47 protein-coding genes, 1 tRNA gene and 1 pseudogene (1 of these 49 running past the window's edge) are annotated in these 57,671 nt (G+C 71.5%); 28 read left to right on the top strand and 21 right to left on the bottom strand.

The annotated features are described in order from the left end of the window. Positions 1-40: 40 nt before the first annotated feature. The 3 genes from K1J60_RS36020 to metH form a co-directional block, all read right to left on the bottom strand. On the bottom strand, positions 41-1,645 hold the full coding sequence (locus K1J60_RS36020) for an ABC transporter substrate-binding protein (protein WP_220649871.1): 1,605 nt from the start codon (positions 1,643-1,645) through the stop codon (positions 41-43). Between the two features lie 406 nt (positions 1,646-2,051). Beyond that, positions 2,052-2,756, bottom strand: coding sequence for an HAD family hydrolase (locus K1J60_RS36015; protein ID WP_220649870.1), 705 nt, complete (start codon positions 2,754-2,756; stop codon positions 2,052-2,054). 128 nt (positions 2,757-2,884) lie between these two features. Beyond that, the gene (gene metH, locus K1J60_RS36010; protein ID WP_220649869.1) at positions 2,885-6,412 is read right to left on the bottom strand and encodes a methionine synthase; all 3,528 of its coding nucleotides are present in this window, start codon (positions 6,410-6,412) and stop codon (positions 2,885-2,887) included. 393 nt (positions 6,413-6,805) lie between these two features. On the opposite strand from metH, the gene K1J60_RS36005 reads away from it, so the two are divergent. From K1J60_RS36005 to K1J60_RS35970, 8 genes are all read left to right on the top strand, one after another. Beyond that, complete coding sequence (locus K1J60_RS36005) at positions 6,806-7,570, top strand: IclR family transcriptional regulator (protein WP_033531649.1); 765 nt, start codon at positions 6,806-6,808, stop codon at positions 7,568-7,570. A gap of 279 nt (positions 7,571-7,849) precedes the next feature. Next, the gene (locus K1J60_RS36000) at positions 7,850-8,647 is read left to right on the top strand and encodes an MIP/aquaporin family protein (RefSeq protein WP_220649868.1); all 798 of its coding nucleotides are present in this window, start codon (positions 7,850-7,852) and stop codon (positions 8,645-8,647) included. 100 nt (positions 8,648-8,747) lie between these two features. Beyond that, a complete protein-coding gene (gene glpK, locus K1J60_RS35995; RefSeq protein ID WP_220649867.1) occupies positions 8,748-10,286 on the top strand; it encodes a glycerol kinase GlpK in 1,539 nt (512 codons plus the stop codon). 56 nt (positions 10,287-10,342) lie between these two features. Then, positions 10,343-11,959, top strand: coding sequence for a glycerol-3-phosphate dehydrogenase/oxidase (locus tag K1J60_RS35990; RefSeq protein WP_220649866.1), 1,617 nt, complete (start codon positions 10,343-10,345; stop codon positions 11,957-11,959). Positions 11,960-12,116: 157 nt separating this feature from the next. After that, positions 12,117-12,260, top strand: a complete 144-nt coding sequence (locus K1J60_RS35985) for a hypothetical protein (RefSeq protein ID WP_259408067.1) — start codon at positions 12,117-12,119, stop codon at positions 12,258-12,260. Positions 12,261-12,573: 313 nt separating this feature from the next. Then, positions 12,574-13,902, top strand: a complete 1,329-nt coding sequence (locus tag K1J60_RS35980; RefSeq protein WP_220649865.1) for an amidohydrolase — start codon at positions 12,574-12,576, stop codon at positions 13,900-13,902. 116 nt (positions 13,903-14,018) lie between these two features. Then, positions 14,019-14,690, top strand: coding sequence for a FadR/GntR family transcriptional regulator (locus K1J60_RS35975; RefSeq protein ID WP_033531644.1), 672 nt, complete (start codon positions 14,019-14,021; stop codon positions 14,688-14,690). A 158-nt stretch (positions 14,691-14,848) separates the two neighbouring features. Continuing rightward, positions 14,849-15,859 carry a PAC2 family protein gene (locus K1J60_RS35970; protein WP_220649864.1) on the top strand — a complete coding sequence of 337 codons (1,011 nt, stop codon included), beginning with the start codon at positions 14,849-14,851 and terminating at the stop codon, positions 15,857-15,859. A gap of 169 nt (positions 15,860-16,028) precedes the next feature. On the opposite strand, the gene K1J60_RS35965 is transcribed toward K1J60_RS35970, so the two are convergent. From K1J60_RS35965 to K1J60_RS35945, 5 genes are all read right to left on the bottom strand, one after another. Further along, a complete protein-coding gene (locus tag K1J60_RS35965; RefSeq protein WP_220649863.1) occupies positions 16,029-17,042 on the bottom strand; it encodes an SMP-30/gluconolactonase/LRE family protein in 1,014 nt (337 codons plus the stop codon). A gap of 384 nt (positions 17,043-17,426) precedes the next feature. Beyond that, complete coding sequence (mshC, locus tag K1J60_RS35960) at positions 17,427-18,656, bottom strand: cysteine--1-D-myo-inosityl 2-amino-2-deoxy-alpha-D-glucopyranoside ligase (protein ID WP_220649862.1); 1,230 nt, start codon at positions 18,654-18,656, stop codon at positions 17,427-17,429. Between the two features lie 204 nt (positions 18,657-18,860). Next, complete coding sequence (locus tag K1J60_RS35955) at positions 18,861-19,718, bottom strand: SCO1664 family protein (protein WP_220649861.1); 858 nt, start codon at positions 19,716-19,718, stop codon at positions 18,861-18,863. Continuing rightward, positions 19,682-20,272 carry a DUF3090 domain-containing protein gene (locus K1J60_RS35950; protein WP_220649860.1) on the bottom strand — a complete coding sequence of 197 codons (591 nt, stop codon included), beginning with the start codon at positions 20,270-20,272 and terminating at the stop codon, positions 19,682-19,684. The genes K1J60_RS35955 and K1J60_RS35950 overlap by 37 nt, the downstream gene beginning before the upstream one ends. Positions 20,273-20,368: 96 nt before the next feature. Beyond that, a complete protein-coding gene (locus K1J60_RS35945; RefSeq protein WP_220649859.1) occupies positions 20,369-21,055 on the bottom strand; it encodes a histidine phosphatase family protein in 687 nt (228 codons plus the stop codon). 73 nt (positions 21,056-21,128) lie between these two features. On the opposite strand from K1J60_RS35945, the gene corA reads away from it, so the two are divergent. After that, positions 21,129-22,124: a magnesium/cobalt transporter CorA gene (corA, locus tag K1J60_RS35940; protein WP_220649858.1), complete on the top strand. Its 996-nt coding sequence runs from the start codon at positions 21,129-21,131 to the stop codon at positions 22,122-22,124. A 92-nt stretch (positions 22,125-22,216) separates the two neighbouring features. Here the strand turns inward: corA and K1J60_RS35935 are convergent, their stop codons facing one another. After that, positions 22,217-23,005, bottom strand: coding sequence for a ferritin-like domain-containing protein (locus K1J60_RS35935; protein WP_220649857.1), 789 nt, complete (start codon positions 23,003-23,005; stop codon positions 22,217-22,219). A gap of 302 nt (positions 23,006-23,307) precedes the next feature. Next, positions 23,308-24,363 (bottom strand): LLM class F420-dependent oxidoreductase, encoded by a 1,056-nt coding sequence (locus tag K1J60_RS35930; RefSeq protein ID WP_220649856.1) that lies wholly within the window; start codon positions 24,361-24,363, stop codon positions 23,308-23,310. Between the two features lie 150 nt (positions 24,364-24,513). Between K1J60_RS35930 and K1J60_RS35925 the strand changes: the two genes are divergently transcribed. After that, on the top strand, positions 24,514-25,497 hold the full coding sequence (locus tag K1J60_RS35925) for an aldo/keto reductase (protein WP_220649855.1): 984 nt from the start codon (positions 24,514-24,516) through the stop codon (positions 25,495-25,497). After that, complete coding sequence (locus K1J60_RS35920) at positions 25,494-27,830, top strand: helix-hairpin-helix domain-containing protein (RefSeq protein WP_220649854.1); 2,337 nt, start codon at positions 25,494-25,496, stop codon at positions 27,828-27,830. Before K1J60_RS35925 ends, K1J60_RS35920 begins: the two co-directional genes overlap by 4 nt. Positions 27,831-28,014: 184 nt before the next feature. On the opposite strand, the gene K1J60_RS35915 is transcribed toward K1J60_RS35920, so the two are convergent. Next, positions 28,015-28,704, bottom strand: a complete 690-nt coding sequence (locus K1J60_RS35915; protein WP_220649853.1) for a hypothetical protein — start codon at positions 28,702-28,704, stop codon at positions 28,015-28,017. A gap of 48 nt (positions 28,705-28,752) precedes the next feature. Between K1J60_RS35915 and K1J60_RS35910 the strand changes: the two genes are divergently transcribed. After that, positions 28,753-28,941: a DUF5703 family protein gene (locus K1J60_RS35910; RefSeq protein WP_005485166.1), complete on the top strand. Its 189-nt coding sequence runs from the start codon at positions 28,753-28,755 to the stop codon at positions 28,939-28,941. A 70-nt stretch (positions 28,942-29,011) separates the two neighbouring features. Here K1J60_RS35910 and K1J60_RS46950 read toward each other — a convergent pair whose 3' ends face one another. The 3 genes from K1J60_RS46950 to K1J60_RS35895 all read right to left on the bottom strand — a co-directional run bounded on the left by K1J60_RS46950 (position 29,012) and on the right by K1J60_RS35895 (position 31,809). Continuing rightward, positions 29,012-29,965 (bottom strand): chaplin, encoded by a 954-nt coding sequence (locus K1J60_RS46950; protein WP_220649852.1) that lies wholly within the window; start codon positions 29,963-29,965, stop codon positions 29,012-29,014. A gap of 130 nt (positions 29,966-30,095) precedes the next feature. Beyond that, positions 30,096-30,329, bottom strand: a complete 234-nt coding sequence (chpH, locus tag K1J60_RS35900; protein ID WP_220649851.1) for a chaplin ChpH — start codon at positions 30,327-30,329, stop codon at positions 30,096-30,098. A gap of 154 nt (positions 30,330-30,483) precedes the next feature. Continuing rightward, on the bottom strand, positions 30,484-31,809 hold the full coding sequence (locus K1J60_RS35895) for a M20/M25/M40 family metallo-hydrolase (RefSeq protein WP_220649850.1): 1,326 nt from the start codon (positions 31,807-31,809) through the stop codon (positions 30,484-30,486). 199 nt (positions 31,810-32,008) lie between these two features. On the opposite strand from K1J60_RS35895, the gene K1J60_RS35890 reads away from it, so the two are divergent. From K1J60_RS35890 to K1J60_RS35875, 4 genes are all read left to right on the top strand, one after another. Beyond that, positions 32,009-32,093 (top strand) — tRNA-Leu (locus K1J60_RS35890). A gap of 281 nt (positions 32,094-32,374) precedes the next feature. Further along, positions 32,375-36,250, top strand: a complete 3,876-nt coding sequence (locus K1J60_RS35885) for a Pls/PosA family non-ribosomal peptide synthetase (RefSeq protein ID WP_220649849.1) — start codon at positions 32,375-32,377, stop codon at positions 36,248-36,250. A 77-nt stretch (positions 36,251-36,327) separates the two neighbouring features. Beyond that, positions 36,328-37,710 (top strand): M1 family metallopeptidase, encoded by a 1,383-nt coding sequence (locus K1J60_RS35880; protein WP_220649848.1) that lies wholly within the window; start codon positions 36,328-36,330, stop codon positions 37,708-37,710. Positions 37,711-37,729: 19 nt separating this feature from the next. Beyond that, on the top strand, positions 37,730-38,167 hold the full coding sequence (locus K1J60_RS35875) for a YchJ family protein (protein WP_398683788.1): 438 nt from the start codon (positions 37,730-37,732) through the stop codon (positions 38,165-38,167). Positions 38,168-38,430: 263 nt separating this feature from the next. Here the strand turns inward: K1J60_RS35875 and K1J60_RS35870 are convergent, their stop codons facing one another. Beyond that, the gene (locus K1J60_RS35870; RefSeq protein ID WP_220649846.1) at positions 38,431-39,132 is read right to left on the bottom strand and encodes a FadR/GntR family transcriptional regulator; all 702 of its coding nucleotides are present in this window, start codon (positions 39,130-39,132) and stop codon (positions 38,431-38,433) included. Positions 39,133-39,275: 143 nt separating this feature from the next. On the opposite strand from K1J60_RS35870, the gene K1J60_RS35865 reads away from it, so the two are divergent. Continuing rightward, complete coding sequence (locus tag K1J60_RS35865) at positions 39,276-39,794, top strand: gluconokinase (RefSeq protein WP_220649845.1); 519 nt, start codon at positions 39,276-39,278, stop codon at positions 39,792-39,794. A gap of 72 nt (positions 39,795-39,866) precedes the next feature. Next, entirely contained in the window at positions 39,867-41,264 is a 1,398-nt protein-coding gene (locus K1J60_RS35860) for a GntP family permease (RefSeq protein ID WP_220649844.1), read from the top strand. A 125-nt stretch (positions 41,265-41,389) separates the two neighbouring features. Here K1J60_RS35860 and K1J60_RS35855 read toward each other — a convergent pair whose 3' ends face one another. The 3 genes from K1J60_RS35855 to K1J60_RS35845 form a co-directional block, all read right to left on the bottom strand. Beyond that, entirely contained in the window at positions 41,390-42,013 is a 624-nt protein-coding gene (locus tag K1J60_RS35855; protein WP_220649843.1) for a cytochrome b/b6 domain-containing protein, read from the bottom strand. Then, positions 41,997-42,770: a molybdopterin-dependent oxidoreductase gene (locus K1J60_RS35850; protein WP_220649842.1), complete on the bottom strand. Its 774-nt coding sequence runs from the start codon at positions 42,768-42,770 to the stop codon at positions 41,997-41,999. The genes K1J60_RS35855 and K1J60_RS35850 overlap by 17 nt, the downstream gene beginning before the upstream one ends. A gap of 110 nt (positions 42,771-42,880) precedes the next feature. After that, complete coding sequence (locus tag K1J60_RS35845) at positions 42,881-44,536, bottom strand: FAD-binding dehydrogenase (RefSeq protein WP_220649841.1); 1,656 nt, start codon at positions 44,534-44,536, stop codon at positions 42,881-42,883. Between the two features lie 304 nt (positions 44,537-44,840). On the opposite strand from K1J60_RS35845, the pseudogene K1J60_RS47245 reads away from it, so the two are divergent. From K1J60_RS47245 to K1J60_RS35805, 8 genes and pseudogenes are all read left to right on the top strand, one after another. Then, positions 44,841-45,385, top strand: a pseudogene (locus tag K1J60_RS47245) (DMT family transporter); the annotation flags it as partial. 152 nt (positions 45,386-45,537) lie between these two features. After that, on the top strand, positions 45,538-46,050 hold the full coding sequence (locus K1J60_RS35835) for an NUDIX hydrolase (protein ID WP_220649840.1): 513 nt from the start codon (positions 45,538-45,540) through the stop codon (positions 46,048-46,050). A gap of 31 nt (positions 46,051-46,081) precedes the next feature. Next, positions 46,082-46,474 carry a YidH family protein gene (locus tag K1J60_RS35830; protein ID WP_220649839.1) on the top strand — a complete coding sequence of 131 codons (393 nt, stop codon included), beginning with the start codon at positions 46,082-46,084 and terminating at the stop codon, positions 46,472-46,474. Continuing rightward, positions 46,471-46,803, top strand: coding sequence for a DUF202 domain-containing protein (locus K1J60_RS35825; RefSeq protein WP_220649838.1), 333 nt, complete (start codon positions 46,471-46,473; stop codon positions 46,801-46,803). The genes K1J60_RS35830 and K1J60_RS35825 overlap by 4 nt, the downstream gene beginning before the upstream one ends. 102 nt (positions 46,804-46,905) lie before the next feature. Next, the gene (locus tag K1J60_RS35820) at positions 46,906-47,202 is read left to right on the top strand and encodes a hypothetical protein (RefSeq protein WP_220649837.1); all 297 of its coding nucleotides are present in this window, start codon (positions 46,906-46,908) and stop codon (positions 47,200-47,202) included. A gap of 99 nt (positions 47,203-47,301) precedes the next feature. Further along, positions 47,302-48,213: an MBL fold metallo-hydrolase gene (locus tag K1J60_RS35815; RefSeq protein ID WP_220649836.1), complete on the top strand. Its 912-nt coding sequence runs from the start codon at positions 47,302-47,304 to the stop codon at positions 48,211-48,213. A 248-nt stretch (positions 48,214-48,461) separates the two neighbouring features. After that, complete coding sequence (locus tag K1J60_RS35810; RefSeq protein ID WP_220651860.1) at positions 48,462-49,517, top strand: phosphotransferase family protein; 1,056 nt, start codon at positions 48,462-48,464, stop codon at positions 49,515-49,517. A 5-nt stretch (positions 49,518-49,522) separates the two neighbouring features. Further along, positions 49,523-50,737, top strand: coding sequence for an acyl-CoA dehydrogenase family protein (locus tag K1J60_RS35805; protein WP_220649835.1), 1,215 nt, complete (start codon positions 49,523-49,525; stop codon positions 50,735-50,737). A gap of 228 nt (positions 50,738-50,965) precedes the next feature. Here K1J60_RS35805 and K1J60_RS35800 read toward each other — a convergent pair whose 3' ends face one another. Together K1J60_RS35800 and K1J60_RS35795 are read right to left on the bottom strand one after the other, a co-directional pair. Continuing rightward, the gene (locus K1J60_RS35800; RefSeq protein ID WP_220649834.1) at positions 50,966-51,559 is read right to left on the bottom strand and encodes a TetR/AcrR family transcriptional regulator; all 594 of its coding nucleotides are present in this window, start codon (positions 51,557-51,559) and stop codon (positions 50,966-50,968) included. Between the two features lie 140 nt (positions 51,560-51,699). Beyond that, positions 51,700-52,464: an SDR family oxidoreductase gene (locus tag K1J60_RS35795; protein ID WP_220651859.1), complete on the bottom strand. Its 765-nt coding sequence runs from the start codon at positions 52,462-52,464 to the stop codon at positions 51,700-51,702. 232 nt (positions 52,465-52,696) lie between these two features. On the opposite strand from K1J60_RS35795, the gene K1J60_RS35790 reads away from it, so the two are divergent. Both K1J60_RS35790 and K1J60_RS35785 read left to right on the top strand, forming a co-directional pair. Beyond that, positions 52,697-53,956 carry an exo-beta-N-acetylmuramidase NamZ family protein gene (locus K1J60_RS35790; protein ID WP_220649833.1) on the top strand — a complete coding sequence of 420 codons (1,260 nt, stop codon included), beginning with the start codon at positions 52,697-52,699 and terminating at the stop codon, positions 53,954-53,956. 103 nt (positions 53,957-54,059) lie between these two features. Beyond that, positions 54,060-55,379: an alpha/beta hydrolase gene (locus K1J60_RS35785; protein WP_220649832.1), complete on the top strand. Its 1,320-nt coding sequence runs from the start codon at positions 54,060-54,062 to the stop codon at positions 55,377-55,379. Positions 55,380-55,433: 54 nt separating this feature from the next. On the opposite strand, the gene K1J60_RS35780 is transcribed toward K1J60_RS35785, so the two are convergent. Then, positions 55,434-57,671, bottom strand: partial view of a penicillin acylase family protein gene (locus K1J60_RS35780; RefSeq protein WP_220649831.1) — the 3' portion only. Its footprint extends 576 nt past the window's final position; the window shows 2,238 of its 2,814 coding nt (coding positions 577-2,814); its start codon lies beyond the right edge, outside the window — the gene reads right to left on this strand; the stop codon is at positions 55,434-55,436.

Here is a 57,671-nt window from a genome sequence, read left to right as displayed (position 1 = left end):
AGGCCGAACGGCCTCTGACCGGAGGGGTGGTGAGGTCCGGTCAGTCGCTTCTGCCGCGGCCCAGCTCCCAGAGCTGGAGCGTGGAGGCGGCGTTGAGGGCGTACTCGGCTCCGGTGACGTCGTCGCGGGCGGCGACGTACTGGTTGCCCTGCCACAGCGGCAGGATCGGCACGTCGTCGGCGACGATGTCCTGGATGCCGACGAGGCTCTCCGAGGCGGAGAGACGGTCGGCCGCGCGACGGGACTCGGGGATCAGCTTGCGGCGGATCTCGCTGTTCGCGTAGGGCGAGCCGAGGAAGTTGTCCTTGTCGAGGAAGGGCGCGAGGTAGTTGTCGGCGTCGGGGAAGTCCGGGAACCAGCCCATGCCGTAGACCGCGTACTCGCCCTCCTGCTCGGCGGGGCGGAACGTGGACCAGGGGGCGCCCTTGATGGTGACGTCGAACAGGCCGCTGTCGTCGAGCTGCTTCTTCAGCAGCTCGAACTCCTTCTTCGTGGCGGAGCCGTAGTGGTCGGTCGTGTAGTGGAGGGTCAGCTTCACCGGTGCGGTGACGCCGGCCGTCTCCAGGGTCGACTTCGCCTTGGCCACGTTCGGTTCGCCGTACTTGTTGAAGAACGAGTTGGAGTGTCCGGTGATCCCCGCGGGGACCAGGGAGAAGAGGGGTTCGGCCTGGGAGCCGTACACCTTGGAGACCAGCTCGCCCCGGTCGACGACCTCGGCCATGGCCCGGCGGACGGCGGCGCTCCTGACCGGCGAGGCGTCGGTGTTGAAGGCGAGGTAGCGGATCTCCAGGCCGGCGGACTCGATGACGTCGATGTCGCTGTCGGCCGCGGCGGAGAGCTCGGTGATCTGCTTCGGGGTCATGGTGCGGGTCATGAGGTCGATGTCGCCGTTCTTCAGGGCGTCGCCCATGGCCTCGGCGCTCGCGAAGGAACGGAGCTCGACCTTGTCGTTCTTCGGGTCCAACTGCCCCTTGTAGTTGGGGTTCTTGGTGAACACGGCCCGGACCAGCTCGTTGTTCTCGACCTCGGCGTCCAGGGTGTACGGGCCGGAGCCGTCGACCTGGAAGCCGTCGCGCAGCCCGTCCTTGTCGTAGTCGTCCGGGTTGACGATGCCGGCGACGGGGGTGGACAGCTTGTACGGGAGGGTCGCGTCGGGGCTGTTGAGGTGGAAGATCACCTCGTTGTCGCCCTTGGTCTCGACGAGGTCGATGGTGGACAGCAGGGCGAAGACACCGCTGTCGGCCTTGAGGGAGCGGGCTCGGTCGATGGAGAACTTCACGTCCTCGGCGGTGATCGGGTCGCCGTTCGCGAACTTCAGACCGTCGCGCAGGGTGCAGGCGTAGCGCTCGTTGCCGGTGTCGGTGAAGGAGCAACTGGAGGCGGCCTCGGGCTCCGGTTCGCCGTCGCCGCGCGGCTGGACCAGGAGGGTCTGCACGGTCTGGCGGAGGATGTTCCAGGTGCCGACGTCGTACGCGTAGGCCGGGTCGATCGGGGCCGGGGCCTGCTCGGAGGCGGTGAACTGGTCGGTGGTGCCGACGACGATCGCGTCACCGCTGCCGCCCGCGCTGTCGGTGGCACCGCAGGCGGCGAGTACCGGGGTGAGCAGACCGATCACGGCCGGCAGCACCAAGGTCTTGCGGTTCATGCTCGTTGGTTCTCCAGAGCTGTGGTCCAAGACGGGTGCTGGCGGGGTGGTGCGAGCGCGTCCCGGGAAGTACGGCGATGTTCTCGCGACGAGATTAGCCCGCACCGCCAGAGGGGCCCGCGCACACCGGAGTTGAGTTCCCATCACGCTGCGGAACCGGGCATGGACGCAAACGGTGTAGTGCCCACGGAATGTTTGGGGCACGCTTCACCAATCCGGACACAAAGGCGCGCCGGACACCCCCGAACACGGGATTCAGGGGTGTTGAGCGGCCACCCCGGGGGCCCCGGGAAGTGGTCAACGTCACAGGTGAAAAGGTATTCCCCTGTGCGGGAATTCAATCATCGCGGCCCGTCGAATTCCCCGCCGCGGGGCCGTACGAGCGATCTTGGAATTCCTTGCGTTTTCAATTGGCCGTGATCGCCAGCAGGCCGCGCAGAAAGGGCAGGTCGACCTCTTCCAGCGAGGTCACGACGGTGCGCCGTACGGCGGGGGCGATGGGTGCCACGGACGGGACGGCGACCACGTGGCAGCCGGCGGCCTCCGCGGCGGCGACACCGGTGGCGGTGTCCTCGATGACCGCGCACCGGGCCGGATCCGCGCCGAGACCGGAGGCCGCGAGCAGGTAGGGGTCGGGGAACGGCTTGGTCCGCTCGACCTCGTCGCCGGCGACGGTCAGCGCGAAGTGCTGGGGGCCCAGAGAGGTCAGGACGCGGTCGATGATGCGCCGGTGCGAGGCGGAGACCAGGGCGGTGGGGACGCCGTGGGTGGCGAGTTCAGCGAGGAGTCTGGAGGCGCCGGGCATCAGCGGCAGTGTGCGCCCGATGCGCGCCTCGAAGCCGTCGTTGAGCAGCACGGTGAGCTCGGGGAGGGTGATGTCGGCGCCGGTGGCCTCGATCAGGAAGCCCGCGCTGCGGGTCATGGGTCCGCCGACCACGACATGGCGCCAGGAGTCGTCGAGGGCGTGTCCGAGGCCGGCGAAGACCTCGACCTCCACGTCCCACCAGAAGCCCTCGGTGTCCACCAGGGTGCCGTCCATGTCGAGGAGCACGGCTTGGAGCGCCGAGCCTTCGGCCGTACGGGTTCCTGGCGCGGGAATCGTCGTGGTCATCCGGCGCACCTCCTTGTGGGACGAGCAGGCCGGTTCCCGGATGGGGAACCGGCCTGCGGTGGACCGACCAGTCTACGACGCCGCGCGGGGAAGCGCCCTTCGGTGAGCCCGAGCCCCTGGGCGGCGCGTTACCTCGCGTTGAAGTACTTCGCCTCGGGGTGGTGGATCACGATCGCGTCGGTGGACTGTTCGGGGTGTAGCTGGAACTCCTCCGAGAGCTGGACGCCGATCCGCTCGGGCTCCAGCAGCTGCGCGATCTTGGCGCGGTCCTCCAGGTCGGGGCAGGCGCCGTAGCCGAGGGAGAAGCGGGCGCCCCGGTACTTGAGGTCGAACATGTCCTCGATCGCGGCCGGGTCCTCCCCGGCGAAGCCCAGCTCCGAGCGGACACGCGCGTGCCAGTACTCGGCGAGGGCTTCGGCCAACTGCACGGACAGGCCGTGGAGTTCGAGGTAGTCCCGGTAGGAGTTGGCCTCGAAGAGCTTGGCGGTCTCCTCGCCGATGCGGGAGCCGACGGTGACGACCTGGAGGCCGACCACGTCGATCTCGCCGGACTCCTCGGGGCGGAAGAAGTCGGCCAGGCACAGTCGGCGGCCACGGCGCTGGCGCGGGAAGGAGAACCGGGTCCGTTCGTTGCCGTCGTCGTCCAGGATGATCAGGTCGTCGTCCTTGGACACACAGGGGAAGTAGCCGTAGACGACGGCCGCCTCCAGCAGGTTCTCGGTCTGGAGCTTGTCCAGCAGGCCGCGCAGCCGGGGCCGGCCCTCGGTCTCGACGAGCTCGTCGTAGGTCGGGCCGTCGCCGGTGCGGGCCTGCTTGAGGCCCCACTGCCCCTTGAAGAGGGCGCCCTCGTCCAGCCAGGACGCGTACTCCTTGAGCTGGATGCCCTTGACCACGCGCGTGCCCCTGAACGGGGGCGTGGGCACGGGGTTGTCGGTGGCGACGTCGGAGCGGACGTGGCCCTCCTCGGGGCGGTCCTCGACGACGGTGGCCGCTGCCGTGGCCCGTACCCGGCGCTGGCGCAGCTCGGGCAGTTGCGCGCCGGGGACACCGCGCTTGACGCCGATGAGGGCGTCCATCAGGCGCAGGCCCTCGAAGGCGTCGCGGGCGTAGCGGACCTCGCCCTCGTAGATCTCGTGCAGGTCCTGCTCGACGTAGGCGCGGGTGAGGGCGGCGCCGCCGAGGATGACGGGGTAGTCGGCCGCCAGGCCGCGCTGGTTCAGCTCCTGAAGGTTCTCCTTCATGATCACTGTGGACTTGACCAGGAGGCCCGACATGCCGATGACGTCGGCGCGGTGCTCGGCGGCGGCGTCCAGGATCGCGGAGACCGGCTGCTTGATGCCGAGGTTGACGACGTTGTAGCCGTTGTTGGACAGGATGATGTCGACGAGGTTCTTGCCGATGTCGTGCACGTCGCCGCGGACGGTCGCGAGGACGATGGTGCCCTTGCCCTCGTCGTCCGACTTCTCCATGTGCGGCTCCAGGTGGGCCACGGCGGTCTTCATGACCTCGGCGGACTGGAGCACGAACGGCAGCTGCATCTGGCCGGAGCCGAAGAGCTCACCGACGACCTTCATGCCGTCCAGGAGGGTGTCGTTGACGATGTCGAGGGCGGCGCGGGTCTGGAGGGCCTCGTCGAGGTCGGCCTCCAGACCGTTCTTCTCGCCGTCGATGATGCGGCGCTTGAGGCGCTCCTCCAGCGGCAGGGCCGCCAACTCCTCGGCCTTGCCCGCCTTCAGGGACTTGGCGGTGGCGCCCTCGAACAGCGCCATCAGCTTCTGCAGCGGGTCGTAACCCTCGGCGCGGCGGTCGTGGATGAGGTCGAGGGCCGTGCGCACCTCCTCCTCGCTGAAGCGGGCGATGGGGAGGATCTTGGAGGCGTGGACGATGGCGGAGTCGAGGCCGGCCTTCACGCACTCGTCGAGGAAGACGGAGTTGAGGAGGATGCGGGCGGCCGGGTTCAGGCCGAAGGAGATGTTCGACAGGCCGAGGGTGGTCTGGACGTCCGGGTGTCGGCGCTTGAGTTCGCGGATCGCCTCGATGGTGGCGATGCCGTCCCCCCGGGACTCCTCCTGGCCCGTGCAGATGGTGAAGGTCAGGGTGTCGATGAGGATGTCCGACTCGTGGATGCCCCAGTTGCCGGTGAGGTCGTCGATGAGCCGTTCGGCGATCTCGACCTTCTTCTCCGGGGTGCGGGCCTGGCCCTCCTCGTCGATGGTGAGCGCGATCAGCGCGGCGCCGTGCTCCTGCGCGAGGCGGGTCACCTTGGCGAAGCGGGACTCGGGGCCGTCGCCGTCCTCGTAGTTGACGGAGTTGATGACGGCCCGCCCGCCGAGCTTCTCCAACCCGGCCCGGATGACGTCCACTTCGGTGGAGTCCAGGACGATGGGCAGGGTGGAGGCGGTGGCGAACCGGCCGGCGAGTTCGGCCATGTCGGCGACGCCGTCGCGGCCCACGTAGTCGACGCAGAGGTCGAGCATGTGGGCGCCCTCGCGGATCTGGTCGCGGGCCATCTCCACACAGTCGTCCCAGCGGGCCTCCAGCATGGCCTCGCGGAACTTCTTCGAGCCGTTGGCGTTCGTGCGCTCGCCGATGGCCATGTACGCGGTGTCCTGGCGGAAGGGCACACTCTGGTAGAGGGAGGCGGCGCCGGGCTCGGGGCGCGGTTCGCGGGCGGTGGGGGCGAGGTCCCGGACCCGCTCGACGACCTGGCTCAGGTGCTCGGGGGTGGTGCCGCAGCAGCCGCCGACCAGGGACAGGCCGTACTCGCGGACGAAGTTCTCCTGCGCGTCCGCCAGCTCCGGAGCGGTCAGCGGGTAGTGGGCGCCGTCCTTGGTCAGTACCGGCAGTCCGGCGTTGGGCATGCAGGAGAGCTGGATGCGGGAGTGGCGGGCCAGATGACGCAGGTGTTCGCTCATCTCGGCGGGGCCGGTCGCGCAGTTCAGGCCGATCATGTCGATGCCGAGCGGCTCCAGCGCGGTCAGCGCGGCGCCGATCTCGGAGCCGAGGAGCATGGTGCCGGTCGTCTCGACCGTCACCGAGACGATCAGGGGGACGTCGTATCCGGCCGTCTCCATCGCGCGGCGGGCGGCGATGACGGATGCCTTGGTCTGCAGCAGGTCCTGGGTGGTCTCCACCAGGAGCGCGTCGGCGCCGCCGGCCAGCAGGCCCTCGGCGTTCTGCTGGTACGCGTCACGGATGGCGGTGAAGGTGGTGTGGCCGAGGGTGGGCAGCTTGGTGCCGGGGCCGATGGAGCCGAGCACCCAGCGCTGCCGTCCGTCGCGGGCGGCGTACTCGTCGGCCGTCTCGCGGGCGATGCGGGCGCCGGCCTCGGACAGCTCGGCGGTGCGCTCGGGGATGTCGTACTCGCCCAGTGCGGTGAGGTTGGCGCCGAAGGTGTTGGTCTCCACGCAGTCCACGCCCGCGTCGAAGTACGCGGCGTGCACCGAGCGGACGATGTCGGGACGGGTGACGTTGAGGACCTCGTTGCAGCCCTCCAGCTGCTGGAAGTCCTCCAAGGTGGGGTCCTGCGCCTGGAGCATCGTGCCCATCGCGCCGTCGGCGACCACCACACGGGTGGCGAGGGCCTGGCGGAGGGCCTCGGATCGGGCCCGGCCTGCGGCGGCGGACGTGAGGGACGTGTTCGGCGACGAGGCCATGGAGGTGCTCCCTGGAGTGCGACGGCTGTCGGCTTTGCGCCTTCCCACGGAAGACGCACGCCGCAAGCCTAGCCCGGAGCGGCGCGGATGGTCAGGGGCGTCCACGAGGCGGACCGGCGTGGCGTACACGCTCGGGTGCGGTTTACTCCGACGACGAGAACAACGACGGACACCACTCCGGCACCCTTCGGACACCCCTCGGCCACATGAGCGCCCCGCGGGCACCGTACGGACACCGGACGGACACGAGAACGCCATCGCACGGCGCGCGTGGCCGAAAAGCTAGTGACGGCCATTAGCGGGAGGTCGGCAACGACCGGTAGTGTTCGACATTGCCGAACGATGGTAGTTCAGTCGCGTACGGCGGCCGAAGGGGACGGAGGCAGGACGGCGATGGCACGGAACATCCAGTCGCTCGAACGGGCGGCCGCGATGCTGCGCCTGCTCGCGGGCGGCGAACGGCGGCTCGGCCTGTCGGACATCGCCTCGTCACTGGGCCTCGCCAAGGGCACCGCCCACGGCATACTGCGCACGCTCCAGCAGGAGGGCTTCGTCGAACAGGACGACGCCTCGGGGCGCTACCAGCTGGGGGCCGAGCTGCTGCGACTGGGGACCACGTACCTCGATGTGCACGAGCTGCGGGCGCGCGCCCTGGTCTGGACGGACGACCTGGCCCGCTCCAGCGGCGAGAGCGTGCACCTGGGGGTGCTGCACCAGCAGGGCGTGCTGATCGTGCACCACGTGTTCCGGCCCGACGACAGCCGGCAGGTCCTGGAGATAGGCGCCATGCAGCCGCTGCACTCCACGGCCCTGGGCAAGGTCCTGTCGGCCTACGACCCGGTGGCACACAGCGAGGTGCTGGAGAGTGAGCGCAAGGCGTTCACCGACCGGACCGTGCACGCGCTGGCCGACTTCGAGGGCGTCCTGGACATCACCCGCGCGCGTGGGTACGCGGCCGACGTCGAGGAGACCTGGGAGGGCGTGGCGTCCATCGCCGCCCCCATCCACGACCGGCGGCGGATGCCCGTCGGCGCGGTCGGCATCACGGGCGCCGTGGAGCGGCTGTGCCGCGACGGCGAGCTGCGCCCCGAGCTGATCGCGGCCGTACGGGACTGCGCCCGCGCGGTCTCGCGGGACCTGGGCGCCGGGCGGTTCTGACCGCCCGCCCCCGACACGGCGAAGGCCGGGACACCTCACGGTGTCCCGGCCTTCGCCGTGCGCGCGTGTTCCTTTAGCAGGTACCTCAAGATCGTCGGGCCTGTTCGATCAATAACGATCGCGTTTTCGACAACCAGGCTCTTGACGTGCCCGTAACGCCGGAGCAAGACTCCCGTCCATCGGTCGACATTGTCGAACACCTACCGGCAATACGCGCTAGAGTGTGACAACGCCACGGGCCGAACTCTTTCCCCTGGACGAAGGACAAAGGAGTCGCGGGTGTCCAGCTCCGACATCTTCATCGGCGAGACCATCGGTACCGCCATACTCATCCTGCTCGGCGGCGGCGTCTGCGCGGCCGTCACGCTGAAGGCCTCCAAGGCCCGTAACGCCGGTTGGCTCGCCATCACCTTCGGGTGGGGTTTTGCCGTTCTCACCGCCGTCTACACCTCCGCGCCGCTCTCCGGCGCCCACCTGAACCCGGCCGTGACCCTCGCGCTCGCCCTGAAGAAGGACGGCATCGAGTGGGGCGACGTCCCGATCTACTGGGGCGGGCAGCTGCTCGGCGCCATGATCGGTGCCGCCCTGGTCTGGATCGCCTACTACGGACAGTTCCACGCGCACCTCACCGACGAGGAGATCGTCGGTGACGAGGAGACGCGGGCCAAGGTCAAGTCGGTCGAGGCCCGGGAGAAGGCAGCCGGCCCCGTGCTCGGCATCTTCTCCACCGGTCCCGAGGTCCGCAACGCGGTCCTGAACATCGCCACCGAGGTCATCGGCACCGTCGTACTGGTGCTGGCGGTCCTCACGCAGGGTCTCAACGACTCCGGCAAGGGCCTCGGCACCCTCGGTGCCCTGATCACCGCGCTCGTCGTGGTCTCCATCGGTCTGTCCCTCGGTGGCCCGACCGGTTACGCGATCAACCCGGCCCGTGACCTCGGTCCGCGCATCGTGCACGCCCTGCTGCCCCTGCCCAACAAGGGCGGGTCGGACTGGAGCTACGCCTGGGTCCCGGTGGTCGGCCCGCTGATCGGTGCCGCCGTCGCCGCAGGCCTCTACAACGTCGCATTCGTCTGAGAAACCCATCGAGCCGCCGTTCCGCGGGCCCGTCTCGCGGAACGCTCAGCACGCGCCGTACGTACAGCCCGTTGACCAGTTGACCTTTCAGGAGCACACCGTGACCGACGCCCACACCGCCGGCCCCTTCATCGCCGCGATCGACCAGGGCACGACCTCTTCCCGCTGCATCGTCTTCGACCGCGACGGACGCATCGTCTCCGTCGACCAGAAGGAGCACGAGCAGATCTTCCCGAAGCCGGGCTGGGTCGAGCACGACGCCACCGAGATCTGGACGAACGTCCAGGAGGTCGTCGCCGGGGCCATCGAGAAGGCCGGCATCACCCGCGACGACATCAAGGCCATCGGCATCACCAACCAGCGCGAGACCACGCTGCTCTGGGACAAGAACACCGGTGAGCCCGTCCACAACGCCATCGTCTGGCAGGACACCCGCACCGACGCCCTCTGCCGCGAGCTCGGCCGCAACGTCGGCCAGGACCGCTTCCGCCGCGAGACCGGTCTGCCGCTGGCCTCGTACTTCGCCGGCCCGAAGGCCCGCTGGCTGCTCGACAACGTCGAGGGCCTGCGCGAGCGCGCCGAGGCCGGCGACATCCTCTTCGGCACCATGGACAGCTGGGTCATCTGGAACCTGACGGGCGGTGTCGACGGCGGCCACCACGTCACCGACGTCACCAACGCCTCCCGCACCATGCTGATGAACCTGCACACGCTGGAGTGGGACGAGAAGATCGCCGAGTCCATCGGCGTCCCGCTGTCGATGCTCCCGGAGATCCGCTCCTCCGCCGAGGTCTACGGCGAGGTCACCGGCGGCAGGCTCGGCGAGCTGCTCGGCGGCATCCCGGTCGCCTCCGCGCTCGGCGACCAGCAGGCGGCCCTGTTCGGCCAGACCTGTTTCGCCGAGGGCGAGGCCAAGTCCACCTACGGCACCGGCACGTTCATGCTGCTGAACACCGGCGAGAAGATCATCAACTCCTACAGCGGCCTGCTGACCACGGTCGGCTACCGGATCGGCGACCAGAAGCCGGTCTACGCCCTGGAGGGCTCGATCGCCGTCACCGGTTCGCTGGTGCAGTGGATGCGCGACCAGATGGGCCTCATCTCCACCGCCGCCGAGATCGAGACGCTGGCGCTCTCGGTCGAGGACAACGGCGGCGCGTACTTCGTGCCGGCCTTCTCCGGTCTGTTCGCCCCGTACTGGCGCTCCGACGCCCGCGGTGTGATCGCCGGTCTGACCCGGTACGTCACCAAGGCGCACCTCGCGCGCGCCGTCCTGGAGGCCACCGCCTGGCAGACCCGTGAGATCACGGACGCCATGACCAAGGACTCGGGCGTCGAGCTCGCGGCCCTCAAGGTCGACGGCGGCATGACCTCCAACAACCTGCTGATGCAGACCCTCTCCGACTTCCTGGACGCCCCCGTGGTCCGTCCGATGGTCGCCGAGACCACCTGCCTCGGCGCCGCCTACGCCGCCGGTCTCGCCGTCGGCTTCTGGACCAGCACCGACGACCTGCGCGCCAACTGGCGTCGGGCCGCCGAGTGGACCCCCCGTATGGACGCGGAGACCCGCGACCGTGAGTACAAGAGCTGGCTCAAGGCCGTCGAGCGGACCATGGGCTGGATCGAGGACGAGAGCTGAGTCAGGGGCCCACGAAGGCTCCGTCCACCGGCTCTGATGAGGAGTAAGAACCCGACATGACCAGTCAGACCACCCTGCAGACCCTGCCTGCCCTGGGGACGCGCCCGGCGTCCGGCTCGAACCCGAGCCGTGCCGAGACCCGGGAGCAGCTCGCCAAGGCGTCGTACGACCTCCTCGTGATCGGCGGCGGCATCCTGGGCATCTCCACCGCCTGGCACGCCGCGCAGTCCGGGCTCAGGGTGGCCCTGGTCGACGCCGGCGACTTCGCCGGCGCCACCTCCTCCGCCTCCTCCAAGCTGCTCCACGGCGGTCTGCGCTATCTGCAGACCGGCGCGGTGAGGCTGGTGGCGGAGAACCACTTCGAGCGCCGTGCGGTCTCCCGCCAGGTGGCCCCCCACCTGGCGAACCCGCTCACGTTCTACCTCCCCGTGTACAAGGGCGGGCCACACGGCGCGGCAAAGCTCGGGGCGGGCGTCTTCGCCTACTCCGCGCTCTCCGCCTTCGGTGACGGCGTCGGCCACCTGCTCTCCCCCGCCAAGGCGGCGCAGGACGTGCCCGAGCTGCGCACCGACAACCTCAAGGCCGTCGCCGTGTACGGCGACGACCAGATGAACGACTCCCGGATGGCCCTGATGACGGTCCGCGCGGCCGTCGAGTCCGGCGCGGTGGTCCTGAACCACGCCGAGGTCACCGGGCTGCGCTTCACCAAGGGCCGGGTCACCGGTGCCGAGCTGCGCGACCGGCTCTCCGGCGACGAGTTCGGCGTCGACGCGCGGCTGGTGCTGAACGCGACCGGCCCGTGGGTCGACCACCTGCGCAGGATGGAGAACCCGCACGCGGCCCCGTCCATCCGTCTGTCCAAGGGCGCGCACCTGGTGCTGAAGCGGACCGCTCCCTGGAAGGCCGCGCTCGCCACCCCGATCGACAAGTACCGCATCACCTTCGCCCTCCCCTGGGAGGACATGCTGCTGCTCGGTACGACCGACGAGGTGTACGAGGGCGACCCGGCGGACGTCGCGGTCACCGAGCGGGACATATCCCAGATCCTGGACGAGGCCGCCTTCTCCATCCGCGACCAGCAGCTCTCCCGCGACCTCATCACCTACTCCTTCGCCGGTCTGCGGGTGCTGCCGGGCGGTCCCGGCGACACCGCCAAGGCCAAGCGGGAGACCGTCGTCACCGAGGGGCGGGGCGGCATGCTGTCCGTCGCGGGCGGCAAGTGGACGACGTTCCGGCACATCGGCCGCACCATCATGAAGAAGCTGGAGGCGCTGCCCGGGCACCCGCTGGGCGAGGACTTCGAGCCGGTCTCGTCGCTGCCGAAGAAGCTGCCGCTGCCGGGTGTCGCCAACCCGCGCGCGGTCGCCCACCGGCTGCTGGTGGACCGTCCGGCGCCGGGCCCGCGGATGGGCGCCGACACGGCACGGCACCTGGCCACGCACTACGGTTCGCTCGCCTTCGACATCGCCCGCCTCGCCAACGAGAACCCCGAGCTGGGCGAGCGGGTCCACCCCGACGCGCCCGAGATCTGGGCGCAGGTCGTCTACGCCCGCGACACCGAGTGGGCCGAGACGGCCGACGACGTCCTGCGCCGCCGGACGACGCTGACGATACGGGGCCTGGCGACGGACGAGGTCCGCGCGAAGGTCCAGGACCTGCTCGACAAGAAGTAACCGGATTTCGGCGCCGGCCCCTCCCCTGACCGGGGCCGGCGCCGAGAGGGTCGGCCCCTTCCGCTCTGGGGCCGGACCACGGCATGGGGCGGCTCCCTCGACGGAGCCGCCCCTTGTCGTCGGCCCGGTTGTCGGTGCCGGGTGCTTTCATGACCGCATGGACATCGATCACGCCGACCCCGCCGAACTGGCCGCCCTGCGCGCGGCCTTCGCCGTCGACGACGGCGGGGAGCAGGCGCTCGGCTGGGACGCCGTGCGCGCCTTCGAGGCGGAACACTCGGTGGTGCTCCCCGATCCGTAGTCGCTGCCGCCCGAGTACCCGGCCGCCTCCGCCCCCCGAGGCGGTCCTCGCGCTTCGACGCAACGGTGCCGCCGGCGAGGTGGGAGCGCCGCACGATCGGGGCATCGTAAGGACGAGGGCGGCCTTCCAGGCCGGCCTCGTCCCCGCTCGACACGTACGACGGTGCCGGGCTCGCGGCCATCGGGAGGGAGCTGCCGCGCGGGGCGGTCGTGTCGCCGGAGGCAGCGCGCCGGCCGGCCGAGGAGTACGGGGTCGGGGGATTCGGGTACGCGGGGACCGGATCCGGGGGAGACGGGTTCGAGGGGGACGCCGTGTGAGCGAGCACGTCGATCTGCTGGTCCACGGCGGTGACGTCCTGACGGTCGACGAGGCCGGGACTCTTGTGCGGGACGGGGCGGTCGCCGTCCGGGACGGCGGGATCGTCGCGGTCGGACGGGCGGAGGAGCTCCGTACGGCCTGCACGCCTGCCGCGAGCCTGCACGCCGAGGGCTGTCTGGTGCTTCCCGGGCTCGTCAACGCCCACGCACACCTGGCGATGACCCTCCTGCGGGGCCGCGCGGACGACGTCACCCTCCAGGGGTTCCTGGAGCGGGTGCTGCGGTGGGAGGCGCGGCTGCTGTCGCCGAAGAACGTGGGGGCGGCGGTGCGGGTGGCGATCGCCGAGAGCCTGCGGGCCGGGGTGACGTCCGCGCTGGACATGTACTGGTTCCACGAGGCGGCCGAGCGGGTCGCGCGCGAGACGGGCTGGCGGCTGCACACGGGGCCGACCTTCATGGACGTCCCCGACCCCGCCGACGGCCGGGCGTACGGGGAACGGCTGGAGTGGGCGCGGCGGGACCTCGCCGACCGCTCCCACCGGCCGGGGACGCGCCCGGTGCTCTTCGCGCACTCGACGTACACACTCGACCCGGGCCAGCTGCTCGACATAGCCGCCCTGGCACGGGAGTTCGGGGCGCTGCTGCACATCCACGCGGCGGAGAACGCCACCGAGGTCGCCACGGTCCGGGCGCGGTACGGCAAGCGTCCGGTGGAACTGCTGGACTCGCTCGGGCTGCTCGGCCCCGATCTGCTGCTCGCCCACGCGGTCGACCTCACCGGCCCGGAGATCGCGGCGCTGGCCCGGACCGGGACCTCGGTCGCCCACTGCCCGGTGTCGAACCTGAAGCTGGGCTGCGGGATCGCGCCGGTGCCCCGGCTGCTGAGCGCGGGCGTCACGGTCGGGCTGGGCACGGACGGAGCGGTCAGCTCCAACACGCTGGACGTACTGGGGGCCGTACGGCAGGCGGCTCTGGTGCACAAGGCGGCCGGTGACCCGACGGCCGTCGGCGCGGAGCGTGCGGTGCGCATGGCGACGATCGAGGGGGCCCGAGCGCTGGGTCTCGGCGATCACCTGGGCTCCCTGGAGCCGGGCAAGCGGGCGGATCTGATCGTGCTCGACCTGGGCGGCCCGCATCTGCGGCCTCTGCACGACCCGTGGTCCACCCTCGCCTACGCGGCGCACTCGGCGGACGTACGCGACACCGTCGTCGAGGGCAGGGTGCTGATGCGGGAGCGGGTCCTCACCACTCTCGACGAGGCGGCGGCCCTGGCCGACCTGGAGGCTTTGGCCGATGGACACGGTGGAGCCCCCATAATGGCCTGATACATCGGATGTCTGAATGACCGGAACAACCGATATGACCGGCATGGCAGGTATGGCGGTCATGACAGGAACATCCGAAGCGACCAGAGCGACCGGAGCGACAGGGAGGGGACGCCATGGCAGTCACCGACGAGGCGATCGAGAAGATCAAGGGCATGATCGTCTCCGGCGCGCTGCGCCCCGGCGACCGGCTTCCGAAGGAGAGCGAACTCGCCGCCGATCTCGGGCTGTCCCGCAACTCCCTGCGCGAGGCGGTGCGCGCCCTGTCGCTGATCCGGATCCTGGACGTACGGCAGGGCGACGGCACCTATGTGACCAGCCTCGACCCCCAACTCCTGCTGGAGGCGCTGAGTTTCGTCGTCGACTTCCATCGCGACGACACGGTCCTGGAGTTCCTCGCCGTGCGCCGCATACTGGAGCCGGCGGCGACGGCGATGGCCGCCCTGAAGATCAGTGAGCAGCAACTGGACGCGCTGACGGCCCAGTTGGACAAGCTCGGCACCGATCCGTCGGTGGAGGAACTGGTCGCCTGCGACCTGGAGTTCCACCGGGGCATCGTGCGGACCTCCGGGAACTCCGTGCTCTGCTCGCTTCTCGACGGGCTGTCGGGGCCCACCACGCGGGCCCGCATCTGGCGCGGACTGACCCAGGAGGACGCCGTCAGCCGGACCCTGCACGAGCACCGCGCCATCCTGGCCGCCCTCCGCGACCGTGACGCCGACGCCGCACGCTCCTGGGCGACGGTGCACATCGCGAGCGTGGAGCAGTGGCTCCGATCGTCGCTGTGAGAAGTTGATCACCTGAGCCTCCGGCGGCCGACGCGTGTTTGAGTCGTGCGAACGGGGCAGTGATCCGTTCACTCCCCCGTGCAAGGGGGCTGCGGAGGCCCCCTCGGCACGCCGTAAGGTTGGGGCGTACGCGAGGGCACGTCGGAAGGAGGCGCTGGGTGATCGAGCTGGAGGGGGTTCCCGAGCTGATCGACCCAGTGATGGTGGCCGCGTTCGAAGGCTGGAACGACGCCGGCGACGCCGCCTCCACCGCGGTCGCGCATCTGGACCGGGAATGGAAGGGCGAGGTGTTCGCGGCGCTGGACGCCGAGGACTACTACGACTTCCAGGTGAACCGTCCCACGGTGTGGCTGGACGGCGGCGTACGGAAGATCACCTGGCCGACGACAAGGTTGTCGGTGGTCAGGGTCGGCGGCGACAAGCCCCGCGATCTCGTACTCGTCCGGGGGATCGAACCGTCGATGCGCTGGCGCTCGTTCTGCAACGAGCTGCTGGGCTTCGCCCATGAGCTGGGCGTGGAGCTGGTGGTCGTGCTGGGCGCGCTGCTCGGTGACACCCCGCACACGCGTCCGGTCCCGGTCAGCGGTGTCACGTCCGACCCGGACCTGGCGCAGCGGATGGATCTGGAGGAGACCAAGTACGAGGGGCCCACGGGCATCGTCGGCATCCTCCAGGAGGCGTGCACGCACGCAGGTGTCCCCGCGGTCTCGCTCTGGGCGGCGGTGCCGCACTACGTGTCGCAGCCGCCGAACCCGAAGGCGACGCTGGCCCTCCTGAACCGCCTGGAGGACCTCATCGACGTACGCATCCCACTGGGCGAGCTGCCCGAGGACGCGCGTGCCTGGCAGGTGGGCGTGGACCAGCTGGCGGCGGAGGACAGCGAGGTCGCCGAGTACGTGCAGACGCTGGAGGAGGCCCGGGACACGGCGGAGCTGCCGGAGGCGTCGGGCGAGGCGATCGCTCGCGAGTTCGAACGGTATCTGCGGCGTCGTGACGGCGGCCCCGGCGGCTCGGCCGGGGGGCACGCCACGGCCGACGGAGGCGACACGGGGCCCGGCGCGTGGAACCCGAAGGACAACCCCGGCGGGCGTACCCGGCCGCCGAAGCCGCCTCGCCCCGAGACGGAGGCAGAGGCTGAGCCCGAGGACGAGGATTCGTCGGACGACTGAGCCGTGGACCTGCCGCGGACGACGTGCCGCCGTGCGGGATCCGCACCGCGGACGACGTGCCGCCGTGCGGGATCCGCGGGCTCGTCGTGGCTGGTGACGGCCCTGCGGCGGGGCCACACATCGAGTACGGCCCCGCGCCCTGACAGGGCGCGGGACGCGCACCGGGTGCTCAGCGTTTGATCGCCACCACCGCGTAACTCGTCTCCGGGGTCGGGGGCGTGGTGAAGCGGGCGTTGGGCAGGTACAGGCGGTTCTTGTGGGCCGCGACCGTGGTCGGCACGTCGAAGTCGGCGTCGCTGAGACGGCCCTCGAAGATGCCCCTGCGGCCGTCGACGGAGAGCTGGAACACATCGATCGCGTTCTGCCGGTTCTGCACGACGTAGAGCCGCCGACCGAGGAGCAGCAGGCCGTCGCCGTTGGTGAGCGGGGCCGCGTCGCCCAGGTCGACCAGGGTCGTGGCTCCGGTCCTCGGGTTCACCCGGTGGAGACCACCGACGCCGGACTGGACGACGAGGAGGGCTTTGCCGTCCGGGGTGCGGGTGATCCCGTTGGCGTTGACGACCTCACCGGGGGTCTGGGTCCAGGCACCGCTCAGCGTGACCGTGACGACCTCCCCCGGGTCCGGCAGCCGGCCGTCGGGGCCGAGCGGCAGGGCGTACAGGGCGGGCTGGAACGAGTCGGTGAACCAGGCGACGCGCGGGGTGAGGAAGACGTCGTTGGCGAAGGTCGGCGTCTTGGCGGTGAGCGTGTACGACGCGACGATCTCGCCGGTACGGACGTCCACCACCCGGGCGCCCTGACCGCGCCCGGCGACGAACAGCCGCCCACGGTCGTCGAGTTTGAGCCCCACGGAGGGCGTCCCGGGGCCCGCCGAGATGATGCGGCCCGCGCCGGTGCGCAGGTCGGCGCGGTAGATCGAGCCGTCGCCGAGGGAGCCCAGGTAGGCGTAGGGTCCGCCGCCGATGGTGATGCCCTCGGGACGGAAGCCGTTCGGCAGGGGGATGACGTCGGGCCACGCGTCCTCGGAGGCCGAGCCGGTCGCGAAGGCGGCGGAGGCGGAGGCGGCGGAGGCCCCGACGAGCAGTGCGCCGGCGGTGGCGGCCGATGTCGTGAGGACTCTTCGCCGACTGAGGTGGGGGGCGGGGTGAGCGGAGGGGGATTGCGGGGGGAGCGGGGGTGCCACTGTGCGTCCCTTCCACGAAGGGACCGGCAGCTGGCCGGTCCGGCTTCAACTGACGTCTGTCACCCCATCACATGCCGACCCGCCCCGCAGCCCTTCGCCCCTCGACCGACAGCGCCTTGACAGCCCCGGGACGGCACGCGGCCGGATGGTGGAGGTCCGGCCGCCTCGGCCGATCAACTCCTGACCTGTCCCCCGTGAACTTCCCTCCGGGCACCGCGTCTTCGTGTCCGATGCGGTGCGGTGCGAGCCGACCGTCCGCCCCGTGAGCGGCCCGGCCGTCGAACGATGGGGCGCGTCCTCCGGTCGGAGGACGCGCCCCATCGATGTCCCTCGGGCCACGTGTGACGTCGGCGACGCCTGTGCAGAGTCGTTACTGCAACGGCTTCACAGGGCCACGCCGAGAAGCGCGTCCACGGCGCGCGACACCACGCCGGGCGCGCCCTCGTCCGTACCGCCCCGCTCCTGCTGGAGGGCGGCCCAGCGGTCGACGGCGGCGAGCGCGGTGGGCGCGTCCAGGTCGTTCGCGAGGGCCTCGCGGATCTCCTCTACCAGGGCCTCGGCGGGCGGTCCGTCGGGCCGGGAGACGGCGGCGCGCCACCGGTCGAGACGGGCCACGGCGTCCTGGAGCACCTGGTCGGTCCACTCCCAGTCGGCGCGGTAGTGGTGGGCCAGGAGTGCGAGCCGTATCGCGGCCGGGTCGACCCCGTCGCGGCGCAGCCGGGAGACGAAGACCAGGTTGCCCTTGGACTTCGACATCTTCTCGCCGTGCAGCGCGACCATTCCGGCGTGGACGTACGCCTTGGCCATGGGGAACTCGCCGGTCAGCGCCTGCGCGTGCGAGGCGCCCATCTCGTGGTGCGGGAAGGCGAGGTCGGAGCCGCCGCCCTGGACGTCGAAGCCCATGCCGAGGTGGTCGAGGGCGATGGCGACGCACTCGATGTGCCAGCCGGGTCGGCCGCGGCCGAGGGAGCCGCCGTCCCAGCTGGGCTCACCCTCACGCGCGGCCATCCAGAGCATCGGGTCGAGGGGGTTCTTCTTGCCGGCCCGGTCCGGGTCTCCGCCGCGCTCGGCGGAGAGCAGCCGCATCGTGGCGGCGTCGAGGCGCGAGACCTTGCCGAAGTCGGGGTCGGACTCGACGGAGAAGTAGATGTCCCCTTCGAGTTCGTACGCGGCGCCGGAGTCACGGAGCCGCTCGACGAGCGGAACGATGCCGGGGATGGCCTCGACCGCGCCGATGTAGTGGCGGGGCGGGAGCATCCGCAGGGCGGTCATGTCCTCGCGGAAGAGGGCGGTCTCCTTCTCGGCGAGGGCCACCCAGTCGATGGCGTCGCGCTCGGCCCGCTCCAGCAGAGGGTCGTCGACGTCCGTCACGTTCTGGACGTAGTGAACCTGCCGCTTGGTGTCGAGCCACACGCGCTGAACGAGGTCGAACGCGTTGTAGGTCGCCGCGTGACCGATGTGGGTCGCGTCGTAGGGGGTGATACCGCAGACGTAGATACGGGCGACGGGACCGGGGTCAAGGGTGATGAGCCCATCGGTCGCGGTGTCGTGGATCCGAAGGTCGCGGCCCTTGCCGGGCAGGGCGGGGACCTCAGAAGCGGGCCAGGCATGCATGCCACGAGCCTAACCCGATCGCCGCGCCACTATGCCGGGCGCCTGGGCACTCGGGGGTACGCCCTGTTTCGCGAGTGTCGTCGTCTCTCCGCGAGCAGTCGTGCCGCTGGGGCGGCACGGGTGGGCGCGGCGGCGCCTCGTGACCGCCGAGCAGCGACAACTCCGGCGGTCGGCACGGCGAGGGGTGCCCTCGAACCGGTGGTCTCAGACCGGTGGCCAGGGGATCGCCGGCCACTCCCCGCTCGGCTCCGGGTGCCGTCCGCTCTTCAGCAGCGCGGCAACCCGCTCCCGTGTGGCGTCGAGTTCGGCCGGTGTGATCAACGCGACGAGCTTCCCGGCCAGGGCCCCGCCCTCGGCGAGCGCGTCCCGCAGTCGCTCCAGCACGCTCACGGCCTCGCCGGTGAGCGGCTCCCCCGCCCAGCCCCACAGCAGCGTCCGCAGCTTGTTCTCGACGTTGAAGGTCACTCCGTGGTCGATGCCGTAGAGCCGCCCCTCGGCGGCGGGCAGAAGGTGCCCGCCCTTGCGGTCGGCGTTGTTGACGACCGCGTCGAGGACGGCGAGCCGCCGCAGCCGCTGGTCGTCGGCGTGCACGAGGAGCGCGCTCTCGCCGTCCCCGACCTCCGCGAAGCCGACGGCCTTCCAGCCCTCCCCGGCCTCCTCACCCTCGACGAGGGCCAGCAGTTCGGACCCGGGCGCGCCCTCGATCCACAGCTGGCACATGCCCTGCCCGTACGGCCCGTCCCGCAGCACGGTGGGCGGGACGAGCCCCCAGCCGGTCGCCTCGGACACCTCGTACGCGGCGACCTCCCGCTGCGCGAGCGTCCCGTCGGGGAAGTCCCACAGGGGCCGCTCGCCGGCGACGGGCTTGTAGACGCAGGCGGCCTCCCGGCCCTCGTGCGAGACCGTGCAGTACAGCACCGCGTTGGACGCCTCCCGCACCTGTCCGCGCACGGTCAGCTCGCCCTCGGCCAGCAGCCTGACCGACGGATCGACCAGCGGGGTGGGCGACGGCTCGGCGGAGGAGGTCACTCCCCGCGCCGGTATCCGTTCTGGCGCGGACATACGTGTCCTTCCGGGTCGAGCGGCAGACTGCACAGCGGGCACGGCGGACGCCCCGCGTTGACGACGTCGAGAGCGCGCTTGGCGAAGGCCCGGGCCTGGGCGCCGGTGAGGCGGACGCGGAGCATCGGCGGGCCGTTCTCCTCGTCCTGGAGCATCCGCTCCTCCGCCTCGGCCAGGTCCTCCTCGGAGTCGGCGTCCAGCTCGACCAGGGCCTGGGCCTCGACGATCATCCGCTCCTCGTCGCCGTCCCAGGCCAGCGCCATGGTGCCGACCCGGAACTCCTCCTCGACGGGGGTCTCCAGCGGTGCCGTGTCCGACACCTCGGTGGGGGCCACGGCCGGCACCGCGGCGCTGCCGCCGCTGCGCCGCACGACCTCGTCCAGCAGTTCGTCCATGCGCTCGGCGAGCGCGGCGACCTGGGTCTTCTCCAGGGCTACGCTGGTGACGCGCTGCCCGGAGGAGGCCTGCAGGAAGAAGGTACGGCGCCCGGGCAGCCCGACCGTACCGGCCACGAAGCGGTCCGGGGGGTCGTAGAGGAACACCTGACGGGACACGTCCTGTCTCCATTGGAATCGACGTCGGGACCGGCCGCGTCGGCTGCTGAGGGGTTCAGCGCCGCCGCGACCGCTTCACCCTACTGCGGTTGACGATCACGGTGCTCCCGCACCGCCTCCCACGGTCGCGTCACCGCTCGGGGGCTCCTCGCGCGGCGCCAGGGACGACAGGTCCCCGGTGTCGCCGAGACGGACGAGAAACGGCCTGAGCCGGGTGTAACGGATCGCGGTGATGGAACACGGTTCGACAGAGATCCGCTGGAAGAGGTCCAGATGAAGTCCGAGTGCGTCCGCGACGAGCGACTTGATGATGTCGCCGTGCGAGCACATCAGGTACACGGCGTCGGCACCGTGCTCACGCTCCACGCGCGCGTTCCACTCCCGGACCGCCTCCGCGGCCCGGTGCTGCATGGTCCGCATCGACTCACCGCCGGGGAACGCGGCGGCCGTCGGATGCGCCTGGACCACCTCCATCAGCGGCTCGTCGTTCAACTCGGCGAGCTTGCGGCCGGACCAGTCGCCGTAGTCGCACTCGCCGATGCGTTCGTCGGTGTGCGGGACGAGTCCGGGCCGGGTGTCGAGCAGCGGCCGGATCGTCTCCTGACAGCGCTGGAGCGGGCTGGTGACGACCTCGGCGATCGGCAGCCCGGCGAGGCGGCCGGGCAGCGCCGCGGCCTGCGCGGCACCTCGCTCGTCGAGCGCGACCCCGGGCGTCCACCCGGCGAGCACGCCCTCGGTGTTGGCGGTGGAACGTCCGTGCCGGACAAGGATCAACGTGGGCATGCGCCCCAGCCTAGACGCCCGTCCGACGCACTCCCCCGGCCCTGTGGACAAGGCCCCGTGAAAGGAACTCCCCGTGATCGTCGACTGCGCCGTCTACCACGACGGGCACCGCGCCGAGGGCCCCGACGACCTCTCGGACGCACTGGCCGCCGCCCGTGCCTCGGGCGGCTTCGTGTGGATCGGCCTGCATGAGCCGTCGGAGAAGGAGTTCGCCCTGGTCACCGAGGAGTTCGCGCTGCATCCGCTGGCCGTGGAGGACGCTCTGAAGGCCCACCAGCGGCCCAAGCTGGAGGTGTACGACGACTCGCTGTTCATGGTTCTCAAGCCGGTCGTGTACGAGCCGTCCAGTGACACCGTGACCAGCGGCGAGGTGATGGTCTTCCTCGGCCACGCCTTCGTCGTCACCGTCCGCCACGGCGAGGGCTCGCCCCTGGGCGTCGTACGCCGTCGCCTGGAGCAGGAGCCCGAACTGCTCGGCAAGGGGCCCACGTCCGTGCTGTACGCGATCACGGACGCCACGGTCGACCACTACCTGGAGGTGGCGACCGAGCTCCAGACCGACCTGGAGGAACTGGAGGCGGAGGTCTTCTCGCCCGACGTCGGCGGCTCACGGAACACGGCGTCCCGGATCTACACCTTCAAACGCCAGGTCCTGGAGTTCCGCCGGGCCACCGGCCCCCTCGCCGCACCGCTCGGCCGGCTCTCGGGCACCGGTACCTCCACCCTCGCGGTGCCCTTCGTCGAGGAGAGTGCCCAGCCCTTCTTCCGCGACGTCAACGACCACCTCACCCGCGTCAACGAGTCCGTCGAGGGTCTGGACCGACTGGTCTCCGACATCCTCTCCGCGCATCTCGCGCAGATGAGCGTCCGCCAGAACGACGACATGCGGAAGATCTCGGCCTGGGCGGCCATGGCCGCGATCCCGACCATGGCCGCCGGTGTCTACGGCATGAACTTCGAGCACATGCCCGAACTGCGCTGGGTGTGGTCGTACCCGGCGCTGATGGCACTGATGGTCATGACGGAGGTGCTGGTGTACCGGCTCTTCAAGCGCCGCGGCTGGCTGTAGCCACCGCCCGCCCCGTGCCCCTGTTCCTCGTGCCGTACGCGCGCGTGGGCGGACGACGACGCCCCACGCGCGCGTACGGGTGGAGGAGGTGCTCAGGCGAACTCGGGGGCCGCGGTCGCCGGTCCGCCCAGGGCGTCGCGGCGTTCCGGCATCGTCAGGGTCACCATGCGGCGCCAGCCGACCGCCCGTTCGTACGCGTACATGGCGTGGATGCCCGCGGCGAGGACGACCGCCTTCGCCTTCGGCCAGCCCAGGACCCGCCCCATGTGGTCCATGACGGCCAGGCTGACGTCCCGGTAGACGGCGATCTCCGCGAGGGCGCACTCGCGCAGGGTCCGCTGGATGAGGCGACCGTGTCCGGCGGCCGCGTAGCGCAGCAGTTCCTCGTGGGTGTAGGCGAGGTGGTTGTCCTCGTCGTCGGAGATCATCCGGACGGCCTTGCCGATCTCGGGGTGATCCGCGAAGTGCTTGCGGAGCATCACCATCTGGTCGGCGGCGCGCTGTTCGGTGACCCGGCTGTGGGACAGGTAGACGATGATGTCCCGCAGTGTGAGGGCCTGGTCGGCCTTGAGCTTCTCGTGCGCGAGACCGATGCCTCGGCGTTCGAGGAGCATGGTGTAGTCGGTCTCGGGCGGGACCTCGACCGGTCGGAGGCCGCGCTTCTTCATGAGGGCGTTGAAGATCCGCCCGTGTTTGTCCTCGTCGGCACCGTGCCGGGTGATCTTCGGTGCGAGCGCACGCTCGCTCTGCGGGACGAGCGCGGCGATGCGCGCGTTCTCCCAGCCGCCCTGCGTCTCGCCACTGGCGGCGATCGAACAGAACAGTCGGAACGACTCGTCGTTGTCGACGATCTCCTGGAACAGACTCTTGGCCGAAAGCATCTGAGGCACCTCTCTGCAGGGGTCCTGGCAGGGGTCCTGCAGAGAACGAGTCAAATGGGGTACCAGGAGCCGGGCAACAGCTGTGTCGGACAAATCCGCCGAACGAAGGATGCCGGGGCGGCGCGAACGCGTAACCGGGCGGGTCGCGCCGCGTTGTGCTGAGTGACGGCCGTGGCGGGGAAGACCCCCGAGCCCCCACCACGGCCGCGGAACTTCCCCACCCCGCCCGTCCGGCCGATATCGGCTGATACCGGCCGGTATCGGCACTCATCGGCACTCGTCGGGCCGCTGCGCCGTTCGGGTTACGCGAGCCCGGCCAGCTCCATGGCCTCGGTGCCGGCCCTGAGCGAGGCGATCCGCTCGTCCAGGGTGAAGCCCGCCGGGGCGAGCGTGAGGGTGGTGACCCCGGCCTCGGCGTAGGCCTTCATCCGGTCGGCGATGCGCTCGACGGAACCGAGCAGCGTCGTCTGGTCGATCAGCTCGTGCGGAATGGCGGCCGCGGCGCCGGCCTTGTCACCGGCCAGGTACTTGTCCTGGATCTCGGCGGCCTCCTTCTCGTACCCCATGCGCTGGGCGAGCTGGTTGTAGAAGTTCTGCTTGCGGCTGCCCATGCCGCCGACGTACAGCGCGGTGTACGGGCGGAAGGTGTCGGCGAGCGTCGTCACGTCCTTGTCGTCACCGACGGCGAGGGGCAGGGTCGGGCAGACGTCGAAGCCTTCGAGGGTCTTGCCGACCTTCTCCCGTCCCGCCCGCAGGTACTTGATCGCCGTGTCCTCCAGGTGCGCGGCCGAGGGGAAGATCAGCAGGGCGCCGTCGGCGATCTCGCCGGTCTGCTCCAGGTTCTTCGGCCCGATCGCGGCGATGTACAGCGGGATGTGCTCGCGCGTGGGGTGCACGGTCAGCTTCAGCGGCTTGCCGGGCCCGCCGGGCAGCGGCAGCGTCCAGTGCTCGCCGTCGTGCGACAGGCGCTCACGGGTCATGGCCTTGCGGACGATCTCCACGTACTCGCGGGTGCGGGCGAGCGGCTTGTCGAACTTGACCCCGTACCAGCCCTCCGAGACCTGCGGTCCGGAGACGCCGAGGCCGAGCCGGAAACGGCCGCCCGAGAGCGAGTCCAGCGTCGCGGCGGTCATCGCGGTCATGGCGGGCTGGCGGGCCGGAATCTGGAAGATGGCCGAACCCACGTCGATGCGGTCGGTCTTGGCGGCCACCCAACTGAGCACGGTGGCGGCGTCGGAGCCGTAGGCCTCCGCCGCCCAGCACACCGCGTATCCCAGCCGGTCGGCCTCCTGGGCCACGGCCAGGTTGTCCCCGTCCATTCCGGCACCCCAGTAGCCGAGGTTGATCCCGAGCTTCATATAGACCAGCCTTCCCCTTACCGATCAGTAACGTCCTTGTTCCGCCGACCCTACCCCCGCGCTCCGCCGAGCTCCCCCACGTTGCGGTGGAGCGTTTCCGTTGTCCACAGGCCCCCACGTGACGGACCGTGGCCAGTAATGTCGGCGTTCATGGAGCAGAGGCATCTCGGCCGTACCGGCCTGCGCGTGTCCCGGATCGGGCTCGGCACCCTGACGTGGGGCCGCGACACGGACGAGCATGACGCCGCGGACATGTTGAAGCTGTTCTGGGAGGCGGGCGGCACCCTCGTGGACACGGCGGACGTGTACGGGGACGGCGAAGCCGAGTACCTGCTCGGGCAGTTGATGGACGGGCTGGTGCCCCGCCGCGACCTGGTCATCTCCACGAAGGCCGGCAGCGTCCCGGACCCCGACCGCCGCTTCGACGGTTCCCGGGGCCATCTGCTCGCCGCCCTGGACGCCTCCCTCGCCCGCCTCGGCACGGACTACGTCGACCTCTGGCACATCCACGCCTACGACCCCGAGACGCCGCTCGACGAGACCCTCCAGGCCCTCGACCTGGCCGTCAGCAGTGGCCGGGCCCGGTACGCCGGGGTCTCCAACTTCTGCGGATGGCAGCTCGCGAAGGCGGCCACCTGGCAGCTCGCGGCCCCCGGTATACGCACGCGCCTGGCCAGTACGCAGCTGGAGTACTCCCTGCTGCAACGCGGTGTGGAGCGCGAGGTGCTGCCCGCCGCCCTGGACCTGGGCATCGGTCTGCTCCCTTCGTCGCCGCTGGGGCGCGGGGTGCTGACCGCCAAGTACCGCCACATCACACCCCCCGACTCCCGGGGCGGCTCCGAGCACATGGCGCCGTTCGTCGCGCCGTACCTCGACGAGACGGCGACCAGCATCGTGGAGGCGGTGCAGACCGCCGCGGACGGTCTCGCGGTGACCCCGCTCCAGGTGGCCCTCGCCTGGGTGCGCGACCGGCCCGGCGTGGCCGCGCCCATCGTCGGCGCGCGCAACGCGCTGCAGCTCACGGGGGCACTGTCAGTGGAGACCCTTAGTCTTCCTGACGAGATCTGCCGGGCTCTCGACGACGTGTCGGCGCCCGTGCACCGCTATCCCGATCACGACTGGAGCACGCTGTGAGCACGGAGCCCGCGACCACGGGGACGGACGAGCCGGGAGGACGGGGCGACACACCGCCCTCCGACACGCCCGACGACGCAGCCGCCGGGGGCGCTCCGGAAGGCTCTGCCGGTGCCGCCGACAGCGATCCGGAGGCGGGCGACGGGCAAGCGGGGGACGGGACCGGGGAGGGCGGGTCGGCCGACGCCGACCATGCCGACGATGCCGGTGGCGCCGGCGCCGGCGCCGGCGCCGGCGCAGCAGCGTCCGAAGTCTCCGAAGCACAGGCCGAGTTGACGGCTCAGCGGTTGGAGCGGGAGCGGATCGAGCGGCGCAAGGCGGAGAAGAAGGCACCGATCACGAGCGGGGCCAAGCTCAGCGGGACGGCCGCCGATCTCCTGGCCGCCGTACGGGCCGTGGAGGGCGGCCGGAAACCCACGGCCACCGCCTTCGACGAGCCGGACCCCACGCCGCGTCGGCCCGCGCGGGAACCGGTGCGGCGAGCGCAGCCCATGGCACCCCCGGCCGGTGCGGCGGCTCCCTCCGGCGAGACGGTCGAGGCGGTGCGCGCGGTGCTGGCCGAGGGCGGTGCTCCCGAGGCGCTGGTGCCCCAGGTCGCCGAGGCGCTCGGCGCGGGCGCGGGCGCCCGACTGCGGGAGGACCCCTGGCAATTGCTGCGCGTTCCGGGCGTACGCCCCGAGCAGGCGGACGGGTTCGCGCGGGCCCTGCTCGGCGCGGAGTGCGGCCCGGACGACGAGCGGCGGGGCCGGGCGATCACCGTATGGCTGCTGGAGCAGGCCGCCGTGGCCGGGCACACGGCGCTGGAGGCCCCGGCTCTGGTCACCGCGCTCGGTCTGCGGTCCGTCCCCGACCCCGACGAGGCCGTCCAGAGCACTGTGGCCGAGGGGGAGGCCCTGGTCTTCCAGGACGCGCTGGACGACGCCCCGTCCGCGCCCCGGTCCGCGTCGGCTGCCGCGCCGGCTGCCTCAGACGCCGGCTCCGACGCCGACGGTGAGGGCGAGGGGGACGAGGCGGAGGAGGAGCGCCCGGTCCGCGTCCTCATCGGCCTGGAGCGTTACGCCCTCGCCGAGGAGAGCCTCGCCGACGGACTGGCCCGCGTCATGAACTCCCTGCCCAAGGAGGATCCGACCGACTGGGCCTCGGCAGCGGCGTCGGCGCCGCGTTCCGCCGGGGAGCTGATCCGTGCCGTCGCCGGACACGGGCTCGTGCTGCACACCGGCGGCGAGGCGGCCCGCGCGGAACCGGCGGCGCTCGTCACGGCAGCCCGGCAGCTCGGACTGCGGGCGTACGCGGCGACGCACAGCGCTGACGGCAGGCGCCACTTCGCCTCCCGGCTGGCCTCCGCCGGCGGGCGCGACACCGCCGAGGGGGACGACACCGCCGTGACGACCCTCGCCGGGCTGCTGTCCGGCGCCGAGGGACCCGGCCGCGACGTGGACGGCGCGCTCGACCTGGACCTTCTGGTGGTGCTGGACGCGCCCCAGTTGGACGTCGAGACCGCCGCGCTGCTCGCCGAGTCGCTGCCCGACGGGGCCCGGCTGGTGCTCAGCGGCGACCCGGGGGTGCTGTGGTCCGCCGGGCCGGGCCGGGTCTTCGCCGACCTGCTCGCCGCCCGGGCCTGCCCGCAGGTGGCCTCGCGGACGCCCGACCCCGGGCCGATCGGAGAACTGGTCTCGGGCATCGGGATCGGCGAGCTGAACCAGGTCGAGGCCCCCGGCAAGGAGGTCGTGATCGTTCCGGTGCGGGACGCCGGTGAGGCGGTGCACCGAACCGCGCAGCTCGTCGTGGACTCGGTGCCGAGGGCGTTCGGGATCCCCGCGGAGCAGGTGCAGGTGATCACCCCCGGTCATGGGGGCGCCGCCGGTACGCGTGCGCTGAACGCCGCGCTCAAGGAGCGGCTGAACCCCGGCCCGGGCCGTTCCGGCGGCTTCGACCCGGGCGACCGCGTGGCCCACTCCCCCGCGCCGGGCCGTACGACCCCCGGCCGCGTGGTGAAGGCCGATGCCGAGGGGCTGCACCTGGAGTGCGCGGGCGTGGCCGTCGTCGTACCGAAGGAGCGGGTCGAGCAGACCGTGCGGCACGGGTGGGCGCTGACCGCGCACCAGGCCGTGGGGCACCGGTGGCCGGCTGCGGTGGTGGTGCTGCCGGGTGACGCGGCACAGGCCCTCACGCGCCCCTGGGTCTACACGGCCTTCGGCCGAGCCGAGCGGCACCTGTCCGTCGTGCACGGGGTGGACCAGGCCCTGCCCCGCGCGGTCGCCGAGATCCCGCCGAAGCCACGCACGACACGGCTGCCGGCGTTGCTCAAGGCGCAGGTGCCGTCGGCCGATTGACGGTGCCGTGGAACCGGGACGAGCGCGGGCCGAACGCGCGCCCCTGGGGCGGCCCGCAGGGCCGTCCTCCAGGGGCGCGGGGAACTTGGGCGAGCGACCACCGACGACCTGCGGCGGCCCGACCACGGACGCCCCGAGACGCCCCGAGACGCCCCGAGACGAGCGGTGCCCGTGGATCGGCCCCCTACCGGTCCACGTCCAGCGGTTCGAGATCCTCGTCCTCGTCCAGCTCCGCCTCCGGCGTGAGGTCGTCGTCCAGGTCGTCGTCGTCCGGCTCGTCGTCGAAGACCGCGCTGACGTCGAAGCGGCAGACGACCCGGTGCGCGTCGACCCCCTCGAAGGGTGCCTCCAGCCACTCCCCGGGCTCGGCGGTGTCGTCCGCGGCGGTCACCCAGAGCGTGGAGTCGCCCTCCTCCAGGCCGAACTCCTTGTGCCGGGAGGCGATCTCGTCCGGTTCGAACTCCCCGAACAGCACGCCGAGGGCGCCGAGCACCGTGCTCGCCGCCCCCTCGGAGACGGTCGGCTCCTCGGCCGCCTCCACCCGCTGCGCCTGTGCCAGCAGCCGCTGAGGCTCACCCACCGTGTAGTCCCGGCGGATCAGCACACTGAGCGCACCCGGTTCCTCGGGGCCGATGTACGGCGGCCTGTCCTCGGTGCCGGGGATCTCGAAGGGAGTGACCTCGTCATAGCGGTCGTAGAGCAGTTCGTCGTACTCCTCGGCGGCCGCGGCCAGCTCGTTGAACGCCTCGTAGACGGCCGGGTCGTCCTCCCCCGACCGGCGTTCGACCGCGGCCAGGTGGCGGTCGAGCGCGGTCTTGACCGCCTCGGCGGCGGCGCGTACCTCGGCAGCGGTGGGCTGCGCAGCATCAGACATAGTGCAGACGCTATCCGTACCGGGCCCCAGCCCGCACAATAGATACCGATGCCGGAATACGAATTTGTCGACGTGTACGTACCGCGCGGGGTCTCTCGCAAGGACGCCACACGCCTGCTGACGGACCATGCCGAGTACGGACACTGGGAGTTGGACCGACTGAGCCTGCTGCGTGACGGCAGCCGCAGGGTGCGGTTGCGCCGACGGATCATCCGCCAGGTGCGCGCCACATGGTGAGTGGGCGGAACGAAACGGAGCGGGCCCCGCTGGTGCGGGGCCCGCTCCGTTCGGTGGACGCCGCCGCCGGTTACAGCGCGGCGGCCCGTGCCTTGCGGTAGATCAGGGCGCCCCCGATCAGTGCGCCCGCGCCCACCGGAAGCATCAGCCCCAGAGGCAGGTCACCACCGGTCTGGGCGAGCTGCGCGGCGCCGTCGGACTGGGTGACGGTCTGCGTACCCGGGGTGTTGGTGTCACCGCCGGGAACCTCGCCGCCCGGACCCTCCGGTCCGCCCGGCTGGCCGGGCTTGCCCGGTGCCTGGGGGGACGCCTCCTCGGAGTCGCCCGGCGGGTTCTGCGGGCCGCCGCCCGGGTTCTCGTGCGACCCTCCGCCGCCCGAGTTCCCGCAGTCGTCGTCCGCGACCCCGTTGCCGACACCGACCACGCTGACGCTGTTGCCGCACACGTTGACCGGCACATGGACCGGAACCTGGATGTGGTTTCCGGAGGCCACACCCGGCGAGTCACCGGTGTGACCGCCGGCGTGGGAGCCGCCGTACGACGGACCGTGGCCGTCGTCGCCGTAACCGCCGCCGCCCGAGCCGTTCGAGCAGTCGTTGCCCACGGCGGTGTTGCCGACGCCGACCACGTTGACGCTGTTGCCGCACACGTTGACCGGCGCGTTCACCGGGGCCTGCACGACGTTGCCGGAGGCCACGCCCGGCGAGTCACCGGCGTGCCCCCGGGCCTGGGAACCACCGTGCGAGGAACCGTGGCCCTGGTCGCCGTGGCCGTCGGCGTACTCGCCGTTGGAACACTTGTTGCCGGCCGCCGGGTTGAGCAGCCCGACCACGTTCACCGTGTTGCCGCAGACGTTGACCCCGGCCTCCACCGGCGCCTGCACGGTGTTGCCGGAGAGCACGCCCGGCGAGTGGGTGGCGGAGCCCTGCGCGCCGGAGTGGGCGTGCGCCATGCCTCCGGCCGCGGCAAAGACTCCGGACGCGGCCGCCACCGTCATGAGGCCTTTGCGGGTGACCTGTCGCATTACTGAATACCTGCCTTAAGCCCTATGTTGTGATCTTGCACCTTGTCGGGAGACCGGACGGCCCCGGAGCGCATGGCGCGCACTCCGGGGCCGACGGTTCATTCAGCCCCTCACCGGGTGAGGCACAACGTCACTTGTTGATGCAGGTGTTGCCGAAGGCGGGGTTCAGCAGCCCGATCACCGAGATCGTGTTGCCGCACACGTTCACGGGGGCGTGAACCGGCACCTGAACGACATTGCCGGACGCGACGCCCGGGGAGCCGACGGCGGCACCCTGGGCCCCGGCGTCGGCGACGGCCAGACCCGCGCCCGCGAGAACCAGACCACCAGTGGTTGCCGCAGCGGCGACGACCTTCTTGAGCATTATTCCTCCTTGTTGGCAAAGCGACCCGAAGTAGCGAGTCGCATCACCTGTAACGAGGAAGGAGTAATGGAGCTACGAGCTTATGGTCGGATTCACCCGTCACGGTCGATCTTCGTACGGGCGGCCGAATAAGTACCGATGGACTCCGAACAGGTCAGTACGCGTCGATGAAACGGTCGAGCACGCGCACACCGAACTTCAGGCCGTCCACCGGCACCCTCTCGTCGACCCCGTGGAACATGCCCGCGAAGTCCAGCTCCGGCGGCAGCTTGAGCGGCGCGAAGCCGAAGCCCCGGATGCCGAGGTCGTCGAAGGACTTGGCGTCCGTACCGCCGGAGAGCATGTACGGGACCGCCTTCGCGGCCGGGTCCTCGGCGAGCAGCGCGGACTGCATGGCGTCCACGATCGCTCCGTCGAAGGAGGTCTCCAGCGCCTTGTCGGAGTGCACGTCCTCGCGCCGCACCTTGGGGCCGAGGATCTTGTCGAGGTCGGCGAGGAACTCCTCCTCGAACCCGGGCAGGAACCGTCCGTCGACATGTGCGGTGGCCTCGCCCGGGATGACGTTGACCTTGTAACCGGCGCCGAGCTGGGTGGGGTTGGCCGTGTTCCGCAGGGTCGCGCCGATGAGCTTGGCGATTCCGCCCAGCTTGGCGAGGGTGCCCTCCATGTCCTCCGGGTCGAGGTCGGTGCCGAGCGCGTCGCCGAGTTCGTCGAGGAAGGCGCGGGTGGTCTTGGTGACCCGTACCGGGAACTGGTGGCGGCCGAGACGCGCGACGGCCTCCGACAGCTCGGTGATGGCGTTGTCGCGGTGGATCATCGAGCCGTGGCCCGCCGTTCCGGCCACGGTCAGCTTCATCCAGTGCATGCCCTTCTCGGCCGTCTGGATCAGATAGAGCCGCCGCTGCTCGCTGACCGTGAACGAGAACCCGCCGACCTCGCTGATCGCCTCGGTGACGCCCTCGAAGAGATCGGCGTGGTTCTTGACGAGGTGCTTCGCGCCGTACGTGCCGCCGGCCTCCTCGTCCGCGAGGAAGGCGAGCACGATGTCGCGCGGGGGCCTGCGGCCGCTGCGCAGCCGGTCGCGGACGACCGCCAGCGTCATGGCGTCCATGTCCTTCATGTCGACCGCGCCCCGGCCCCACACACAGCCGTCCGCGACCTCGCCGGAGAACGGGTGGTGGGTCCAGTCCGCCGCGTTGGCCGGGACGACGTCGGTGTGGCCGTGGATGAGCAGCGCGGGCCGGGACGGGTCCTCGCCCTCGATCCGGGCCACCGTGGAGGCGCGGCCCGGGTGCGACTCGAAGATCTGCGGTTCCAGTCCCACCTCGGCGAGCTTCTCGGCGACGTACTCGGCGGCCCTGCGCTCACCCGGGCCCGAGTGGTCGCCGAAGTTGCTGGTGTCGATCCGGATCAGTTCACTGCAGAGGTCGACGACCTCGTCCTCACCGGTCACGCGCCTGCCCGTGTCCGTCTCACTCACGCTGGTTCCTCCCGCTGTCGCTGCTGGTGGTTCCCCCTCATCCTCCTCCTGCCCCACGGCCCGTCCCAAGACCGGGACCGACCCGTCACACGCCGTTCACGCGCGGCCGCCCCCGGGACGGGGTGTGATCGGGGGCCATCGAAAGCCTGGTAATGTTTCCTCCGTCGCCGCGAGGGAGACCCCGCACGACAGACACCTTGTCCGGGTGGCGGAATGGCAGACGCGCTAGCTTGAGGTGCTAGTGCCCTTTATCGGGCGTGGGGGTTCAAGTCCCCCCTCGGACACACTGTGGCGAAGGCCGCGACCCCCGGGTCGCGGCCTTCCGCGTTGTCGGCGGCCAAATGTGGGACATATCTCTACCTGTTCGAGAAGCTGCAGGTCACAGCCGTCCGGCTGCCCCCTGCGGGCCGTCCTCCGGATGCCCCCGCTTGGCCGTCACGACAGGCCGTAGTCACCCGAGCACTAGAGTATTGGGCTTGTTCGGCACCGGTACGGAAATATCCCCAGGCAGACCTGCGGCCCTCCGGCGCCCCCGGATGGTCCGGGTTCGAGAGGCGAGGATCCGATGGCCGCCGTGTACGAGAGTCCCGACCTGACGCTGCTCGACGGAGAGTTGGCGGAGGAGGCCGGGCCGTTCGGCGGGGCGGCGCGGTTCTCGGCCGGTCCCGCGGCCTCCCCCCGCACGCTCGTCGACGTCTTCGAGGCATCCGTGCGGTCGTACCCGGACGAGCCCGCGCTGGACGACGGGAAGCGGCGGCTGACCTACCGCGCGCTGGCCGTCGAGGTGGAGAACCTGCGGCGACGACTGGGCGCCGCCGGGGTCGGGCTCGGGGACCGGGTCGGGGTGCGGGTGCCGTCCGGCACCAACGAGCTGTACGTCGCCGTTCTCGCGGTGCTGGCCGCCGGCGCCGCCTACGTGCCGGTCGACGCCGAGGACCCCGACGAGCGGGCCGAGCTGGTGTTCGGGGAGGCGGAGGTACGGGCGGTCATCGGGGCCGGGCACGAACTGACGGTGAACAGCGCGTCGGACGTCCCCGCCGCGCGGCCCGGCGTCGAGCACGACGCGTGGATCATCTTCACCTCCGGGTCGACGGGCCGGCCCAAGGGGGTGGCCGTGAGCCACCGCAGCGCCGCCGCGTTCGTGGACGCCGAGGCGGCGCTGTTCCTGACCGAGGAGCCGATCGGGCCCGGGGACCGGGTGATGGCCGGGCTGTCGGTGGCCTTCGACGCGTCCTGCGAGGAGATGTGGCTGGCCTGGCGGTACGGGGCCTGCCTGGTGCCGGTGCCGCGCTCGCAGGTCAGGAGCGGCGCCGATCTGGGGCCCTGGCTGGTCGAGCAGGAGATCACGGTCGTCTCCACCGTGCCGACGCTGGCCGCGCTCTGGGAGCCCGAGACCCTCAACGACGTACGGCTGCTGATCTTCGGCGGTGAGGCCTGCCCGCCGGAGCTGGTGCAGCGGCTGGTGACGGAGGGCCGCGAGGTCTGGAACACCTACGGGCCGACCGAGGCCACCGTCGTCGCCTGCGCCTCGCTGATGTCCGGCGCGGAGCCGATCCGGATCGGGCTGCCGCTCGACGGCTGGGAGCTGGCCGTCGTGGACGAGGCCGGGGAGCCCGTGCCGATGGGCGGCAGCGGCCAGCTCGTGATCGGTGGGGTGGGGCTCGCGCGGTATCTCGACGCCGAGAAGGACGCGGAGAAGTACGCGCCGCTGGAGTCGCTGGGCTGGGAGCGCGCCTACCGCAGCGGCGACCTGGTGAAGGCCGAGCCCGAGGGGCTGGTCTTCCTCGGGCGGGCCGACGAGCAGATCAAGCTCGGCGGGCGGCGGATCGAACTGGGCGAGGTCGACGCCGCGTTGCAGGCACTGCCCGGCGTCGCGGGCGCCGCGGCGGCCGTACGGACCGCGCGGAGCGGGAACCAGCTGCTCGTCGGCTACGTGGTCACCCAGGAGGGCTGGGACCACGCGGCGGCCGTGACGAAGCTGCGGGCCGGGCTGCCGGCCGCGTTGGTGCCGCTGCTGGCGCCGGTGGCGGAGCTGCCGACCCGGACGTCCGGGAAGGTCGACCGGAACGCCCTGCCCTGGCCGCTCGCGGATGTGGAGAACGCCGGTCCGGCCGAGGAGTTGTACGGGACCGAGGCGTGGCTCGCCGAGCAGTGGGCCGAGGTGCTGGGGATCCCGGTCGGCGGCGCGGGCGACGACTTCTTCGCGATCGGCGGGGGGAGTCTGGCCGCCGCGCAGCTGACGACGCGGCTGCGGACCCGGTATCCGAGCGTCGCGGTGGTGGACGTCTACCAGCGGCCCACGCTCCGGAAGCTGGCCCGGTATCTGGAGGAGTCCGGTGGAGAGGACGGTGCCCGGCGGGCCGTGGCGCCCGTGCCGGTGCGGTCGCGCCTGGTCCAGCTCGCGCTGCTGGTTCCGCTGTTCGGCCTGCTCGGTCTGCGGTGGGTCGTCCCGCTGGCGGCGCTCGGGAATCTGCTCGGCTCGTACGCCTGGCTGCCGGCCGCGCCCTGGTGGGCCGTGGCCGGCGGGGCGGTGCTGTTCTTCACCCCGCCGGGGCGGCTGGCGATCGCGGCGGGTGGGGCGCGGCTGCTGCTGCGCGGTGTCGAGCCGGGCCGGTACGCGCGCGGCGGAAGCGTGCATCTGCGGCTGTGGACGGCCGAGCGGCTGGCCGAGTTCAGCGGGGCGACCTCGCTGACCGGGGTCTGGCTGGAACGGTACGCGCGTGCCCTGGGCGCCAAGGTCGGAGCGGATGTCGATCTGCACGCGCTGCCGCCGGTGACCGGGATGCTCAAGCTCGGGCGGGGCGCGGCCGTGGAGTCCGAGGTGGACCTCTCCGGGTACTGGCTCGACGGGGACCGGCTGGAGATCGGCCCGGTCAAGGTGGGCGCCGGTGCGGTCGTCGGGACGCGGAGCATGCTGCTGCCGGGGGCCAGGGTCGGCAAGCGGGCCGAGGTGGCGCCCGGGTCGGCCGTGGTCGGACAGGTTCCCACCGGGCAGCGCTGGGCCGGGGCGCCCGCGGTCAAGCTGGGCAAGGCGAAGCGGAACTGGCCCAAGGAGCGCCCGCGGCGGGGCCTGTTCTGGCGGGCGTCGTACGGCGTCACCGGAGCCGGGCTGACCGCGCTGCCGGTGCTCGCCGGGGCCGCCGCGCTGGCCGTGTTGACTCCGTTCGTGGATCCGCGGGCCGGACTCGGCGGTGCCCTGCGGGGCGCGGCACTCGGCCTGGCGCCCGCCACGCTCGCCTTCGGGGCGGCATACGCGCTGCTCCTGCTGATCGCCGTGCGGCTGCTGAGCCTCGGGCTGCGGGAGGGTACGCATCCCACGCACAGCCGCGTCGGCTGGCAGGCGTGGACGGTCACCCAGCTGATGGACCGGTCGCGGGAGACGCTGTTCCCGCTGTACGCGGGGCTGGTCACGCCGGTGTGGCTGCGGCTGCTCGGGATGCGGATCGGCCGGGGCGCGGAGGTGTCGACGGTGCTGGCGCTGCCCAGTCTGACGACGGTCGGGGAGGGGGCGTTCCTCGCCGACGACACCCTGACCGCGCCGTACGAACTGGGCGGCGGCTGGATGCGGATCGGGCGGGCGGAGATCGGACGGCGGGCGTTCCTGGGGAACTCCGGGATGACCGCGCCGGGGCGCTCCGTGCCGGACGGCGGTCTGGTGGGGGTGCTGTCGGCGACGCCGAAGAAGGCGAAGAAGGGCAGCTCGTATCTGGGGCTGCCGCCCGTCAGGTTGCCCCGGGCGGCGGCGGGCGGCGACCAGAGCCTGACGTACGAGCCGCCGGCCCGGCTGCTGTGGGCGCGGGCGCTGGTGGAGCTGTGCCGGATCGTGCCGGTGTTCTGCTCCGCCGGGCTCGCGCTGCTGACGGTGGCGGTGCTGAGTGTGCTGGGCGGCTGGGCGTGGCTGTGGGGCGGCATCGTGCTGCTCGGGGCGGGCGTGCTGGCGGGTCTGGTGTCCGTCGTCGCGAAATGGCTGCTCGTGGGGCGGCACCGCAGCGGGGAGCATCCGCTGTGGAGCGGCTTCGTGTGGCGCAACGAGCTGGCGGACACCTTCGTGGAGGTGCTGGCCGTGCCGTGGCTGGCCGGGGCGGTGCCCGGTACGCCGGTGCTCAACGTGTGGCTGCGCGGGCTGGGCGCGCGGATCGGCAAGGGGGTGTGGGTGGAGAGCTACTGGCTGCCCGAGACCGACCTCGTGACGCTCGGCGACGGGGCCACGGTGAACCGGGGATGTGTCCTGCAGACCCACCTCTTCCACGACCGGATCTTGCGGACGGATACTGTGGAGCTCCGTGAGGGTGCCACCCTGGGCCCGGGCGGAATCGTCCTGCCCGGCAGCGTGGTCGGGGCCCGCACCACGCTGGGTCCGGCGTCGCTGGTCATGGCCGCGGAGTCCGTTCCCGACGACACCCGGTGGCTGGGCAACCCGATCGAGTCATGGCGCCGTTGATCACGGCTCGTGCGGCTTCGGGCGACCCGGGGGACGATGGACGTCGTACGAGAGCGGAGCGGGGAGCAGAAGCGGCAGTGGCGGTTCAGCAGTCAGTGGGTCCGGACCCGTACTTCCCGGCGAACGGCGATTCCCGTTACCGGGTTCATCGGTACGAGCTGGCTGTGGACTACCGGCCGGGGCCGAACCGGCTGTCGGGCACCGCGCGGCTCAACGCCATAGCGGGCCGGGCCGCGCTCGCCGAGTTCCAGTTGAACCTGGCCGACTTCAAGATCGGGCGGGTGCGGGTCGACGGGCGGGCGCCGCACTACTCGCACCGGGGCGGCAGGCTGCGGATCCGGCCGGCCAAGCCGATCCGGCCCGGGGCCGCGTTCACGGTCGAGGTGCACTGGTCGGGCAATCCCAAGCCGGTCAACAGCCCCTGGGGCGGGCTCGGTTGGGAGGAGCTGACCGACGGGGCGCTGGTGGCGAGCCAGCCGGTCGGGGCGCCGTCCTGGTATCCGTGCAACGACCGGCCCGCCGACAAGGCCTCGTACCAGATCTCGGTGACGACGCCGTCGGCGTACCAGGTGGTGGCGGGCGGGCGGCTGCTCACCCGTACGGCGAAGGCGTCCACGACGACGTGGGTGTACGAGCAGTCGGCGCCGACGTCGAGCTATCTGGTGGGGCTGTCGATCGGCAGGTACCAGACCGTGCTGCTGGGCGATCCGAGGCCGGGTGGGGTGCCGCAGCACGGGCACATCCCGGCGCACCTGCTCACCGAGTTCTCGCGGGACTTCGCGCGGCAGCCCGCCATGATGGAGCTGTTCGAGGAGCTCTTCGGGCCGTACCCGTTCGGGGAGTACGCGGTGGTGGTGACCGAGGAGGAGCTCGATGTCCCGGTCGAGGCCCAGGGGTTGTCGCTGTTCGGCGCCAACCACGTGGACGGGGCGCGGGGTTCGGAGCGGCTGGTGGCGCACGAGCTGGCGCATCAGTGGTTCGGCAACAGCGTGTCCATCGCCGACTGGCGGCACATCTGGCTGAACGAGGGGTTCGCCAAGTACGCCGAGTGGCTGTGGTCGGAGCGTTCCGGCGGGCGTTCGGCACAGCAACTGGCGTCCGCCGCGCACCAGAAGCTCGCCGCGCTGCCCCAGGATCTGCGGTTGGCCGACCCGGGCCGCAAGCTGATGTTCGACGACCGGCTCTACGAGCGCGGGGGTCTCACCGTCCATGCCGTCCGCTGTGCCCTCGGTGACGAGGCGTTCTTCCGGATGCTGCGCGGCTGGGCGACCGTCCACCGCGGTGGTGCCGTGACGACGGCCGGCTTCACCGCGCACGCGGGCCGCTACGCCGACGGGCCGCTGGACGCCCTGTTCCGGGCCTGGTTGCGGGAGCCGGCGCTGCCGCCCCTGCCCTCCCCCAGGGGCTCCGGGGTGCCGGCGCGACCGCCGTATCCGCCGACGAACGCGGGCTCGGCGTAGAGCGGGCAGAATGACTGCCATGTCGTCGCGCCGCAGTGGTTCCAGGGCCAGGTCGAAGAGTGCTTCGCGGGCCGCTTCGCCGGTCCCTCGCACGTGCCCGTGCGGGCTGCCGCAGACCTACGAGGACTGCTGTGGGCGCTACCACTCCGGGAGCGCCGCCGCGCCGACCGCCGAGGCCCTGATGCGGTCCCGGTACAGCGCGTTCGTCGTGCGCGACGAGGCCTATCTGCTGCGCAGTTGGCATCCCCGCACCCGGCCCGCCGACATCGCCTTCGACACGACGATGCGCTGGACCGGCCTGGAGATCCTGGAGAGCCGGGACGGCTCCGCCTTCCACACCACCGGCACCGTAACCTTCCGCGCCTCGTACCGCGGCGGCTCGATGCACGAACGCAGCCGCTTCGAGCGGGTGGACGGGGCGTGGGTGTACGTGGACGGCGAGTTCCCGGAGTCGTGACCCGTTGCTTCGACCCGCTGCCGTCCGTCGGCGACGGCAGGGAGGCGTTCAAGGGGCGCTGGGAGGAACGGCCCCGGCCGAACGTGCCGGGGTAGGCGTACCACCGGCCGAGGACGCCCGCGCAGACGGCCCGGCTGGTCGAGGCGGCGAGAGAGGACCCGTTCGCCTGCTACGCCTGCGACGTGGACGCTTGGTGGACGTCGGGTCCGGTGCGCGATGCGCGAGTGGTGGCGGGTGCGGCCGTGCGGAACGTGGTCGTGCGTTCACGGCGCCAGGATGTCCAGTTCCTGGAGGGCGCCCTCGGTGATCTCCCTGGTGAGCTGTTCGGCTCGGGAGGCGTCGTGTTCGCGGATGGCCTCGGCGACCTGGACGTGGAGGGTGACGGCGACGGGGTCGGGGTCGTGGAACATCACGGCGTGGTGGGTGCGGCCGGCGAGGACCTCCTCGACGACGTCGCCGAGGCGGGCGAACATCTCGTTGCCGGAGGCGTCGAGGATCAGGCGGTGGAAGACGACGTCGTGCCGGAGGTAGCCCTCCAGTTTGTGGCCGCGTGAGTTGGCGACCATGCCGATGGCGCACTCGGTGAGCGCGGCGCACTGCTCGGCGGTGGCGTTGCGCGCGGCCAGGCCCGCGGCGATCGGTTCGACGGCGGAGCGCAGGACGGTGAGGGAGCGCAGCTGGCGGGGGCGGTCCGCGCCGGCCAGCCGCCAGCGGATGACCTGCGGGTCGTAGACGTTCCACTCGGCGGGCGGGCGGACGATCACGCCGACCCTGCGGCGGGACTCGACCAGGTGCATGGACTCCAGCACGCGGACCGCCTCGCGCATCACGGAGCGGGAGACCTCGAAGGTCTGGGCGAGTTCGTCGGTGCGCAGCACGCTGCCCGGTGGGTAGTCGCCCGCCGTGATCGCCGGTCCGAGGGTCTCCAGAACTCGGCCGTGCAGCCCCCGGCCCGGTGTGGTCATGGGGATCAGGGTACGAGGAGGGGGCAGTGAAGAAAAAGTCAGACTTATTTAGGTCGAGGGCTTGAATTCGTCGTACCTAATGGGTTTCAGTGTCGTCGACGTCAGGTGACGTCTCAGATGTCGACGAAGACAGCGAGGTAGTGATGCGTACCCCTCAGGTCGTCGTGGTGATGGGCGTGGCGGGGACCGGGAAGACCACGATCGGTCCCCTGCTCGCGGCCCGGCTCGGCGTTCCCTACGCCGAGGGCGACGACTTCCACCCCGAGGCCAACATCGCCAAGATGTCGGCCGGGACACCGCTGGACGACGCGGACCGGGGGCCGTGGCTGGACGCCATCGGCACCTGGGCGCACGACCGGGCGGGACTCGGCGGGGTGGTCAGCTGTTCCGCGTTGAAGCGTGCCTACCGGGACCGGCTGCGGGCGGCGGCGCCCGGTGTCGTCTTCGTGCATCTCGCCGGTGACCGGGCCCTCATCGAGGACCGGATGTCCCACCGGCAGGGCCACTTCATGCCCACGGCGCTGCTCGACTCGCAGTTCGCCACGCTGCAGCCGCTGGAGGCGGACGAGGCGGGCGTCACGGTCGACGTGGCGGGCGCGCCCGAGGAGATCGCCGAGCGGGCGGTCGCAGCGCTGCGGGAGTTCGATCCGGCGTCGTCGTAGGCCCTCGGCGCGCCGCCTCCTTCTTCCGCTTCTCCCCCACCTCCCCTGAAACTCCCCTACCAAGGAATCACCGTGACCAGACTCAACGTCGAGCTGCTGGCAGCGGACCCCGTCGAGCCGATCACCTCGGCGGGGCACGCACAGCTGGGCATCGCCGTACTGGCGGGTATCGCCGTGATCGTCGTGCTCATCACCCGCTTCAAGGTGCACGCCTTCCTGGCGCTGACGATCGGCTCGCTCGCGCTCGGCGCGTTCGCCGGGGCCCCGCTGGACAAGGCGATCGCCAGCTTCACCACCGGGCTCGGCACGACCGTGGCCGGGGTCGGTGTGCTCATCGCGCTCGGCGCGATCCTCGGCAAGCTGCTGGCGGACTCCGGGGGCGCCGACCAGATCGTCGACACCATCCTGGCGAAGGCCGGCGGGCGGGCGATGCCGTGGGCGATGGTGCTGATCGCCTCGGTGATCGGGCTGCCGCTGTTCTTCGAGGTCGGGATCGTGCTGCTCATCCCGGTCGTCCTGATGGTCGCCAAGCGTGGCGACTACTCGCTGATGCGCATCGGCGTCCCGGCCCTCGCCGGTCTGTCCGTGATGCACGGGCTGATCCCGCCGCACCCCGGTCCGCTGGTCGCGATCGACGCGGTGCAGGCCAATCTGGGCGTCACGCTGGCGCTGGGCCTGGTCGTCGCGATACCGACCGTGATCATCGCCGGTCCGCTGTTCTCGAAGTACGCGGCGCGCTGGGTGGACGTCCCGGTGCCCGAGCGGATGATCCCGGTACGGGCCTCGGAGGAGCTGGAGAAGCGGCCCGGGTTCGGCGCGACCATCACGACCGTGCTGCTGCCGGTGGTGCTGATGCTGGCCAAGGCGCTCGTGGACATCGTCGTGGACGACCCCGAGAACATGGTGCAGCGGGTCTTCGACGTGGCCGGCTCGCCGCTGATCGCGCTGCTCGCGGCCGTGATCGTGGGCATGTTCACGCTGGGGCGGGCGGCCGGGTTCACCAAGGAGCGGCTGGGGTCGACCGTCGAGAAGTCCCTCGCGCCGATCGCGGGCATCCTGTTGATCGTCGGCGCGGGCGGCGGGTTCAAGCAGACACTCATCGACTCCGGGGTCGGGCAGATGATCCTGGAGATATCCGAGGACTGGTCGATCCCCGCGCTCGTCCTGGCCTGGCTGATCGCGGTGGCGATCCGGCTGGCGACCGGGTCGGCGACGGTCGCCACGATCTCGGCGGCGGGCCTGGTGGCACCGCTGGCCGCGGACATGTCGACGACCCACACCGCCCTGCTCGTCCTCGCCATCGGCGCGGGCTCCCTCTTCTTCAGCCATGTCAACGACGCCGGCTTCTGGATGGTGAAGGAGTACTTCGGGATGAGTGTCGGCCAGACCATCAAGACCTGGTCGGTGATGGAGACGATCATCTCGGTGGTGGCGGGGGCGATCGTGCTGCTGCTGTCGCTGATCATCTAGGTTTCGGCGGCCGTCGCCGTCCGCCGGTGTCCGCCGCCGTGGCCGAGTGCCGCGGCGGCGGAGTCATGTCCGCGGCGGCATCGGTGACCTGCGGCAGCCGACCGCCCCTGGAGCGACCCTCGCGCCTACGGCCGCCACAGCGGATGCTCGCTGTCCGCCCACTCCCGGCTCACCGATCCCGTGCGCAGCCCCCGTCGGGCCTCGGGGTCGCCCAGGGCCATGCCGATGTGGCCGGCCAGGACGACGCCGATGGTCAGGGCCAGCCAGTCGTGGACGAAGGTCGCGCTGGTGCGCCACATCAGGGGGGTGAGGTGGGTGAACCACATCATCAGGCCCGTGGCGAGCATGACGAGGGTGGCGCCGGCGATCCAGGCCGCGTAGAGCTTCTGGCCGGCGTTGAACTTGGCGGCGGGGCGCGGGCCGGGGGCGCGGCGGCGGGCGGCGCGGAGCCAGAGGCGGTCGTGCGGGCCCCACCGGTTCAGGCGGCCGACGTCCGCGCGGAACGCGCGGGAGGCCAGGCCCGCCAGGACCGGGACCGGCAGGAGCAGGCCCGCCCACTCGTGGACCGTCACCACCAGGGCCCGGCGGCCGACCAGTTCCGCGAGGGCGGGGAGGTAGAGGAAGGCGGCCGTCACCACGCAGATGCCCATCAGGGCGGCGGTCGTACGGTGGATCCAGCGTTCGGCGGCGGTGAAGCGCGGAACGCGGGTGTCCGCGTGGACCGGGCGTTCCTCAAGTCGTCGGTTCATCGTCCCGTCCGTTCGATCGGCCGACCCACGCGTCGATGTCGTAGCCCCGCTCCTCCCAGTAGCCGGGCTCGGCCTCCTCGGTGACCTCGATGCCGGAGAGCCACTTCGCCGACTTGTAGAAGTACATGGGAGCGACGTACAGGCGGACCGGGCCGCCGTGGTTGTGGCCGATGTCCTTGTCCTGCATGCGCAGGGCCACCAGGACATCCGCGCGGCGGGCCTGCTCCAGGGTGAGACTCTCGCTGTACGCGCCGTCGAAACAGGTGAAGCGGACCGCTCCCGCCGAGGAGCGCACCCCGGCCGCGTCCAGCAGCACGGAGAGCCGTACGCCCTCGAACGGGGTGTCCGGCACGCGCCAGCCGGTGACGCACTGGACGTCCTTCACCATCCGGGTCTGCGGCAGGGCCCGCAGGTCGGCGAGGGTGTACGAGGTGGGTCTGTCCACCAGTCCGTCGAGGGTGAGGCGGTAGTTCGCGGCGGTCTTGCGGGGGACGGACGACGTCACCGAGTAGTAGCGGAAGCCGCCGCCGTTGGGCAGCAGGCCCGTCAGTCCGGTGGGGTCCTTCTGGGCCGCCTCGCCGAGGAACGCCTCCATGCCGCGCTGGAGGACCGGCGCGGAGACGACGCCGAGGGCGCCGAGTCCGAGGGTGCCGAGGAGGACGCGGCGGCCGATGGGCTTGCCGCGCTCCGCCTCCCTCGCGTCGTCGTCGGGGTGCTCCGCCGGCGCTTCCCGCGCCTCGGGATGTTCAGGGTTCACGTACCGATTCGAACATCCGCCGCCCTGATCGGGCCAGCGGCGGCGGAGATTCGTCAGAATCACGTCACTTCCGCGGGACTTCCGCGGTCGGGCGGACTTCGGGTGCGGGCTCAGCCCGTCGCCTTCGCCGCCGCCCGGCCGGCCGTACGGCCCGAGAACAGGCAGCCGCCGAGGAACGTGCCCTCCAGGGAGCGGTAGCCGTGGACTCCGCCGCCGCCGAAGCCGGCGGCCTCGCCCGCCGCGTACACGCCCTCCAGCGGGTCGCCGCCCTCGGTGAGGACCCGGGAGGAGAGGTCGGTCTCCAGGCCGCCGAGGGTCTTGCGGGTCAGGATGTTCAGGCGGACGGCGATCAGCGGGCCCGCCTTGGGGTCGAGGATGCGGTGCGGGGTGGCGGTGCGGATCAGCTTGTCGCCGAGGTAGTTGCGGGCCCCTCGGATCGCCATGACCTGGAGGTCCTTGGTGAAGGGGTTGGCGACCTCACGGTCCCGGGAGACGATCTCACGGCGCAGCTCGGCCTCGTCGATCAGCGGGTCCTTGGTGAGGGCGTTCATGCCGCGGACCAGGGAGCCGAGGTCCTTCTCGACGACGAAGTCGACGCCGTGGTCCATGAAGGCCTTCACCGGGCCGGGGACGTCCGCGCGGGCCCGGATGAAGACGTCCTTGACGGACTTGCCCGTCAGGTCGGGGTTCTGCTCGGAGCCGGAGAGGGCGAACTCCTTGCCGATGATCTTCTGGTCGAGCACGAACCACGTGTAGTCGTACCCGGTCTTCATGATGTGTTCCAGCGTGCCGAGGGTGTCGAAGCCGGGGAACAGCGGAACCGGGAGCCGCTTGCCCCGGGCGTCCAGCCAGAGCGAGGACGGGCCGGGGAGGACGCGGATGCCGTGGTTCTCCCAGATGGGGTTCCAGTTCTGGATGCCCTCGGTGTAGTGCCACATCCGGTCGCGGTTGATGAGGTGCGCCCCCGCCTCCTCGGCGATGCCGAGCATCCGGCCGTCGACGTGCGCGGGGACACCGGAGATCATCTTCTCCGGGGGGTTGCCGAGGCGCTCGGGCCAGTTGGCGCGGACCAGGTCGTGGTTGCCTCCGATGCCGCCGGAGGTGACGATCACGGCCTGGGCCTTCAGTTCGAAGGCGCCGGTGACCTCGCGGCCGCTCGGCTGACCGCGCTCGATCGTCGACGGTTCCAGGATCTCGCCGGTGACGGTGTCGACGGAGCCCGCGCTGCGCGACAGACCCGTCACCCGGTGCCGGAACTTCAGCTGGACAAGTCCCCGGGCCACCCCTTCCCGCACCCGCCGCTCGAAGGGCGCGACCAGGCCGGGGCCGGTGCCCCAGGTGATGTGGAAGCGGGGGACGGAGTTGCCATGACCGTTGGCGTCGTATCCGCCGCGCTCCGCCCAGCCGACCACCGGGAAGAACCGCACGCCCTGGCGGTGCAGCCAGGACCGCTTCTCACCGGCCGCGAAGTCGACGTACGCCTCGGCCCACTTGCGCGGCCAGTGGTCCTCCTCGCGGTCGAAAGCGGCCGTGCCCATCCAGTCCTGGAGGGCGAGGGCGTGGCTGTCCTTGATCCGCAGACGGCGCTGCTCGGGCGAGTCGACGAAGAAGAGCCCGCCGAAGGACCAGTGCGCCTGGCCGCCGATCGACTGCTCCGGCTCCTGGTCGAGGAGGATCACCTTGCGGCCCGCGTCGACGAGCTCCGCGGTCGCCGCGAGCCCGGCGAGGCCCGCCCCGATCACGATCACATCTGCGTCGTACGACATGGAGGACGTCCTCTCGGGAACGGGTCAGGCAAGCGGGGGCACCACGAAACGGGCAGGACACGGCCCCCCGCTTTGTTACCGGCCGGTCAGCAGCTTTGGGATCAGATCCTTCGGCAGAAGGCGTGACCTAGTCAACTGCCGAGATGTGTCTCCTCTTACGGACGGCCCACGGCGGGGCGGCTACCGTCGGCCGAATACGTATCGGGCCACCCGCCGGGGCACAAATCGCCCTCTGGCCGGGATGCCGAGCGGAAACCCCCTGGGGTACCCGCCGCGGCCCGTCCGACGACCCGAGGTATTCCGCGTGTCGGTTCTCGTTCTTCTTTTTTCCGTGGGTGCCGCGTGCTGTCTGGGCTTCGGCTTCGTGCTCCAGCAGCAGGCCGCCGCACGCCCCGTCGGGTGACTCCCTCTCGCCCCGCCTGCTGTTCGACCTGATGCGGTGCCGCGCCGGCTCGGGGGCATCGGGCCACGAACCTGCTCTTCGCGCTCGCCCTCTCCCGTCGGCAGACCCGGCAGCCGCTGGGCCGCCAGGGCTGGACGGGTCTGATGCTGCTCGCGGGCGGTGTCACCGCGTTCATCGTCGCCGGGCGGCCGGAGGGCGGGGCGGCGGGCGGCGGCCCGTTCCGGCAGTGGCTGATCATCGGTGTGATGGTGGGGCTCGCGCTGCTGCTCACCGCGTATGCCAAGCGGTCGCGGCTGAGCGCCGCACATGTGCTGCTGGCGGTGGCCGCCGGGCTCCTGTACGGCGCGCAGGACGCGCTCACCCGGGTGAGCGGGCAGTTGTTCGCCGGGGCCGGCTGGGGCGGGCTGTTCACCTCGTGGCAGCCGTACGGGGTCGCCCTGCTGGGGTGGGGGTGCGGGAGTGGCGGCGACTGCGGCTGGGTGGGGGTTTCTCGCGCAGTTCCCCGCGCCCTTGGGAAGGCGGGGCCCTGCCCCCGCCTTCCCAAGGGCGCGGCCCCGCCGTGCCTTTCACCGTCACCCGCCCCTGCTTGGATGGAGTCATGAGCGCCGCCGACGAGATCCTCGACATCGTGGACGAGAACGACCAGGTCATCGGGCAGGCACCGCGGGGGGAGGTGTATGCGCGGGGGATGCGGCATCGAGCCGTGTTCGTGCTGGCCAGGGACGCCGCGGGGCGGATCTTCGTGCATCGGCGTACGGCGACCAAACTGGTCTTCCCGTCGCTGTACGACATGTTCGTGGGCGGGGTCGTCGGCGCGGGCGAGTCCTACGACGACGCGGCGCTTCGCGAGGCCGAGGAGGAGCTGGGGGTCACGGGGCTGGCGCGCCCCGAGCCGCTGTTCAAGTTCCTGTACGACGACGGGGCGGGGCGCACCTGGTGGTCGGCCGTGTACGAGGTCCGCTGCGAGTCGCCGGTGAGCCCGCAGGTCGAGGAGGTCGCCTGGCACGGGTTCCTCACGGAGGGCGAGGTGGAGCGGCGGCTGGGCGAGTGGCAGTGGGTGCCGGACGGGACGGCGGCGTACGAGCGGCTGAAGGAGCACAGGGGCGGGTGAGGCCCCGAAGCCGACCGGTAGTGTCCTGTGCGTGATCGAATTTGCACGGAACGTCCGACTCTGGTTCGTCCCCGAGGACGTCCGGAAGGACGGCCGGACCCCGGACTACCGGTTCTCCCTGGCCAATGAGCGGACGTTCCTGGCCTGGCTGCGCACCTCGCTCGCGCTCATCGGCGGCGGGTTCGCGGTGGACCAGTTCCTGCCGGACCTGCGCTGGGGCTGGCGGGTCGGGCTCGCGCTCGCCCTGCTGGCCTCCGGGGTGCTGTGCGCGCTCCGGGCGGTCAACCACTGGGTGCGCTGCGAGCGGGCGATGCGGCGCGGGGAGGATCTGCCGGTCTCGCGCTTCCCGGCGCTGCTCGGCCTCGTCGTCGCCGTGGTCGCCGTCGCGATGGTCGCCGTGGTGCTGCTCGGGTGGGAGGGGTGAGCACACCGTCCGCTCCCCCGGCGTCCCCCGACCGCGACCCCGGCCTCCAGCCCGAGCGCACCCGGCTCGCCTGGCGCCGTACGACCCTCACGGGGGCCGTGATCGCCGTGCTCGCGGCGAAGTCCGCGCTGCACGGTGGACCGTCGACGGCCGGCGTACTGGCCGCGGTGCTGTGCGTCGTGCTGTGGCTGGGCCTCCTGTCGCTCGCCCACCGCCGTATCGCCGCCCTGGCCGCCGCCCGCCCGCCGGTCCTCGCGGCCCCGACCGCCGCGACGGCCGTCCTGTGCGTGATCGCCCTCGCGGTGTGCGGCGCGGCGCTGGTGTTCTGAGGGGCAAGTCTTGGTGTGTGCATGGAGTTTCAGAGAGGAAGAATTGAGACTTCTGTGCCTAGCCTGGACAAGTCACCCCTCGTACCAGCGAAGGCGAGCACCATGACCACCCTTCACCAGGAGCACCCCGTCCACGACCACGCCCACGGTCCGGCCTGCGGACACACCGCCGTGACGCACGGTGACCACACCGACTACGCGCACGACGGGCATCTGCACCGCGAGCACTCCGGGCACTGGGACGAGTGCGAGCCGAGCGCGCACAGCGCGCACGACGGGCACTCCCACGAGCACGGCGAGGACTGCGGGCACCAGGCGGTCACGCACGGGGACCACGTCGACTACGTGCACGACGGACACCGGCACGCCGCCCACGACGGACACTGGGACGACCACTGACCCGCGGCGTTCCGGTACCCCGGATTCCACCGGTTCGTCGCCGACTGGCAGGCTCTGACCAGCAGTTGGCGACGATCCGGGGGGATGAAGGGGGTCACTATGACCGCGGAAGAGCCGTACACCGTCGAGATCGCGAGCGACGTGTACGCGTATGTGCAGCCGGACGGCGGATGGTGCCTGAACAACTCGGGGTTCGTGAGTGACGGCACCTCCACCCTGCTCGTGGACACGGCGGCGACGGAGCGCCGGACCCGCGCCCTGGGCGCCGCGCTCGACGCGACCGGCGTCCCCAGGCCCCGGCTCCTGGTCAACACCCACCACCACGGGGACCACACCTACGGCAACGGCTTCTTCACGCCGGCCGCCACCCTCGTCTCGCACTCGGCCTGCCGCCGCGAGGCCCTCGCCAGCGGGCAGCACCTGCATCTGCTGTGGCCGCAGACCGACTACGGGGACGTGAGCATCCAGGGCGCGGACCTGACGTACGAGGACCGGGTGACGCTGCACGTCGGTGACATCGAGGCCCAGGTCATCCATCCGGGCGTCTCGCACACCGTCGGCGACTCGGTCGTGTGGCTGCCGCACCGTCGGGTGCTGTTCGCGGGGGACCTGGTCTTCGAGGGCGGGACGCCGTTCTTCCTGATGGGGTCGCTGAGCGGTTCGCTGCGGGCGCTGGCGCTGCTGCGCGAGCTGGGCGCCGAGACCGTCGTACCGGGGCACGGGCCCGTGACCGACCCGTCGGCGTTCGACAGGGCCGAGCGGTACATGCGGTTCGTCGCCGAGGTCGCCGAGAAGTCGCACGCGGCGGGGCTCACGCCACTGGAGGCCGCCCGGAAGACGGATCTCGGGGAGTACGCCGCGCTGCCGGAGAGCGAGCGGCTGGTGGCCAACCTGCGGCGGGCGTACGCCGAGCTGGACGGGGAGCCGGAGGGCGAGGGCGTCGACCCGTTCGCCGGGTTCATGGACATGGCGACCCTGAACGGCGGGGAGATGATGACCTGCCACGCGTGACGGGACGCGGGACGTGCGACGAGACGTGCGGCGGGACGTGACGGCACGTGTGGCAGCTCGCGTGCCGGTGCGTCTCCCGATCCGGTCGAGACGGGCCGGATCCCGTCGCCACGGACTGGATCCCATCGCCGCAGGGCCGGATCCGGTGGAGACACCGATCACTTTCGTGTTGCCCACTGGACGACATACCGACCGGTCGGCATCATGAGACGGGTCCCGGTAGAACGCGTTCGCGTGTAGGAGCGATGATGCACCCAGACCACCCGCCAGGTCTCGACCCCGACCGGCTCCGCGCCCTGCTCGACGCCGAGCGGCCCGGACTCGTGGGCGGCCCGCTCACCGGCCGGCTGATCGAGGGCGGACGGTCGAACCTGACGTACGAGGTCACGGACGGCACCACGAAGTGGGTCGTACGGCGGCCGCCGCTGGGGCATGTGCTGGCGACCGCGCACGACATGAAGCGCGAGCACCGCGTGATCAGCGCGCTGCACGCGACGAACGTACCCGTGCCGCGTCCCGTGCTGCTCTGCGAGGACCCCGAGAACGAGGCCGCGCCCGGCACGCCCTTCTACGTCATGGACTTCGTCGAGGGCACCCCCTACCGCACCGCCGAGCAGCTGGCCCCGCTCGGTCCGGAGCGCACCCGGGCCGCCGTGCTGGGCCTGGTCGACACCCTGGTCGAACTGCACGCGGTGGACCCGGCCGAGGTGGGCCTCGCCGACTTCGGGCGCCCCGAGGGCTTCCTGGACCGGCAACTGCGGCGCTGGGGCAAGCAGTTGGACGCCTCCCGCAACCGCGAGCTGGCCGGCATCGACGAGCTTCACGCGACGCTGGGCCGGCGGCTCCCCCTCTCCCCCACGGCGACGGTCGTCCACGGCGACTACCGCCTCGACAACGTGCTGCTCGGCGACGACGACGCGATCAAGGCCATCCTCGACTGGGAGATGTCCACCCTCGGCGATCCGCTCACCGACCTGGGTCTGCTGGTGATGTACAGCGTGCCGCTGGCCACCCCCGACTCCCCCGTCTCGACGACCGCGACGGCCGCCGGGCACCCGGATCCGGCCGAGATCGTCGAGCGGTACGCGGCGCGCTCGGGCCGCGATGTCTCCTCGGTCTCCTGGTACACGGCGTTCGCGTGGTTCAAGCTCGCCGTGATCCTGGAGGGCATCCACTACCGGTACACCCTGGGCCAGACGGTCGGCCGCGGCTTCGACCGCATCGGCGACCTGGTCCCCGTCTTCATCGAACACGGCCTGACGACTCTTCGTACCGGCTCCGGTTCCGGCTCCCAGGAGGACTGATCCCCATGGACTTCGCATTCGACGCGCGTACGGAGGAGCTGCGCGCCAGGCTCCTCGCCTTCATGGACGAGTACGTGTACCCGGCGGAAGCCGTGGCCGAGGAGCAGCGGGCCGAGCTGGACTCTCCGTGGGACACGCCGGCCGTGGTGGAGGAGCTGAAGGCCGAGGCCCGCAGGCAGGGCCTGTGGAATCTCTTCCTGCCCGACTCCGAGTACGGCGCGGGGCTCACCAACCTCCAGTACGCTCCGCTCGCCGAGATCACCGGCCGGTCCCCGCAGCTGGCGCCGACCGCGCTGAACTGCGCCGCGCCCGACACGGGCAACATGGAGGTCCTGAGCCAGTTCGGCGACGAGGCCCAGAAGAAGCAGTGGCTGGAGCCGCTGCTCGCCGGTGAGATCCGGTCGGCGTTTGCGATGACCGAGCCCGAGGTGGCGTCGTCGGACGCCACCAACATCACCACGCTGATCGAGCGCGACGGTGACGACTACGTCGTCACCGGGCGCAAGTGGTACATCTCCGGGGCCATGAACCCCGACTGCCAGATCTTCATCGTGATGGGCAAGACGGACCCGGACGGGGCCGACATCCGCCGTCAGCAGTCGATGATCCTGGTCCCGCGTGACACCCCCGGGGTCACCGTGAACCGGGCGATGCGGGTCTTCGGGTACGAGGACCACTACCACGGTGGTCACGCCGAGGTGGTCTTCGAGGGTGCACGGGTGCCGGCGTCGAACCTGATCGGCGAGGAGGGCGGCGGGTTCGCCATCGCGCAGGCGCGGCTCGGTCCCGGGCGTATCCACCACTGCATGCGGCTCATCGGGATGGCCGAGCGGGCGATCGAGCTGATGTGCCGACGGGCGGTGGCGCGGGAGGCGTTCGGCAAGGCCTTGGCGCAGCAGGGTGTCGTGCACAACTGGATCGCCGACGCGCGGGTCGCCGTGGAGCAGCTGCGGCTGCTGGTGCTGAAGACGGCCTGGATGATGGACACGGTCGGCAACCGCGGGGCCCACACGGAGATCCAGGCGATCAAGATCGCCACGCCCCGGACGGTCGTGGACATCATCGACCGGGCGATCCAGCTGCACGGTGCGGGGGGTGTCAGCCAGGACTTCCCGCTGGCCGAGCTGTACGCGGGGGCGCGGACGCTGATGATCGCGGACGGGCCCGACGAGGTGCACCAGCGGTCGCTGGCCCGGCGGGAGCTGAAGCGGTACGTGTGAGGTCGGGCGCGTTTTGGCTCGGGGGTGCGGGTGCGCGGCGGGCGTGGGTGTGGGTGTGGGGTTCGTGGGCGGGTGCGGGTGGGTGGGGGCTGGTCGCGCAGTTCCCCGCGCCCCTGAAAAGCAGGGGCTGTGCCCCTGGCTTTTCAACCCGCAGCCCCGTCACCTTCACGGCCCGCCGGGCCGTGGCGCACCCGCCCACGCACCCGCACCCCCGAGCCATGAGGCGCCCTACGGCCGTAGCGCCCTGAGCAGCAGGTCCGCCAGGTGGTCCGCGACCTCCTGGGGGCTCATCGGGCCATCGGGGCGGTACCACGTCGACAGGTGGTGGACCGAGCCGAAGTGGTAGTCGACCACCAGGTCCGCCGGGGTCGCCTTGGAGAAGACCCCGGTCTTCTGGCCCTCTTCCACGAGCGCGCGGAAGCGCTCGTGGTAGCGGCGGCGCTCCGCGCGGACCTGCTTGTTCTTCTCGGGGCTCAGGTGGTGCATGGAGCGGAAGAAGATCATCGCGTCGTCGAGGTTGTCGATGGTGGTGACGACGACATCCGCCGCGGCCCCCCGCAACCGCTCCTCCACCGGCGCGTCGGCCCCCGCGAACGCGTCCAGCCGCTCCTGCTGGATACGCAGCACGCGCGCGTACACCTCGTGCAGCAGGTCGTCCTTGGAGCCGAAGTAGTGGTAGAGCGCGCCCTTGGTGACGCCTGCCGCCTCGACGATCTCCTGCACGGAGGTGCGGTCGTAGCCCCGCTCGGCGAAGAGCCGGGTGGCGGCGGCCAGCAGCCGCTGCGGGACGGGCGTACCGTCTCCGTCCGTGGTCCTGGGCACTGCCGCCACCTGCCTTCCGAGGTTCTGTTGTCGCCTACTGGTCGCCCGTCCGGCCCCGACCGGTTCCCGATCGGGCGGAATCGGGCACTCCCGCCGGAGGATCATCCCACTCTCCGGCGCCCGTCCGCCGGGCAGGGCGGTCAGCCCGTCGTCTCCCACTTCTGCTGGATGTGGTTCATGTTCGTCAGCCAGCGGTCCGGATCGGCGGCCCTGGCCTGGTAGTAACCGGCCACCTCGGGGTGCGGAAGGATCAGGAAGCGGTCCTTCTCGATGCCCTCGAAGAGCGCGTCGGCCACGTGCTCGGGCTCGATCGCGGTCGGCGCGAGCACCAGGTCCCCCGCGCTGCCGGAGGCCGTCAGCATGTCGGTGCGCACGCCCTGCGGGCAGATCGCGTGCACCTTGACGCCCCGGTGGCGGTAGGTGAGGGAGAGCCACTCGGCGAAGGCGTACGCCCCGTGCTTGGTGACGCTGTAGGGGGCCGCGCCGATCATCGTCAGCAGCCCCGCCGCCGAGACCGTGGACACGAAACGTCCGCTGCCGCGCTCCAGCCACGCCGGCAGCAGTTCGTGGGCCGCCCGGACGTGCGCCATCACGTTGACGTCCCAGGCGAGCGCCCACACCTTCTCGTCGGCCGCCTCCGTCCCCCCGGAGGCGAGTCCCGCGTTCGCGCAGTACACGTCCACGGTCCCGCCGAGCGCGTCACGCGCCGCCGACACGATCGCCGAGGCGTCCCCGGGCACCGCGATCCCGCCGATCTCGTCGGCCACGGCCTTCGCCCGGTCCCCGTCCAGGTCGTTCACGACGACCCTGGCCCCCTCCGCCGCGAACCGCCGCGCCAGCGCGGCCCCGATCCCGCCACCGGCCCCCGTGACGACCACACCAGCACCCTGCACGGCTCCCACGATCGGTCTCCTTCGACGCGGCACATCAAGAATCAGTCCACCAAGAGTGCCAGACTAACCGGTCGGTATGTCCTTGAGGAAGGGCACCACCCACTCCCGCCCCGTCAGGGGCGGGGGAACCGCGCGACCAGCCACACCCATCCCGCACACGACAAACCACCCGCGGAAGCGCTTAGCTTTCCCCAAGCACCGCTTCCCCGACAGCGACCGCGACCGCGCCCCGGAGGTCACCCCCATGCACCTCTCCCGCCGCACCTTCCTCGCCGCCTCCACGGCGGTCACAGCCACCGCGGCCACCGCGGCCACGGCCGGCCTCACCTCCGCACCCCCGGCCGAGACAGCCCGCCAAGGGCTGCGCACCGGCTTCGAGCGTCTGGCCGGGGACGGCTACAAACTCCTCGGCGGCCAGAAGGTCGGCATCGTCACCAACCCGACCGGTGTCACCCGCGACGCCCGCCACATCGTCGACGTGATGCACGCCGACGACCGCGTGGACCTCCGGGCCGTCTTCGGGCCCGAGCACGGCTTTCGCGGCACCGCCCAGGCCGGCGGCTCCGAGGGCCGTTACGACGACCCGGCGACGGGACTGCCCGTCCACGACACGTACCAGAAGAGCGGGCGCCCCCTCGCGGACATCTTCACCGCCTCCGGCGTGGACACGGTCGTCTTCGACATCCAGGACGTGGGCGCCCGCTTCTACACGTACATCTGGACGCTGTACGACTGCATGGAGGCGGCACAGCTGGCCGGGAAGCGCTTCGTCGTGCTGGACCGGCCGAACCCGGTGACCGGGCGCAGCGCCCAAGGGCCCGTGCTGCACGAGGAGTTCGCGACGTTCGTCGGGCGCCGGCCCATCGCGCAGGCGCACGGGATGACGGTGGCGGAGCTGGCGCGCCTGTTCAACGGGGAGTTCCTCACCGCGCCGGTGCCGCTGGAGACCGTGCTGATGTCGGGGTGGAAGCGGTCGCGGTTCTTCGACGCCTCCGGGCTGCCGTGGGTGCCGCCGAGCCCGAACATGCCGACGCCGGACACCGCGCTCGTCTACTCCGGGACGTGTCTCTTCGAGGGGACGAACCTGTCGGAGGGGCGGGGCACCACGCGGCCCTTCGAGCTGCTCGGCGCGGAGGGGATCGACCGGCGGTGGGCGGCCGCCGCGAACGGACTCGGCCTGCCCGGCGCGCACTTCAGGGAGGCGTACTTCGCGCCGACGTTCTCCAAGTTCCAGGGGAAGACGGTCGGGGGTGTGCAGATCCATGTCCACGACCGGGCCGCGTACGACCCCGTGCGCACCGGGATCGGCCTGCTCGTGACCGCCAGGCAGGTGTGGAACGGCTTCGCCTGGCGGCCGGACAACTGGATCGACAAGCTGACGGGTTCGGCGCGGGTGCGGACGATGATCGACGCGGGGGCGGACACGGACGAGGTCGTGGCCGGATGGCAGGAGGAACTGGCCGCGTTCCGCAGGGTGCGCGAGGAGTATCTGCTGTACCGCTAGCCGGCACCACGGATCCGGGCCGTACGTGACGTATGGCCATCTCTCGCCGTTGGCAGGACCATGCGCCCGAGCGCACCACCAACGGGGCCGAAGGGGGCTCGTCATGGCGGATCCGGGAATGAGCGTGACTCCCTACTGGGAACTGACCTTCGACGCGGACGGGGACGTGGACACCGGTCGACGGGACCGACTGCTCGACGGGGTCGGGAAGCGCGCGGTGGCGGATCTGGTCGTCTTCGCGCACGGCTGGAACAGCGACCGGTCCGGCGCGACCGGGCTCTACAGCCGCTTCTTCGCGCCGTTCCCGGGGCTCGCGCCGAACGCGAAGCTGGGTTACGTCGGCGTGCTGTGGCCCTCGATGCGCTTCTCCGACGAGCCGATCCCGGACTTCAAGCCGGTGCCGGCCCTCGTGCCCGGCCGCCCCGTGCTCGACAAGAACACCCGGCACGCGCTGTCGCAGGTCTTTCCCGAGCGCGCCACCGTCGTCGAGCAGGTCGCGCGGCTGTTGGAGCGACGGCCGGACGAGGGTGCCTCGCTGGAGGAGTTCGCAGGGCTCGTCCGGCTGCTGGTCGAGGTGGATCCGCGGGGGCCGCAGGGCACGTTCACGGCGGACACCGTCGTCGGAGGGGTGCCGGAGGGCACGCCCGGGATGCTGTGCGGGGACGCGGCGGCGGTGTGCGCGGACTTCGCGGCGGCGCTGGCGGAGGTCGAGACCTCGGGGGTGGCCACCGGGGCCGCCGTCGCCCCGCTCAAGGCGTGGGACGGCGCCCACGAACTTCTGCGTCAGGCCACCTACTTCGCGATGAAGCGCCGGGCGGGGACGGTCGGCGAGCGAGGGCTCGGACGACTGCTCGGACAGCTCGCGCGGACCTCGCCGGACCTGCGGGTGCACCTCGTCGGGCACAGCTTCGGCGCCCGTCTGGTGTCGTTCGCGCTGCGCGGGCTGCCGGAAGGTGTGCGGTGCGTGAAGTCGGTGACGCTCCTCCAGGCCGCCTTCTCCCACTACGCGTTCGCGGCCCGGCTGCCGCACGACACCCGGGCGAGCGGCGTGCTGAACGGTCAACACAAGCGGATCGACGGCCCGTTGGTGTGCTGCCACTCCAGGCACGACTCGGCGCTCGGCACGATCTACCCGCTGGCCTCCCGGATGGCGGGCGACGCGCGCACGGTGCTGGGCCTGAGCGTGAACAGCCTGCTGGGCAGGAAATGGGGCGCCCTCGGCTACGGCGGGGTGCAGGCGGTCGAGGGCACGCGGTCGTTCGAGCTGGCCGACGCCCTCAAGGCCCGGCTGCCCGCAGCGGGGTGCGTGAACGTCGACGCCTCGGCCGTGGTGAAGCGCGGCGGCGCACCCTCCGGCGCCCACAGCGACATCTGCCACCGTGAGCTGGCCCGGGTGGTATTGGCGGCGGGCCGTATCGCCTGATCCCGGCCCGCCGCCGTCACGCGTTCACCGGTGCTCACCGGCGAAGGACGGTGCTCACCGATGTGAGGTGAACTCCACGACCTGCTGGTAGGTCGGCCGGTTCTGCCAGCTGATCTTGTTGTGCTTGATACCGCCCAGGGGCTGCTGGATGATCGAGTCGGCGCACCACTGGTCGCCCGCCGAGCAGTACGCGTCGCCGGGGTAGACCTGCGCGGCGGTCTTGCCCGCCGCCTCCTTGAGGGTGTTGATCAGGATGGTGCGGCAGGCGCTGAGACTGCCGCCGCCGCAGTACTGGTTCGCCAGCGGGCCCCGCACCGTCTCGCCCAGCACCGAGCGGATGTCCTTGTCGACGTAGCTCCACCAGCCGTACTGGAAGGAACTGCCGGCGTGGGAGCCGGTCGGGCCGTGCGCGGCGGACGGGGACTCGTCGATGGGCAGATTGGCGGTGATGGCGGTGTACAGGTCGGTGCCGAGGCCGGGTTCGAACTCGGCCTTCACCAGCAGGGGCCACCAGGCGTCCAGGATGCGGATCGCCTCGGCGTTGGCGTAGGTCTTCGAACCGGCGGAGGTCTCCGTGCGTTTCGAGCCGGACGTGACCCAGGTCTGGAGCTTGGTGACCGCTGCGGCGGCCGCGGTGTCCGTGACCGTGCTGCTGTTGATGACCTTGAGCAGGTCGGGGACGACGTCCTCGGCCCGCAGGTCGGCGAGGCCCGCCTCGGCCATGGCCTTCGTCAGCGAGGCCCGGGTGACGCCGCCCGCGGCGACCAGGCGTTTGACCCGGTCGTCGAGGAGGTTGCCGCGGTGGACGGAGCCGTTGCCCCAGGGGGCGGTGGTGTAGTCGGCGGCCTGCTTGTTGTTCCAGGAGATGTAGTAGTCCTGGTCGATGGAGTTGGGGTGCTGGGCGGGCGGGGTGTAGTCGGCGGTGTTGGTGGTCGGGTTCCAGCCCCGCCACTCGTACGCGGACCGGGCCCAGGCCGGGAACTCGGGGTCGACGTCGGCGGGGCGCACCGGGTTGTCGCCGCTGTTGTAGTACGCGGTGTGGGTGGAGTCGGCGTAGAACCAGTTGAAGGTGTAGTTGATGTTCTGGACGGCCTTCTGGAAGGTCTCCGGGCCCTTGACGTAGTCCGGGTCGTTCAGCATCTGGAAGCCGATGATCGACTCGGCCTCGTTCAGGTACGAGGAGCGCAGGGTGGTGTAGGCGACCTTCTTGCCGTCGACCGTGGCGCGGTGGGTCACGGGGCCGTACTTGGTGCGCCAGACCTGCATGCGGTAGGAGCCGGCCGGCGTGGAGTCGGCGGTGGTGGGCTTCCAGGCGTTGGTCTGCTCGATCTTCTCCATGGCCGTGCAGGTGCCGTGGTACAGGTAGTGGACGTCGTCCTGGCACAGCTCGACCGCGTACGCGTCGATGATGTCCTGGCCGGAGGTGGTGGCGCTCCAGGCGTAGTCCTGGCCGCGGCCCAGCTCGACGTACATGCTCAGGCCGGCGAAGGAGGCGCCGCGGGCGCTGATGCCCGGGCCCTGGATCTCCTGGAGCATGAGCAACTGCGGGGCGAAGTACCCGGTCTGCGGCCCGAAGACCGCGACGGGACGCCCGCTCGCGGTGTGCTCGCCGCTGACGACGAGGGCGTTGGACATGCCGCGCCGGGCGGAGCTGAGGGCGCTGTCCGTGGCCGCGGCGGAGAGGCTGGTGGAGGCCGTCGTGGCCGCGCTGCCCGTGCGGTCGTACACGAGGGGTTCCTCGGCCACCGTGCCGTCGTCGGGGAGGGCCATGCCCTGCGGGTTCGCGGGCTTGGTGGCGTACGGGAAGCTGCCGTCGTGGACGGTGAGGGCGGCCTCGGGGTCGTTGCGCTCGCGGAAGGACTCCCAGACCTTGGTGCCCTCGGTGACGCCGTACTTCTCCTGGGCGGCCAGCAGGGAGAGGGCGTTGTTGACCTCGCCGCCGCCCCCGGAGCCGAAGAGGGCGCCGATGACGGAGGCCAGGGCGACCAGGTCGGTGGGCTTGAACTTCTCGATGGTGCCGGCGTTGGTGACGGAGTCCTTGTGGCCGGTCAGGACGTACTCGCCGGGGAAGTAACGGCCGCTGTCGGAGGCGTCGATGTAGGCGTTGATGCCGGCGACGTAGGCGTTGACGTCGGCGAGGGCCAGCTGCCCGCGCTCACCGTTGGCGGCCACCGCCTTGTCGATCTGGGCCTGGAGGTCGGCCTCGGTGTAGGGAGCGTGGCGCCAGAACTCCTGTTCCAGGCCTTGGTTGGAGGCGGCGCCGCCCGCGAACGGGGTCAGCTTGCCGCGGCC

The organism is Streptomyces akebiae, from assembly GCF_019599145.1.
Taxonomy (GTDB): Bacteria; Actinomycetota; Actinomycetes; order Streptomycetales; family Streptomycetaceae; genus Streptomyces; species Streptomyces akebiae.
The sequence above is the reverse complement of the archived record's forward strand: the minus strand, read 5'-3'. Positions and strand labels throughout refer to the sequence as shown.

What these genes read in the sequence shown, in the direction of transcription:
- K1J60_RS36020 (WP_220649871.1), bottom strand. Translation starts at nt 1,645, where the DNA reads ATGAACCGCAAGACCTTGGTGCTGCCGGCCGTGATCGGTCTGCTCACC.
- K1J60_RS35865 (WP_220649845.1), top strand. Translation starts at nt 39,276, where the DNA reads ATGCGTACCCCTCAGGTCGTCGTGGTGATGGGCGTGGCGGGGACCGGG.
- K1J60_RS35885 (WP_220649849.1), top strand. Translation starts at nt 32,375, where the DNA reads ATGGCCGCCGTGTACGAGAGTCCCGACCTGACGCTGCTCGACGGAGAG.
- K1J60_RS35790 (WP_220649833.1), top strand. Translation starts at nt 52,697, where the DNA reads ATGCACCTCTCCCGCCGCACCTTCCTCGCCGCCTCCACGGCGGTCACA.
- K1J60_RS35945 (WP_220649859.1), bottom strand. Translation starts at nt 21,055, where the DNA reads ATGCCCACGTTGATCCTTGTCCGGCACGGACGTTCCACCGCCAACACC.
- K1J60_RS35810 (WP_220651860.1), top strand. Translation starts at nt 48,462, where the DNA reads ATGCACCCAGACCACCCGCCAGGTCTCGACCCCGACCGGCTCCGCGCC.
- K1J60_RS36005 (WP_033531649.1), top strand. Translation starts at nt 6,806, where the DNA reads ATGGCACGGAACATCCAGTCGCTCGAACGGGCGGCCGCGATGCTGCGC.
- K1J60_RS35985 (WP_259408067.1), top strand. Translation starts at nt 12,117, where the DNA reads ATGGACATCGATCACGCCGACCCCGCCGAACTGGCCGCCCTGCGCGCG.
- mshC (WP_220649862.1), bottom strand. Translation starts at nt 18,656, where the DNA reads ATGCATGCCTGGCCCGCTTCTGAGGTCCCCGCCCTGCCCGGCAAGGGC.
- K1J60_RS35975 (WP_033531644.1), top strand. Translation starts at nt 14,019, where the DNA reads ATGGCAGTCACCGACGAGGCGATCGAGAAGATCAAGGGCATGATCGTC.
- K1J60_RS35935 (WP_220649857.1), bottom strand. Translation starts at nt 23,005, where the DNA reads ATGCTTTCGGCCAAGAGTCTGTTCCAGGAGATCGTCGACAACGACGAG.
- K1J60_RS35805 (WP_220649835.1), top strand. Translation starts at nt 49,523, where the DNA reads ATGGACTTCGCATTCGACGCGCGTACGGAGGAGCTGCGCGCCAGGCTC.
- K1J60_RS35845 (WP_220649841.1), bottom strand. Translation starts at nt 44,536, where the DNA reads ATGTCGTACGACGCAGATGTGATCGTGATCGGGGCGGGCCTCGCCGGG.
- K1J60_RS35855 (WP_220649843.1), bottom strand. Translation starts at nt 42,013, where the DNA reads ATGAACCGACGACTTGAGGAACGCCCGGTCCACGCGGACACCCGCGTT.
- K1J60_RS35820 (WP_220649837.1), top strand. Translation starts at nt 46,906, where the DNA reads ATGACCACCCTTCACCAGGAGCACCCCGTCCACGACCACGCCCACGGT.
- K1J60_RS35815 (WP_220649836.1), top strand. Translation starts at nt 47,302, where the DNA reads ATGACCGCGGAAGAGCCGTACACCGTCGAGATCGCGAGCGACGTGTAC.
- K1J60_RS35785 (WP_220649832.1), top strand. Translation starts at nt 54,060, where the DNA reads ATGGCGGATCCGGGAATGAGCGTGACTCCCTACTGGGAACTGACCTTC.
- K1J60_RS35930 (WP_220649856.1), bottom strand. Translation starts at nt 24,363, where the DNA reads ATGAAGCTCGGGATCAACCTCGGCTACTGGGGTGCCGGAATGGACGGG.
- K1J60_RS35870 (WP_220649846.1), bottom strand. Translation starts at nt 39,132, where the DNA reads ATGACCACACCGGGCCGGGGGCTGCACGGCCGAGTTCTGGAGACCCTC.
- K1J60_RS35925 (WP_220649855.1), top strand. Translation starts at nt 24,514, where the DNA reads ATGGAGCAGAGGCATCTCGGCCGTACCGGCCTGCGCGTGTCCCGGATC.
- K1J60_RS36015 (WP_220649870.1), bottom strand. Translation starts at nt 2,756, where the DNA reads ATGACCACGACGATTCCCGCGCCAGGAACCCGTACGGCCGAAGGCTCG.
- K1J60_RS35915 (WP_220649853.1), bottom strand. Translation starts at nt 28,704, where the DNA reads ATGTCTGATGCTGCGCAGCCCACCGCTGCCGAGGTACGCGCCGCCGCC.
- K1J60_RS35955 (WP_220649861.1), bottom strand. Translation starts at nt 19,718, where the DNA reads ATGTCCGCGCCAGAACGGATACCGGCGCGGGGAGTGACCTCCTCCGCC.
- K1J60_RS46950 (WP_220649852.1), bottom strand. Translation starts at nt 29,965, where the DNA reads ATGCGACAGGTCACCCGCAAAGGCCTCATGACGGTGGCGGCCGCGTCC.
- metH (WP_220649869.1), bottom strand. Translation starts at nt 6,412, where the DNA reads ATGGCCTCGTCGCCGAACACGTCCCTCACGTCCGCCGCCGCAGGCCGG.
- K1J60_RS35835 (WP_220649840.1), top strand. Translation starts at nt 45,538, where the DNA reads ATGAGCGCCGCCGACGAGATCCTCGACATCGTGGACGAGAACGACCAG.
- K1J60_RS35875 (WP_398683788.1), top strand. Translation starts at nt 37,730, where the DNA reads ATGTCGTCGCGCCGCAGTGGTTCCAGGGCCAGGTCGAAGAGTGCTTCG.
- K1J60_RS35910 (WP_005485166.1), top strand. Translation starts at nt 28,753, where the DNA reads ATGCCGGAATACGAATTTGTCGACGTGTACGTACCGCGCGGGGTCTCT.
- chpH (WP_220649851.1), bottom strand. Translation starts at nt 30,329, where the DNA reads ATGCTCAAGAAGGTCGTCGCCGCTGCGGCAACCACTGGTGGTCTGGTT.
- K1J60_RS35990 (WP_220649866.1), top strand. Translation starts at nt 10,343, where the DNA reads ATGACCAGTCAGACCACCCTGCAGACCCTGCCTGCCCTGGGGACGCGC.